Genomic DNA, 50,816 nt, shown 5'->3' with positions numbered 1-50,816 from the left:
GTACCGCTTCGTGTACTTGCTTCCCACCTGGTGCTACTTCCTCTGGAACCTCAGGTTCCAGTCTCCAGGTGTCCACGATCAAGGGGAAGCTTCAGGTTGCGGCTGTTGGGCAGTTCGGGGTGAGAGCTCTTTGTGCGGACGGCCTGCTCCACCAGGGCTCTGGCTTGCGGGTTTTGGTAGAGGAAGGTGCGTGAGACGCGGGCGGTACGGGCAACGGCTGCGACGGTGACAGGGGTATGGTCGCGCGCCATAGCCGTCAGGGCGGTCTGGAGGCGTTGAAGCATCTCTTGGGTGGCTTGGCGGCGGGCTCGTACGGCCGCGTCGGTGCGGGAAGTCCTCATGGCTGCCCTGTGGTGTCGTCGGGGGCTGGCAGTGCTGCGAGGTCTCGGGCGCGGAAAGCGGTGCTCCAGGTGCGGTGGAAGTAGTCCTGTGGGCGACGCAAGTCGAGGGTGAGGGCTTCGTCGAGGATGCCGAGGGCGGCCAGGGCCTGCTCGAGTCCTTTGATGGCCTGGGCGGTGGGTTCGAAGACGGTGTGGAGGTAGTCGGCGGTGGCATCGTCGGGGGCGTTCTCGGCGATGGAGCGCCATTGTTCGGCTTTGCGGCGCCAGTAGAGGAGATCTGCGCCGGACAGGACGAAGTTGTCGCAGTTCTCGCAGTCGAGTTTCCAGGGGCAGGCTCCGCCGTCGACGACGGGTTGGTAGGTGCAGAACCCTCCGTCGGTGGGGGTGCTGCGGCGGGAGAGGTCCAGGGCCAGGGCGAGGGCTGTCTCGCGGTCCATGGGGGTGGTGTCGCCGGAGAGGAGTTCGCCTGGGTGGGGTGCGCCGGGCCCGGCTACCCAGACGGTGTTCAGGACGTCTTCGAGGTCGCTGTTGGTGATCTTCACGTAGTGCTCGGCCATGCGTTCGGAGAGCTGGCCGAGGTAGCGGCGGATGTGGGTAAGCGTGGCGCCGGCGCGCAGCAGGTTGGTTGCCAGGGTGTGGCGGGCCTGGTGGGCGACGTAGGCGCCGCCGAGGTCGAGGTCGTCGATCCAGGTCTTGAAGCGCTGGTTGAAGTGTCCGTAGGAGATCGGCTGCCGGCCGTTGGGGTTGCGGATGCGGGAGGGGAACAACGCTAAGCCGGGGCGTTCGGCGGCTGTTGGGATGCGGCCGTAGCGTTTTTCGAAGAGCTGGAGTGTCTTGGTGCGGCGGGCATCGAGGCGTTGGTGGATGAGCTCGGGGATGCGGATGCCCTCGTTGTAGTTGCCGACCTTGGTCTGGTCGTGCCACAGCATGGCCAGGCCGCGGTAGCGGCCGAGGCAGTCCAGCCGCAGTCCGACGACTTCGCTGCAACGGCGACCGGTGGCGACGATGGTCTCCCAGATGTCCCGCAGGCCCCGGTCGTTGAGGTCGAGTTCCTCCAGGCGGCGCAGGTTGGTCTCGTCGGTCAGCGCACGGGCGACGTCGTCGCTGAAGGGGTTGCGGGAACGCTGCTTTAGGCCGGTGCCGCCGAAGGGGATGGCGGTCAGGAAGCCGGTGTCGATGCCGAGGCGTTCGGCGTGGCCGGCGGTGATGGCGCTGTAGAGCAGCTTGCGTGCCCCGTTGAAGACGAATTGGCAGCTCAGATCGGTGACGGTGGGGGATCGTCCGTCGACCAGGACCATGCCCAGGGACGGCAGGTTGTGGCGGGCGCGGTGGCGCTGGTCGGCGACGAACCGCTCGGCGTGCTCACGGCGCAGCGCGGTGGGGTCGTGGCCGGCGTCGGGGGCGTCGGCCTGGAGGAAGACGCCCAGTTCGACGGCGGCACGGCGCATCTGGTCGAAGGGGCCTCGGGTGCGGGGGCACTGCGGGGATCGGAGCCACTCGGCGAGATGGTCCCAGAGCAGGTCGCGCAACCACCTCTGGGGAACGGCGGTGATGTCGAAGTGGCTCTGGGCGTTCTTGAAGCGCCGTCCGAAGTGATCGGTCTCCAGGAAGCCGGAGTCCTTGGTGTCTGAGGGGCTGTAGTAGACGCAGCGCAGGCCGTTGACGGTCTCCCAGCAGATCTGGCGCACCATGGAGTCGAACTGCCTGCGGGTCAGGCCCTGGTAGCCCTCCCCGTCGAGGTCGCTCAGGGAGGTGAAGCGTCCGCGCCAGCAGTGGTTGATCAGGTTCTTGATGCCGTTGAGGTCCCAGGTCGAGCGTTGTTCGACTCGTGCGTGGGCGTTCAGGCCCCACTTAATCTCTGCGGCGAGCAGTGGGGGCAGGCCGTGCAGGTTGATCAGTCCGGGCTGGGTGACGGGGAGCGCCTGGGCACACCAGGTACGGAAGGCGTCTTCGTCCTGATAGGTCACCGGCAGACGCCTGCCGTGCCGCCCCCTGCCGTGGGCCGAGGTATCGACTTCGGCTCCCCCGGGGCGGCCTTGTCCCTGATAGCGGTTTTCGTGCTGGCGGCACAGTCCCAGCGAGGAGGAGGCCAGCAGAGGGCACACCGCCTGGCAGGTGCCGTATCCCGCCAGCGGGGTTTGTGTGCCCAGCCACTGCTGGAATGCTTCTTCTTCGGCCCGTGCAGTGCCGGCGTGGTGTTGCCAGCGTGCGTAGTGCTGGCTGCACAGCCGGAGCGCGGCCGTGGTGGCCGGCCGTTGCGGGCAGATCCGGCAGGGACCGTGGTCGATACCCCTGACAGCAGGGAGCGGCTCGGCGGTGCGCAGGAAGTCGGCTCTGGTCATGCCGGATGCCTGTACCTGAGCCCACAGCTGGTGATGGGATTCGCAGATGACGTGGCTTACCTGACGGGAGCGCCCGCAGCCGTTGATGGAGCATTCCCAGCCATAGACCGGGTGCTGAGGCGGGATCCTGATCAACGTGTCGCGATAGAGCGGATCGAATGCGGGAGCGTCGATGAGGGCCGTGAGCAGTTCGAGCCGGTCGCGGCCGATGCGGGTGGTATCGGTGCGGCCGGGCAGCAGCGTCAGCGGGATCACGGTTGTGTCCCCCAGACCTCCTCCAGCGCTGCGGTGAAGACCGGGTCGTGGACGTCGACGTGGCCGTAGACCTGCTCGACGGTCGCGGCCGAGGCCCAGCCGCCGGCCTCCCGGGCGATCACCGCGTTGCCCCGTGCGGCGTCCAGTACCGCGGTGGCGAAGCTGTGCCGGAAGGCGTGCGGCACCACCCGGCCGATCTCCACGCGGGTGGCAGCCCGGCGCAGCATGCCACGGGCCGCTGCGGTGGTCCACGGCTGCCCTCGGGAGGGGCCGTGCAGGCTGACCAGGAGCATGCCGTGAACGGGCTGGGCGGGGTACTGGGTGGTGATGTACTCGAAGTAGGTGTGGATCATCGCCGGGCTCGCCCGGCGCACCGTACCCCCGGACACCGCGTTGTCCTGCCAGGTCCAGGGTGTTTTGGTTTTGACCCGGGCCCGGTTGGCGTTGTCCTCGCGGTGGCAGATGTGCACGTGCGGCCCCCGGCACTGACCGCACGCGGCTTGCTCCCGCAGGTGCAGGTCGACCAGGCGCAGCCCGCACAGCTCCCCGATACGGAAACCGCCGTCGGCCAGCCAGGTGATCACCATCCGGTCCCGGGCGCACGACACCGCCCCCAGCAGCAGATCCCGGGCGCCTTCGGGCAGCATCTTCGGATGCCGGCGCACCCGCTCCGCCGGAGCCAGAGGGTTCGCGGGCATGCTGTACAGGACGTGCCCGAGCATCGCCCGCCGCCGGTCCGCCCGCGTCGGCAGCCGCGTCACACGCAGCGCCTCCGCCAACGACGGGTTCACACCGAGGGTGCCCAGGTGGAGGTAGAAGCCCTTCAGGCAAGCTGCTGCGGTCTTCAACGCGCTGTGCCCGTACGGGCGTTTACCCTCCCGCCACGGCAGACCGAACGGCCCCGGATAATCCGCCCCCAGAGCCGCCATGTAGTGCCGCAGATCCTCAAGCGACACCGACCCAGTGTCCAGGCCCGCGAACCGCAGCCACCGCAGATGATCCACCAGCACATACGCATACGTACGATCCGTACCCGCCCGGCAGGCACGCAGGAACCCGTCCGCCTCCACCACCACCGAGCAGTCCGCGTCCACGACCGTGTAACAGACCCGCCCGCCGGCACGGACGATCTCCTGCACACGTAACTCGCCCACCACCAACCGAACACCCACCACGCGCCGCCCCCTCCGCACCGGGAACCGCCCCAGCAGCGGCACCTCAGCCCGCAGTCCACACCCCTCCCCCACACCCGCAGACCACTCCACGCGAACGTCCCACACACGTCAGTGACGGTTGGTAAAGTCCGTCACCCTCACACGCCAGAACGCCGGAAGGGCAACCTCGCTGCCGACGTCAGCGAGGACAGGCGTGCCCCTCCGCCCGGTGCCCCATCCACACCACCACGTCGCATACCCGCAGCACACTCACCGTCTCCGGCACCCCCGCGACCCGCCGGAGCTCCAGCAGTTGGCGGTGCAAAGCAGCGTCGTTTTCACGCAGCGCAGCATGCAACGCAAGCCAGAACGAGGGGCGCGGGCGGCCCAGAGCGCAGCGCACCACCTTGTCGTAGACCGGCAACAGACGCGGACGCTTACGAGCCAGGAGCTTGCCTGCGATCACCCACCCGACATCGGACTGTCCTTCGAGCAGTTCCCAGGCCCGGGCCGCTGGCGATCCCGGAGCCAAGTCGGATACCGCAGCCTCGACCATGTCCATGTCCCTGGGAATGGCCTGCAACAGTCCGGACAGCCGCGCGCCGAGGCGGCCCTCCAGAATGTCCAGCGCAACAGGCGCCGGAACGGTGACCGACAAAGTCTGCACCGCGACCAGGTCCTCCGCCGTGATCCGATCAGCAACCTCCGGCCGGTCTCCCCCACCCGCCAGATGCTCGAACCGGCTCCCGGTGAACGACATCCCGCCGGGCGGCACACCTATGCCGAAGTAATGCCGCAGGTCACCGATGACACGCTCGGCACGCAGCAGTTCTTTCAACCGCTGCCCCAACGGCGACAACGACGCTCCGCTGGGAGAGATCACGCGAATCCATCCTTCATCGAGAAGCAGCTGTCCTGCGCCACACCCGTCCTGCCGCGACGGGCACCGCCGCCGCGGCAGGATGACGGCAGCTTGTACTCACCGGAGGGGCACAACCGGGTTGCGGTCCGTTCGGGCTCTCTCCAACAGCGCTGTATGCCCAAGGTCTGAAGCTATCGGCGGGACACGGCCGACAAAGAGCCGGGGTACAGCTGGGGCGTGCGCAGGCTACGTGGTGCCGCGGCCAGCAACCGATCGTAAATTCGCAAATTCCTATTCGCCGCTGCTGCCTCAGCGGTGTGCGGGGCGCAGGTACATCGGCAGGACGGTGCGCATGAGCTGTTCGCCGCGGGTGGTGATGGCCTCGAAGTCGTTGCGGGCCATGGCTGCGAAGTTGGTCGAGTAGGAGGCGACCGCGCTGCGCGGGACGAGGTCGGCGGGCGGTGCGGGCAGCCGGTCGTCCTTCATGCCGAGGTACGCGAGGGCGAAGCCGTCGATGCGCCCGCTCGCCGCCCACTCGTGCAGGCGGGCGCGGGCGGAGTCCTGGGCCTTGCGGTGGACGGTGGCGAAGGAGCGGTTGAGGCGTCCGAACATGAAGTGCGGTGCTTTCAGGGTGAGTTCGCCCAGGCCGGCGTCGCAGGAGATGATGAAGGGGACGTCGTAGACGTGCTGGGTGTGTTGCGGTGAGCGTCCGGGCTCGAGGACGGACAGGCCAAGGTTGTCGTAGACGCCGCCGTCGGTGAGCAGCACGGTGTGCTGCTGGCTGTGTCCGTCGCGGTGCTGGAAGGTGAAGGTGCGTTCCAGCGTCGGCAGGAAGGCGGGGTAGGCGGCGGAGGCTGCGACGGCGGTGGCGACGTGGATGGGTTCGGTGATGGTGCCATAGCGGGAGCAGCCGCTACGGGTGCTCCCGAAGCGGACGGCGTTGGTGGTGGCCAGGTCGGTGGCCGTGAGGACGACGTCGAGGCCGGGGTGGGTGACGTCGGCCATGGTGGTGGTGCCGAATGCCTTGTGGGTGAGAACGGCGGCCAGGGCGTCGGTGCGGTTGGCAGGGCGGGCGACGCTGACGCCGCCGTGGCGGGAGAGCAGTCCGCGGGTGCCTGCGCGGGCCGCCGCGGTCAGGTTGCGTACGGCCGCAGAGGGCTTGAACGCCTGTCGTGCGATGTCCAGCTGGAGGCCGGAGCGCAGCAGGTCGGTGGTGCAGGTGTCGAAATCGGCAAAGTCTTGCGGGCCGTAGGCCCACAGAGCGGCGAGGAGGGATCCGCCGGAGATGCCGGAAACGACGCGGATGCGGTCGAGGAGATCGCGGTCATGAAGGGCGCGCAGGCAGCCGAGGTGGAAGGCGGCCGCGCGGGAGCCGCCGCCGGACAGGGCGAGGCCGATGGTGCGAGTCATGGGCGAGCCTTGCGTGGAATGGAGACGGAACGGTGGGGGCGGGTGGCGTAGCCGCCGGGCCACCAGGTCAAGGGGCCGAGGCGAGCGGATGGTTGTAGTTGCGGCGGGGGCGGCTCGGCCGCGGCGGAGGCAGTGCGGGTGGCGAGGTGGGCGTAGAGGTGGGGGCCGTCACCGGTCGCGAGCCACTTGTGCCAGACGGGGTCCGGTCCCCCGGCGATCAGGACCAGGGCGCGGGCGGGGGCGTCGCTCAGGGGGAGGGTGAGGCTGGTCATGGCGGCGCGGTCGGTGGCACTGGGCTGCGCGGCGGTGTGCGGGTGGGTGTGCCACATGCCCAGGAAGCGGCTGATGTTGCCGGTCGCCTCCCGGCGGGCGGCGAGGTGGCCGCTGACGCCGTCCAGGCCGTGCCGGAAGTAGGCCTCCGTCAGCAGGGAGTCGGGGGGCGGGCCGGTGGCCTCGTCGACGAAGATCACGCCGGTGGCGTCGTCGATGAGGCCGAGGAGGGTGCCGCCGGTTTCCACGAGCGGGCCCCTGACCCGGGTGCCGCGGCGGGCTTCCGCGCGCATTTCGGCCAGTGCGGCGGGGGTGATGCGCACGTCGTAGCCGGTGGCCTCATCTGTGACGACGGTTTCGTTGGGCCAGGTCAGCCAGCGCGGCCCGGCGGGCTGGGCGCTGGCGGGGCCGGCGGGCATGCGGACGATGAGCGTGGCCATGGTGTGCCGGCCGCCGGGGTCGGCCAGGGCGTGGAGGATGCCCGTCACCAGTTGTCCGGCCAGCGCGGTGACATCGGCGGCCGATCCGGTGAAGGTGGCGTCCGAGCAGCCGGGTTCGGGCTGGAAGAGCTCGGTCGGTGGCTGGGTGGGGAAGAAGTCCTCGATCAGGTCGTCGAAGGCGTGCGTGGCGTCGGTGTGCGCGGCCAGCGCGGTGCGGCGCAGGACGTCGGTGCCACCGCCGGTGGCGCCGCGGGGTGAGAGGGCGGCGAGGCCGCGGGTGGCGTGGTGGCCGATCATCAGCGTGGCCAGGTGGGGCCACGGGGTGGCATCGGTGCGGCGGGCACGTTCGAGGTGGGCGCGGACGATGCGGTTGGCGGTGCAGTCCCAGATCAGGTCGAAGGCGCGCAGGTCGAGTTCGGACAGCCGGGTGGTGATGTCCCCAACGACGGCTTCGACGCGGGTGGTGTGGGGGTCGATCCGGTTAAGGCGGTCGGCCAGGACGCTCGCCTTGGGCAGGCCGATGTCGGCGTCCGTATAGGGCTGGCGCGCCAGAATTCCCGGATGGACGAGCGCCTGGTCGGCGACGGTGAGCTGCGCGGCGCCGGCGCGTGCGCACATGTCGGCGACGGGGGCGCCCAGGGCACCGGCGCCCAGGACGAGGATGCGCTTGCCCCGCAGCCAGGCTGCGGGAGTGGCGTGGTCGCGGCGAACGGTGATTTCGGGGCGGGCCTCGTACACGCGCATCCACCGGGTGGGCAGACGGTCGAGCCACTCGGTGCCGAACTGGACGACCTCCTCGCCAAGTTCGGCCAGGTGCGCATGTCCGCTGAAGGCAGTGTCGACGGTCAGCCGGCCGAGCCGGTCGGCGAAGTCGGGCAGGTGCCAGGCCACCAGGTGGGTCTGGCGCGGGCCGTCGCCCGCGATGCCGCGTGAGGGGGTACCCAGCAGCAGGTGCACCGGCGCGACCGGAGTGTCCTCGTCGTCCTCGTCCGGCGCCTTGCCGTCGGGGTGGAGCAGGGTGCGGTTGTGGTCCGCGACGAATCCCGTCAGCCCCAGCAGCAGACGTGACGTGATGTGGTCGCGGGCCAGGGCCTCGACCAGTTCCCGCGCGGTGAGCGGGTATTCGAACGTCAAGTGCTTCGTGGTGACGACGGCGGGGGCGAGGAACGCGCGGGCGTCGGCCGGGAGGGCGGTCATCTCCCGCAGCTGCTCCGGGCTGCCGGGCCAGGGGTCCTCGATGGCAAGCCAGCCCACCACGTCGCATCGCGTGTCGGTGACCTGGTGCAGTACGGCGGCGCCCAGCCACGGCCCGTCCGGCCGTGCGACGGGTGCGTCGCGGCGGATCACGAGGAGCCCCGCCGCGCGGTCGGTCAGGGCATTCGGAGGGTGCAGGGGTTCCCCGGGGCGGTCCAGTTCTCCCGCGGCGGCCGCTTCGAACCAGTCCAGGAGGCGGTTGATGAACCCGTACATGCCGTCGGCCGGATCCCACTCGGTCGCCGTCGAACGGTACAGACACAGGTGGCGGCCCCAGTTGACGTGCGGGGCACCCGCGAACCGGGTATGCCGGGTCCGCACACTGGGGGCGGTGAACGGGAAGCGCGGGGGGATCAGCAGGGTGACCGCCTCGACGCTGCGCAGCCTCAGGCCGCCTGGGGTGCGCGGCAGGTTGGCGCAGCCGATGCTGATGCGGGCCTCGACGTACCCGGCCCGGTCGGCGACAGCGGCCACATGCGTGGCCGCCACCGCTCCTTGGGAGGCCTGGACGATGCGGTGAAGCTGGTCGAGGGCGAGCCGCTGGCCCTCGGTGAGGTCCAGGGCGGTGCTGTCCTTCACGCGGCACCGAATCCGATCTGTACCGCCGGCTCGGCCTTGTCGCCCCTGGCCTGCTGCACACCGGCGCGGGCGGCGTCCGTGCCGCGCCGATGCGGGAGGCTGGCCGCGCCGGTGAATGAAGCGGCCGGGAAGCGGGTGGTGCCCATCGCGGCCAGCAGCCGTCGGCCGCCGCCTGCGGCCTTCAGTACCTGGGCCTTGTTCTCCAGGTCGGTGACGTCGACGAGTTCCAGCCCCAAGCCCGGCTCCAGAGCGAAGACCACCGGCCGGGGCTCCTCCTTGGAGGGGTACTCCCCCGTGCACAGCACCTCGTAGTCGGTGATCGACTCATAGGCGGTGCGGGCCAACAGGTGCGGCGGGTCGTTGCCCGTGTCGTCCTTGTCGCGGAAAGGCCGCGAACTGGAGATCACCCGGGCATCCGCGACGGCATGCGCCTCAAGCTGGTCGAGGATGTCCTGCTTGAGCTCCTCCTCGCCGTCCTCGCCCTTGGCGTACATGACCTTCTTCGAGCAGTGGTGCGGGGAGAGCAGCACGTCCCACTCGATGCGGTCGGTGCGGCCGTGGAACTCGCTGTAGTCGAAGATCTTCTTGATGGTGGGGTAGGCGAGGTCGCCCAAGAACAGCAGCCGGCCCGTCGTACCGTCGTCCGTGTGCAGCTGCACCTGCAGGGCCAGGGAGGTGTCGTTGCGGTCGCCGGCGCAGTCGTCCTTGAAGGGCGCGTGGACGAACGCCTCGAACCTGTCCGAGACCTCCACGCCGTCGACTGTCGTGATGGACTCCCCGGGGAAGGTGAAGTACTCGTCCGGCAGCTGCGCGTAGGAGTGGTCCTCGCGGTCCTCGTCGTAGCCGATGATCCGCACCCGGTCCCCGCTCGCGGGCTCCTTGCCGTCCTCGATGGCCTGGAGGGTGGCGTCCACGCGCCGTTCGACCTCTTCCTGGAAGCGGCGGGCGTCCTCACACATGTCCTTGTCCTCGGACAGCTCCCGCCACAGCCGGGGCGTCGCCCAGATCTCCCCGATCAGGATGGAGCTCTCCAGCAGATCGCCGAACCCGCAGCAATGATCCTTATCCGCGTGGGTCAGGGCGAAAACCGCCAGGTAAGGCGTCTTACCATCGGGCTGCGGCAGGATCTCCTCCAGCCGGTCGATGACGGCGGCGACCACAGCGTCGTCCTCGTCGGCCGCCTTCATATCCCGCAGGTCCACCTGCACCACCAGGTCACCGCCCAGCACGATCGTGGTGGAGTCACCCGTGCCCACCGGCCAGAACACCACCCCCTGCCCGGGAAGTTCCGTCTCGACCATGTCCTACCTCTTCACTCAATAATGATCAACTAGCGGGAAAAGCACACCAGTTCACTGCTCCTGCCAGATGTACCACGCACCACTGACAACGCCGCCGCCATCGGGCCGGTGGAGATCGACACAGACGTCTCCCCGTCGTGCACGGCGCTCTCCGCCTCCCCACGGCCGGCGAACGAGTGCTGATGCCGCCCGGCGGTCCGGACCAGGAAGCACGTGGCCGCGTCGATACCAGCCAGGCCAGGATCACGTTCGGCGCGGTGTGCTTCGGCACCGGTCACAGGATTGCCATCCACCATGACCGTCACCGTCTTGCGCCTGTTCTCTTGCTGCTGGATATCTGGCGTCGTCATGACGACCACCTCGCTCCCGGCCCGCCGCGGCGGTCCGGGATATACGAAAGGCGGGCTCGGAGCCCGCCTACTTGCTCTTCTTCGAGCCGCGCGACGCGCGCTCGTTCACCGTCGTCGACGGGTGCCTGCGCACCGTCGACTGCTTCACGAACCGCCCCGTGACCGCACTCCGACCACGCTTCCCACCAGACCCACTCGCCTTACTGGCCTTGCCGGGCATGACGCACCTCCTGTTCCGAGGGCCACATCGGCCCCGCCACGCCCAGGACAGCATGCACAGCACTTCGCCTGCAACATTTTTTGAGTGACAGTTTCCCTGTCGTACGTTTACACAAGAAAGCCGCCCGAGGTGACGGGCGGCCTTCTGGCGGCACAGGTAGCTTTACGTCGCGGGACCCGCGATGATGCCAAGATTGATCAGCCGGTAGCTCATGGCCATCTCGCTCATCTCGAAGCGTCCGGCCATGAGGTGCACCAACTGCTGGGCTGTACGGAACTCGGCCTCGCGTGCTGCGCGACGCATCAGTGGCTCAGGAGCCAGCAGAGCCGCCGCGAAGCGGTTGGCTTCCATCTCCTCACGATCCGTGGCCATGCTCGAGACCGTGTCACGGAAGTTGACACGGGTATCGGTATCCAGGATCAGCGGCCGGCCGCGATGCAGCCTCAGGTGCCCAAGTTCGTGAGCCACCGTGAAACGCCGTCGGTTCTCGTGGTGTTTCTGATTCACACCGATGACCTGCTCGTCTCCCCGGCGCAGCAGCATGCCGGAGACGTCATCTGGCATCTCCTGCGGGACGACAAGTACACCCAGCTTTTCCGCGATCAGCACCGGGTCGATGGGTGCCTCGTCGATGCCAAACTGCGTCAGCAGCGCCTTGGCTGCTGCGTCAGACCTGGCCATCGCGCACCCTCCGTTCAAACGCCTCTGACGCCACAGACGCCACCGCGTTCGCAAGATGGTCTGGCAGCCCGTTCACCTGGCCTGGCTCCTGCAGATCCGGCAGCAGGTCAGCCGGCTCTACATCGAGTGCTGACGCAAGGCGCACCAGCCGGTACGGAGGAGGAGCTTGCGCGCCGGACTCGATGTTCGTAATAGACCCGCGCGTCAGTCCCGCCTTCCGGGCCAACAACTCCTGCGTCAGCTTCGCCCGTATCCTCGCCACGCGCACCCGGCGCCCAATCTCGGCATTGAAACCCCGCTCAACATCGTCCACGCCACTCCCCGCGATGACAGCCACACTGGCATTCCAACTTAGTCCACCCTCACCAAGACCACCACAGCGGCTCCCCGCGGCCAGCCAGAACTGTTTCCTGTCGTCTCGCCCCGGCACGGTTGGCTGCAAGCGCACGTGCCTGACAGCGGTGCCAAGCAGGGTGTTGGATGAAGGCCATGCAGGGATGGAAGAAGGCCACAGCGATCACATGTACCGCTATATGCGCGACAGCTGCAGTGGGACTAACCGTTGTGGCATTCGCAGTGGATCTGGCAACCGCGGACCAGATCGGCAGCCTCGTCGGAGCTTTGATCGGTCTGGCTGGCTTCCTGGTCTCTCTCTGGGCATTGCTACGCTCGCCCGCTACAGCCGTGGAAGCGTCCGATGGTGGCGTGGCCGCAGGCGGCAGTATCGGACGCATCGTGACGGGTGACAACAATCGCCTCACCTCGTCGGCACCGGCCCATCACCCAAGCGTCAGTCCCGCCCCGAGCACTGGCCCGGTCCGTGCCGCTGGGAGTGGCAGCACAGCAGCCGCAGGCAACATCGACGAAATCATCTCTGGTGACGGCAATATCACATGACCATGCCGAGATGGTGGCAGAGCAAAGACAAACACGTTCCGCCGAACAAGGCTGAACACAGCACGGCATCCGCGACGGGCAGTGCAAGGCGAGTCATCGCAAAAAGTTCCGTTGCGGCTGGTGGTGACATCGGAGCGTACGTCGAAGGCAACAACAACACGGTGTATGTCAACGACCCGACGGCCGAAGCTGGGACCGCAGGCGGGTTAGCGCCCCACGCCCGGCTTATCGGTGAGTGCGACCCCTTCGAGCTGGAAGTCCATCACGCGATCAAGGCTGTCCGCCCTCCTGATCCCCAAAATTCTGGATTGCCTGCATATGTCGCGCGCCCACACGATGAGGTTCTTGGGCGCGTAGTAGCAGCAGCGGCTGGCGGTCAGAGCCGCATGCTGATGCTGGTGGGCGAGTCGTCAACAGGAAAGACACGCTCGTGCTGGGAGGCAGTTCAAGCCCTGATAGCTGACGAGTGGGTTCTGTGGCATCCCTTTGATCCAACTCGCGCTGACGCCGCCCTTGCCGGACTGGAGTCTGTAGGTCCCAAGACGGTGGTCTGGTTGAACGAGGCCCAGCACTACCTCATGCCCGACACTACGGGCGAGCGGATCTCAGCAGCCCTTCGGTCGCTTCTCAGCGCTCCTGACAGAGCTCCCGTTCTAGTGCTTGGCACCCTGTGGCCGCGCTACTGGGACACGATCACCACTCTGCCTGCTGCCAACGAAACTGACGCTTACGCGCAGGCACGCGAGCTGTTGGCTGGTCGGGATCTTCGCGTACCCGATGCCTTCACCAGCGACGAACTCAAGGCCGCAAAAACGGCTGCCCGGGGAGACAGCCGCCTTGCTCTTGCACTTGACCACGCGGACAGTGGCAGAATCGCACAGTTTCTTGCAGGAGCCGAAGAACTGGCCAAGCGCTACGAACATGCCCCCACCGCGGCACGAGCGGTGCTCGACGTCGCCGTAGACGCCCGCCGCCTTCGGGCTATCGTCAACCTGCCGATCGGGTTTCTCGAACAGGCCGCAGCCGGCTACCTCACCGACGAGCAATTCCACGCACTCGACGACGACTGGTTCGAACAGGCCCTCTCTTACACCGCCCGCCCCGTACACGGCGGAACGGCACCTCTTCGGCGCATCCGTAGTCGCCCTGGCCAGCCAAGCCCTGCCAACGGTCCCGTCTACCGGCTTGCGGACTACCTGGAGCAGCACGGTCACCAGGTTCGCCAGGACATTTGCCCACCTGAATCCTTCTGGGAAGCCTCCCTCGTCCACATCGACGACCTCCAAAGCATTCGAGCGCTTGAGCGTTCCGCCAGAACGAGGTGGAGGCTGCGTCATGCCCGCTTGCTCCGCATCGCCGCTGACCAGCGAGATCCTGATCGCCAACTTCTCGCAGATCAAGCCACTTTGCACGCAGCTGGGCAGGCCCAGCAGGCAGAAGCGCTCGGTGCAGAGGCAGCGGCCCGCGGGCACGGTCCCGCTCTTCGCCGACTCTGCCTAGCTCACGAGGAAGCGGGACGCGCAGCTGAAGCCGAGAAGCTCGCTCTGGAAACTGCCCATGACCACCGCCATCTCATCGCTGAGCTCGTCAAAATACGTACGGAAGCTGGCCGGTTCCAGGACGCCGAACGACTCGCCCTGAAGGCCGTCGAACACGGCGCCCCGGGTGGACTGCCGGCATTGGCGTCAAGCCTCAGCAAGGTCGGGCAGGATCAGGACGCCGAGCGGTTCGCGCTGGAAGCAGCCAAGCACGGCAGCCCATACGTATTGGCGACGTTGGCCGAGAAGCACGCAAAGGCGGGCCATTTCACAGAAGCTGAAGACCTCGCGCTCAAAGCAGCTGAACATGGCGCCCCCTGGACGCTGGTCACCTTGGCGACCAGTTACGAAAGGAGCGGGCGCCAGCAAGAGGCAGAGCGAGTGGTTTCCGGGACCAAGGTCCAGGCACAAACGCTCGTCGCGCTTGCGGAAATGCGTGACGAAGCAGGACAGCGGACCGACGCCGAACGCCTGGCCGTGGAAGCAGCCGACAGGGGCGCAACCAAAGCGCTGTGCAGCCTGACACGCTGGCGGCACGACGCTGGCGAGACCGCGGAGGCCGAGCGTCTTGCCCTCAAAGCCGCCGAATATGGCGACACCGAAGGGCTGGACTACCTGGGGCGCGTGAAGCTCGCCGACGGCGATACAAAGGCGGCTGAACGACTGGCGCACACGGCCCTCAAAATCCGCAAAAGCGGCATCGCTCTGGGCACATTGGCTCGACTACACGCCGCGGAAGGACATGACGATGAAGCCGAGCGGCTTGGGAGGGAAGCAGCTCGCCACAGCGACGCAGCAACTCTAGGAGTCCTCGCTGAGAAGTATGAGAACGCTGGACGCCTCGTGGAAGCAGAACGTCTCGCCTTCGAAGCGGCACGGTTTAGAAACCCCCAGGCACTGGTGGCACTCGCAGCCCTACGCAAAGAGTCCAAAGACCACGCCGCAGCTGAGCGCCTAGTCGCCGAAGCGTCACGCCACGGAGAGCCAACCGCCCTGGACATGCTAGCCAAGTACTACCTTGCGGATGGATACCCAGAGGTAGCCAAGCGCCTCGCCCGACTGTCGGCAGACCGGGGAAGCGATAGCAAACGCAATCACTCGCCACAAGTTTGGCGACAGTTTTGGCCTCACGGCCTTGAGCCCGACGGCACACCCTCCCAGCCGTGGCCCGGAAGCACAGACCACGAGCACTCTCACGGCCAAGGCTGAAACCGGTCACTAGGACCTCGCGCTACCCCCATACGCCGGCTACCTGGCGAGGCTCCGCCGCCCCGACGTCGCGTACAAGTCCATGACGCAAAGATCCTGGTCAGCTACAAGCAACGCATCCACTCAACCGGTAAAACGGACGAGGCGCACCGGACGTCGGGGTCGATGGGTAAGGCGTGGGCGGACATCCACGACCAGAGTGTGATCCCGGCGTTGCGGCGGTTGTACCTGACCGCGACGCCGCGGATCTGGGAGGAGCGGCTGAGCCGGGAGGTCGCTGAGGGGGTGCGGGATCCGCTGCCGCGTCAGATGGCGGCGTCCATGGATGACGAGAAGGTCTTCGGACCCGTCCTGTACAAGCTCTCACTCGCCTCGGCCGTCTCCCGGGGCCTGCTGGCGCGGTACCAGATCATCGTCCTGGAGCTGAAGGACCCCGTCGTCACCCCGGAGAAGCTGATGGGCGAGGAGCGGCGCAGCGAGGAAGTGCGCGGGCAGCGCCTCGGAGCCCTCCAGGCCGCGTTGCTGCACACCATGGCGCAGCATGACCTGTCGACGTGCATCACCTTCCACCACCGCACCATCGAGGCGCAGGCCTATGCGGAGGGTCTGGAGCGGGTGGCTGCGAAGCTGCACGCGGATCAGCCCGAGACGTACCCGAAGCGGATCTGGGCCGACTGGCTGTGCGGCGAGCACGTCCCCGAACACCGGCGAGAGGTTCTTGGCTCGTTCGGGTCCACGGCGCAGCGAGCGGTGCTCTCGAACTGCCGGGTCCTGGGCGAGGGCGTCGACATCCGCGCGGTGGATTCAGTGGCCCTCCTGGACCCCAAGGGCGCGCCGCACGACATCGTCCAAGCCATCGGCCGGGCACTGCGGCAGAAGCCGGGACAGGGCAAACTCGCCTCCTTGATCGTGCCCGTCTTCCTCCAGCCCGGAGAGCAGCCCGAGGACATGTTCACCTCCGGCTCCTACCGGCCCCTGGTGAAAGTCCTGGAAGGCCTGCGGGCTCACGATGAAGAAGCCGTCGAGTTGCTCGCCATTCCCCAGGAGCCTCAGAAGGACGTCGCGCAACCATCCGTGAACATCGGTGTCGCGCCTGAGGAAGGCGAAGTCGAATCCCGTCTCCTGCTCCGTTTTGCCGCCCCACGCGACCCGGTGATGGTCGCGGATTGGGTCTCCTTCAACGTCATCGACACCGAGCGCCAGGACTGGGCCCGCGGCTGGGCAAAACTGAAGACATACGTCGAGCGAGTCGGGAATGCCCGCGTGCCCTACGGACACCGCGAAGGCGCGACACCGCTTGGGCAATGGGTGGCAGAGCAGCGGCGGGCCTTCTCGGCTGGGGAGATGAGCGGGCTGCGTGCCCGTCGGCTCGAGCAGCTCGGCATGGTCTGGAGCGTTGCTGACGAGCGCTTCCAGGAGAACCTGGAGGCCGCAAAGGCGTACGACCAGCACTGGACCCTCTGCGCTCCCAGGTCCGCGGCGATGCTGGACAGGCCGTTGGGGATGTGGCTCGCGAATTTGAGGCGGCCCGGTGCGTTGGACGGGCACCCGGAGTGGAAGACCGCGCTGGAAGCTGTGGACAAGGACTGGAACCCGCCGTGGTCGGCGGACTGGCAACGCCACTACGCCGCACTACGCGAGCTCCTGGCCGATGAACACGGACAGGCTGGTGAGACCGAGGTGCTGCCCGGGCTCACCGTCCACGGCATGGACATCGGGAAATGGCTGGCCCGGCAACGCAAGCCCGAGGTCTCGCAGGCCCTTCACGACGGGCAGCGCGAACGCCTGGAACAGCTCGGCATCACGCCGCCAGCCCCGGAGCCGGAAGCACCCGCGAAACCGCCCACCACGGCCATGAGCGCCTTCGAGAAGGGCGTAGCGGCCCTGGCGCAGTACAAGGCCCGGGAAGGGCACCTGACAGTGCCTAGGGGACACGTAGAACGGCTGGGCAACGGGAGCGAAGTCCGACTCGGAGTCTGGCTGACCAACACCAAGACCAGACGGGCGAAGCTCACCACCGAGCGGCTCGCGCAGCTCGCCGAACTCGGACTCGACTGGGCAGCATAGGAGGATCCGGGATGACGACCGTGGCTGAGCAGATCGAACTGCCCGGCCGACAGAGCGCAGGTTGGTGCGGAGCAGGGGGCTTAGCCTCCCCCTGCTCCGCGTTATTGCCCTATGGGCAGCCTAGCCAGACGGTCCGGCCTAGTAGGGGCACTCCAGCGTTGCGGAGCGCGTTTTGCAGGTAGACGGTCTGCCTTTGCAGAAGTTGCCGCCCCCTATCGAGCAGGTGCCGGTCTGTTGCGCCAGGTAGGGACGTGATGCCCGTTGGCGGGGAGAGCGTGGACCTGCTGAGTGTGGTTTGTAGCTGATGCAGCGAGGCGTTACGCGACGGACTTCGTCCGGGCACGGCCCGCTCTAGTAGGAAGTTCCAGGTTGCGTCAGGCAGATGCCGATCGGGCACGTTAGTGGGGTGCCTCTTGCCTGTTGGCCGATCTCGTGTGCTGGCGGTGGCAGCAGCCAACGCCAGCAAGAAACTGCTAACCCACGCGAGTTCTAGCTTGACGCTGCGTAGTCCATGAGTGGCGGCGAGCGGTGCCTTCTGTCCGCTCCAGAACGCTTCGTTTCGAGCTAGCTGTCCAGTGTTGTTCAGCGACGACGGCCTCGCTGGAGCGACAGACGTCGCTCCTCCCCCCGGAAGGCCGGCACTGGCTGCCGTGACTACGACAACACTGAAATCGCTACGGCTCTGAGGCGTCGATGCCATCACTACTGCTGCGGCAGCGCCAACGCAGAGCAGGACCAGCGCAACCCAATGAGCGATGCGTCGACTTCGTTGTAGGTGGTTCATGGCGTCACCTGTCCGATGAGGTGCAAGCCCTCCTCCTCGTTTTCCAGGACGCGGTTGATCCGGTTGATCATCGCGTCCCAGTCGGGGGCGTCGGGCACAACGTGGGCTGTGGCTTCGTCGCTTTCAGCGAGGAAGTCGAGCATCCGCTGGTGCGGGCTGTCGGGCAGAGGCTCGGGAGTCTCGTCGAACATGCAGTGTTCCCTTCGGTTTGGTCTGACGGTGGGTGAGGTCCTGTACCGCGCGTTGCAGCGCTCGGCGCAGGATCTCTGTGAGTCGTGCGTTGTTCTCTCCTTTCGTGACGGGGTGTCCCCCGAGCGGGACCAGCTAGGTCCCCTCCCCGAAGCGCGGAAGCGGCGTAACCGAAGTTGATTGACTTCCGCGAATCGGAGGCAGGAGCTAGATGTCCTACTGACCGTCGGCTACTTGACGCTGCCGGCCTTCGTAACTGCGGCCTTGAACCGCCGCGACACGGTCGGCCCGCTCACACCGAGGAGCTCCGCGACCTCAACGCCGCTGAGGCCCCAGAGCACTCGGTACTCCCAGACCTCAATCTCGGCTTCGTTCCCGATGGCGCTCTTGACTTCGTGGAGCAGCTCGACGAAGCGCACGCTGGCCGCCGTGGGATCTGCATCGCCACGCTGGGTCAGCCACGCCGTGTAGGCGTCGCCGACTTCTTCCACCGGCAACTCGACCACCTGCTTGCGGTATACGTGGCTGATCAGGACGTTCGTCGCGATCCTCCTTGCGTAGGCGATCGGATTGCCGGTGAAGGTCTTACCCTTGGCGATCACCCGGCACATGAGGAGGTGCACTTCCTGAGTGAGGTCCCGCGCCTTGTGCGGATCACGGGTCGCCCGCAAGAAGAAGCCGTAGACCGGCGGGTCGTACTCCTTGGCCAGCGCCGTGACCCACTCGGCCTGTTCAGGGCTGAGCTTCAGGGGCGTGGTACTCGCCTCCCTGGGTGGATCACCTCCGTGCTGGTCGTCTTCCGGCGCGTAGAAGGTCGTCATGTAGAGCTCCGTTCGTCGGGTACGCCACATAGCTCCACGCAACGGGGGCCGGAATCTTGCACATGTGGGGCGGTGAAAGATTCATGCGCGTGCTGAGTGGTGTGGGGCATGACGAAGAAGAACGACGCGGCCTCCGGCACCAAGGCCTCCGTGAGGCGGCCGACCGGCATGAAGTCCGGGAAGAAGCCGAAGACCTTGAACCAGAGCACCGAGGTCCGTGGAGGGTCCTCGCAGTCCGGGCGGCGGGTGCCGGGTCTGGGCGAGGCGCGGGAGGAGCCGGGTCCGGCATCGCGGGGGCGGTTGCTGGCGCGTATGACCGGAGCGGTCACGACCGGCGTGCAACTGATGCCGGACACGGAGGGCTTGCACAGCGGGCTGCTGCTCGCGGCGCTGGTGCTCCTGAGTATCGACGTGCTCATCGACGTGGGCATGTCGGTGATCGGCGTCTCGGGGCGCCTGTGGAGGGTGCTGCGGACCCTGCGGGCGTCGATGAAGCGAGACCCGGACGGAAACATAATTGCCACCGTCCAGGTCGGGGCACCATCCGTCCGGCGCGGGAACGGACTGCGGATCACCGGACGGGTGGTGAGCTCCTTGTTGATTGTCGGTTCGACGGTGATCAACGGGTGGCAGCACGAGTTGCTGGTCGCGGCGCTCACCACGCTCGTGGTCGACGTCATCTCCGAGAGCTTCGCGTTGTTGTCCGGCTACCTCCGTACGCGGCAGGGCTGACCAGCGTCGAGATCGCCGTGGCCCGGTCCGGGCCACGGCGGTCTCGGCGGCCGCGGCGATCTCGGCGCTGGTGGTTGGCGGCCTCGTGACGGCTATGTAGGCCATCAGCTTCCAGCGCGCGGCTGCAGGGGCTGATGCTTCGACCTCGACGAGGAGAGCACCCCGACGGTGTCGGCGACGTCGGCGAGCGCGAGGACCTCGCGGACGCGCTCGCTCATGGCGGCCGGGTCGGTGTTGCCGTCGGCGCCCTCGGCAGCCTCCGTGGCCGCGAGGTCGAGGGCACGGCGCGAGACAGCCGTCCAACCTTCTTCGGTGACGGCGACGCCGGCACGGAGCTCACTGCCGTCGGCGTCGGCCGCCAGGAGCAGGTCGAGTTTGTCGTCCTCGGTGTCTCCACCCTCGATCCGAGCATGTCGAACATCGGGATGAGCGCCATGTACGAGCCCACGGCGGCGTTGGACCAGGAGGCGACCAGCGGCACTGCCCCGCCGCGCCCGGTGGGCTACGACCGCGTCCGGCAGGCCTTGCTCACACGGCTGTGAACAGCCGGTTATGAAAGGCAGGCGTTCCAGTCGTGACGATCGAGGCGATACTCCCGGTCTCTGTGCGCCCCAGCCATACAACGCTCCCCCCATCGGCCGGGAACGTCACGAGGTCGGCTCCGATAGCCTCGTCGCTCACCCGCTCAAACGACTCGCCCAGAGACTCGGCGGCCAGGGATGCATCCTGCTTGCCCGCATCGACCTCGAGCCAGACCTGGCGGAATGGCTCGGTCAGCGATGGCCAGGCGGTGGCGTCGGCGAAACTCCCCATATTTTCCTCAGAGTCGAAACCCGGCCGCTCACCGTGGACGATTTGCTCGATGCTCTCACCGACACCGAGGCCCGCCTCCCAGCAGGCCACTGGGGCATCGCTGACAAGCAGGCGGACGGCGACCGCCTCGCGGCCGTCGAACTGCTCGCCGTTGTACTCGTACGGCGCTTCCGTCCAGGAGGCCTGCACCCGGTGAACGCCAGGGGGGATCCGGTCCTTCAGTTCCCGGCCGGCCGGGGTGGGCAACTCCCAGTCGGAATCATCCGGCCAGGGCGAGGCGACGACGAGCCGACCGCTCGGCACCCGGATCGGGCTCACCTCCGTCACCTCGACGACGTATACGGGTCTCGCCGGATCCTCGGCATGCGTGCCCACCTGCGCCCCCAGTGTGAACACCGCCTCCAAGTACCGGCTCTCTTCCGGACCTGCCGCCAGACGTTCATCTGCCGTATATCCCATGGCCGAACCGTAGAGGGCCCCACTGACAGAGCCCCACGTCCCGGCACCTCCCATCCCGCTCTCGGTACACGAGTGGCCAGCGGAACCATGCGGCGGCTGACGATCACGCACTCGGGAAGGTACGGCCGACGAACACGGACAGGCCAGTGAGACCGAGGTGCTGCCCGGGCTCACCGTCCACAGCATGAACATCGGGAAATGGCTGGCCAAGCAGCGCAAGCCGGAGATCTGGGCGGCCCTTCACGACGGGCAGCGCGAACGCTTGCAGCAGCTCGGCATCACGCCGATCGCCCCGGAGCCGAAGATGCCGGCGAAACCGTCCACGGCGCCTTCGAGCGCGGCGTTGCGGCCCTTACGCAGTACAAGACCCGGGAAGGGCACGTGACCGTCCCCCGGGGGCACGTAGAGCAGCTCGAGGACGGCACCGAAGTCCGACTCGGCGTGTGGCGCAGCAACATGCGCAGCAGGCGAGACTCGCTGCCCGATACACGCCGCCAGCTGCTCACGGACTTCGGCCTGTTCGACTGAAGGGTCGGGTCAGTGGCTGGTCGGCGCGCTGCACGGGGCCTTCAGGCGCTCTACTCTCGTGCCGCTTTGCTCAGGAAACCGGCTCGGGAACCTCACCCGGCCTGACCGGCACGATTTCGACACGGGTACAGCCCACGGCCTTGAGTTCGGTACGGCGACGCTTCGCCGACCGTTTGTCGTACCCGCCGGCCGACGCCTGCGGGGCACCGTCCGGGTCGGTCCACAGCAGGCCGTAGTGCTGCATCACGCTCGTCATGGAGATCACGCTTCCCCTCCCTCGACGACCGTAAGCACACCGCGCGAAGCGCACCGTGGACCCACTTGACCGCACGGGACGCGCTGGTGCCGAAATAGGTCCTTGGGGATAAGGAAGGGGATAAGTTTGCGGTTAAGCAATACCGGTCCTGAACGTGAAGGTGCAGGCAATGGCATCTGAGGAAGAGCTGTTCGCATCCGTCGACGCTCTGCTGAACGAGGAGCCGCATCTGCCGCCTCCGGCGGAGCGTGCCCGGCTGCGTGAGGCCGCCGGCATCACCCAGGCCCGCCTCGCCACCGCGTTGAAGACCACGACCCAGTCGGTGAAGAACTGGGAGAACGGCCGCAGCGAGCCGAAGTCGCCGCGCCTGGACGCATACCAGCGGCTGTTGAACGGGTGGGCGGCGAAGTACCCCGCCCCCGGCGCAGCCCCGGCGGTCTCGGCTGTCGCGACAGCACCGGCGGCGTCTGCTGAACCGGCCGCGTCCGAGGCGGCGAGGGCAGACGCCCCGCAGCCTGTCGACGTTCCAGGTGCGGGGCCGACGCGTCCCGCCGCCCGGTCCGCCGCGACGTCGCGGCGCCCGGCCTCTGCGAGGCCTGCAGCCGATCCGCGGTTCCCGCACGGTCCGCTCGTGGTGCTGGACGGTGACGGCTGCGCGTACGGCCTGGACGGAATCGTGCTCGACTGCCCCGCGGCCACGGTGGTGGAGCTGGTGGAGTGGACGCTGCGCGAGTCCGGCCTCGGTGCACCGCGCCTGCACCGCAACGGCAAGGACAGCGACCCGCTGATCGTCCTCACCGCCGCGGCCGCCGTGAAGCTCGGACTCCCCGAGCGCCTGGAAGGCCACGAACAGCGCCGCACCCTGCGTCTACCGGAGGATCACCCGGTGGTCAAGCAGGTGGTGAAAGCGAAGTGGCGGCTCACCCAGCGCGGGTTCGGCCCGTGGGCAAGGATCTACCGCAAGGTCCAGGGGCACGAAAGGCAGTGCGTGCAGCTGGCGATCCTGTCGTGGGACGCCCTCGATGAGCGGTCCTGGCCCGGCGTTGCGCAGATGGAGCCGGCCGACGTCGCCCGCGTCCTCGGCACGTACGCCCAGCGGGTCATCACCCCGCGCGGCTCCACGGCCGTGTCCGGGCTGGAGCTGATGACGGCGCTGCGCCCGCCCACCCGCGCGGTGCGCGACGAAGCGAGCGGGAACTGGGTGCCCGGCCACAACCCGGGCAGCCTCGGGACGGAGCCGATGGATCCGGCGCCGCCGGAGGCCACCCCGGAGCATCCCGTCGTCGTGGACAGCGGCTGGACTGGTGGCTTCCTGAACGAGGAGGCGTACCAGTGGGTGCGCGACGTCAGCCTGCTGAGCGATGAGGAGTGCACACTGCCGTACGCGGTCGGCCTGGACCTCAACACGGCGTTCCTCGCCGCCGCGGCCCGCCTGGTCGTCGGGCTGTCCGCCCCGGACCACTTCCGCGCCCCGGCGTTCAACCCGAAGATCCCCGGCTCCTGGCTGGTCGACCTCTCCCACGTCGAGGTGGACCCGCGCCTGCCCTCGCCTTTCACCCCGGATGGCACCCGGCCGACCGGGCCTGCCTGGTACCAGACGCACACCGTCGCCTATGCCCAGGAGCTCGGCTACAACGTCGCTCCGTTGGAGGGGTATCTGCGCCGTGAGACCGGCGCGTACCTGGACCCGTGGCACGACCGGTTGAAGAACGCCTACGTCGACACCCTCGCCGACCTCGGCGTCACGAAGGACCTGTCGGACGCGGAGTTCCTGGCGGTGATGGAGCGGCACAAGGACACCGACCCGGCGATGGCCGCCGTCCTGGCCGCCATCAAGGCCACCGTCAAGGGCGGCATCGGCAAACTGCGTGAACGCCCGCAGGGCAGGAAGTACAAGGAGGGCGAGCGGTGGCCGGCCCTTCAGCGGCCGACCTGGCGCCCCGACATCCGCGCCGCCGTCATCTCCAAAGCGCGCGTCAACATGCACCGCAAGCTGCGCAACATGGCGGCGATGACGGGCCTGTACCCGCTCGCCGTGCTCTCCGACTGCGTCGTCTACCCCAGCCCGGGCGACTCGCCGCTGGACTTCCTGCCCTACGCCGCCTCCGGCAAGCCCCAGCCCGGCGCCTTCCGCCTCGGCCCCACTCCGGGCCTGGCCAAACTCGAGGGCGTCCAGTCGATGCTGTGGGCGGTCGACCTCATGGAACAGGGCTACAACCCCGCCCGGCACATCAAGGGCGGCGACGCCGTCCTCGACGAAGGAGAGTAGGCCGGTGTCCGACAGCGGCCCGATGCACAAGACCTGGTTCCCGCTGGCCGGTACCGGCGGCCAGGACCCCATGGTGGAGAAGGGCTGAGGCGTGGCAGAGATCGAGGACGCCATCGAGCGGGCCGATCGGGAGAGCTTCACCCGCCAGCCCCCCAAGACCCTCAAGGGCCAGATCGGCTACCTGATCCGGCAGTTGGGCAGTGCGAAGGCAGTCGCCCAGGAGATTGGCGTCACCGCCGACTCCGTCAACCGCTACCGGCGCGGCGCCCGCAAACACGCCCGCCCTGACGTCGCCGCGAAGATCAATGACGCCGTGCGGCAGCGTTGGCAGCCGCAGGTGCGCAAGCGTCGGCAGCAGCAGGCCGCGACCACGGGCGGGATCACGGTGGAGACCAGGGCCCGGTTCGGCTACACCGCGCCGATCGGCACGACCGACGACGGACGCTTCCGCCGCCTGACGGTGCACCTTCCCCCGGCCTACGCACAACGCCTCTTCGACGCCCGCCACGCTGGCGCCAGCGACCAGCAGATGCGCCAGATCATCGCCGAGGGATTCAAAGAGATCTACTTCCAGGACGGCGGTGGCCGCGCCATGGGCCTCTCGGACGTCACCCTCAACGACATCGACTACCTCGACCTCGATTACTGACCTTCACCTGTATCCAGAACGTCAAGCACCTCGACTGACCGATGCACGATGGCTGCCACCAAGGCCGGTGTGGTGACTTCCGCGATGTATGGCTCGGGTCGAAGGCTAGTCAAGCGGTGAGTTCAGGCCGTGAGGCAGGCACCGCGGTACGGCGGTGACGTCCTGATGGGCCGTCATTGGGGTGGACATCGCCGATCGCGAAGTCCATCAGCAGCTGTTCCAGCGTCGAGGCCTTGTCGGCTTGCCCGACACGGCGAAGGGTTTCTTGAACATCGCGGACCATCCGCTGTATCTCGATACGGGCTCGTGTTTTGAGGCTCTCGGTCTCCCGCCGAGCGTCGGCTGCAACCAGGTCCGCTTCCCGTAGCAGGGCATCGACCTGCACACCGGACCTAGCATGCAGGCTTGATATCTCGGTCTGAGCTTCACCGCGGATACGGTCTGCCTGCACGACAGCTATGTCGAGGAGCTCAGCAGCCGTGCCTTCAGCACCACGGATCAACTCGGCGGCGGTCAGACGAGCTTTCTCCTCGGTGAGTGCGGCCTGAGTCATGGCGTTCATGATCATCACGTCGCATCTTTCCTGGACGTCAGCACGCATTGCCGTGAGGTGTTCGAGTTCAGCCAGTGCCTGACTGAGCAGCTCTCGTGCGTGCCGTTCCGTGTCCGCCGCGGTGCGTGCACGCTCGGCAGCGGCCATCAGCTTGCGATCTGCCCAGTAACCGGCGTCGTCCGGATTGGCGATCATGAGCCTGAGCGCGGCGTTCTCCTGCCGGGCTCGCTTCAGTTCGTCCGCGGTGTTGGAGGGGTCGGTGGGGTGCTGCAGAGCCTCTTCCTCGCGTTGTGCCTGCTCATGTACTTCCAGCCACTCCTGCGGCTTCCCACCGAGCCATTCGACCACGTCGTACAAGAACTCACGGCTGGGCACCTGGCCGTTGAACAGACCTGACAGAGCAGCACGCGAGTAGCCGCTGCGTTTACTGATCTCCGCATAGGTCGGATCGCCAGCCTGCCGCTTCAGCGCGCGTAGCCGTTGCGCAAGTTGCGTACGGGCTGATCCGTCTGCGGGTAAGTCCTTCAGCTTCCGGCCTGCCACAGGCCCTCCCCCATTGTTTTGCAGACCGCCGATTGTTCCGGAACTAGTGCCTCGTCATACCCCGTTCGATGAAGTCGATGTTGCTGCTGCAGGTCAGCGAATTGTTCGGCATTCTTCAGATGACCTGTTCACACGTTGGAGTGATCAAAGCGCAGCCCGTGTACTGGTTTTCCCACCCGTGCCCCATGCCGGATACGTCTCGGGGGCAATGGCTCAGGCCTACCGGCACAGGGAAGGAAGGAGAACGGTGCACGACACGAACGATCCCCTCAAAGGGGAGCCGCGGCAGTCCCGTCGGCGGCGTCTGGCCGACGGCCTCCAAGCCGTCCGCCGCATCGAGCCCATCGTCGCCCTGGCGGTGCAGATCGGCTCGCTCATCGTCACTGTGACCAGTAACTGGCCCGGCCACCCTCACGGGTGACCGGGCCAGGCTGAAGGAGCTGATGACAGGCCACCCCGGGGTGGAGCCGGGCAGCAACGCACCCGGGGTTGGCCGCACGCCTTCGTACCGCCACTGTGCCACGTCCCGCGGCAGCCACGACGGCTACGACCGCGGTTTGGGAACTGCACGTCATTTGAGCGCAGCTCGACGCTGCGTGCGAGGCCGCAGAAGCGGTGCCTGCGCGGCTCCCGACTTGTACGCCTAACGGCATGCTCCGGTCCCCCTCTGTCGTGGCCGAACTACCCGAGCATCCCGCGCCGTGAGGAGCCGGTGGCTGGGCGCTGTGTATCGGCACCACGGGAGCTGGCGGGCGCGGTGGGACATGCCGCCGGCGACGACATCGACACCCCGCACGGGCAGGCCGCAGCACAGCCGACAGCGCCGGCCTGGACCGTCGGCGGCCGCGGGAGCCTACGACACCGCCGGTAACGCCCTGGCCCGGCCGCGCACGAGCGGCGAGCAGCAAGACGTCCTGCGGGCGAAAGCCCGGCCGGGCCAGGGCGTTACCGGGCATGCGCGTCGGGCCGGCACCGAGAGCGGTGCCGGCCCGACGTGTCGGCGGACGCGGGTCCAACGCGTCTGCCAGGGGTCCTGGAACGGGTTCGGGCTTGCGACCAGTAGCCGTCAGGAGGACACCGGCGGACTTGCCGCCGGTGTCGTGCTGTCCAACACCGTCTTGCTGAAGGGGCCTAGACCGCAAATCCGCTGGAACAAACGGTGGGCCGTCTTACGGGCGGTACCCCGTCAAGTCGCTGTCCTCACCGTCACGTTGGCGCTCCGGCCAGGCTGGGGATTCCCCAGCGGGGCGCGGAACACCCACGAGGCCAGAATTTCCCATAACGCCCAAAAGGGACGCATGGGTGAGGCGCATGACGGCGGCGCGTGGAAGGCTTTGTACCGCGCAGCCCGACCACCGGCAGGGTCCAACTGCCCCTGGGATGCGCGACCTTGCGACCAGTAGCCCGGGCCCCGGCACCCTGCCGCCGGCCCCCGTCAGGACGGAGTCCTGCGCACCATGAACGACCCCTTCGCCACCCGTCCGGCGACACCGGCCACGGCCGGACCTGCGCTGCCCTGCTCCTGCACCGCCGACGCGGCAGCCGGCGCCCAGCCGACTGCGGTCGCGGGCCGGTTCGGCCCCACGCACGCGCTGATCCTGCTGCTGTGCATCCTGGCACTTGGCAGCGGCCTGTTCCTCGCCGGCAATCCGCTGGACACCGTCTTCACGCTACTGGGCGGCCTGGGCGCGATCGGCGCGGCTACCCTGGCTGTGGCCGGCAGTGGCCGCCGCCTGGTCGCCGTCCTCGCCGAGGCCGTCGTACGCGGCGCGGGCAAGTAGGGGGTCCGCCGTGACCCGTTCCCCCGCCGCAGGCGCCGCGGAGCGCCCCTTCGCCCACCTCGCCGAACACCTCACGGCTCTGCGCCGCGCTGCCCGGCTGCCTCAGCGCGCCCTGGCCCAGGCCGCCAACATCTCCCGCAACACCGTCCAGCGCGCCGAGTACGGCACCACGGCGCCCACCGCGGCCGTCCTCGACGCCTACCTGCGCGCCTGCGGGGCTGGCGAGGCCGCCGCAGCCCGGGCCCGTCTTCTGCGCACCCGCGGCCGCACCGCCCGCCGCGACAAGCTCCGCGAGCTCAGGGCACCGGCCCCCGACTTCATCCACGACAAGCGCGACCTCGGCCTCGCCCTGGCCGAAGCGTACGAACAGGCGGGCGCACCGCCCCTGCGGGAACTCAGCCTCCCCGGCCGGGCCCCGCTGCCCGTCACCACCGCCTGGCGGATCGTCCACCGCAAAGGTCTGCCGGCCACCGTCCGGCAGATGCTGACGTTCCTGACCGCCTGCGGCATCAGCCCCGCCGGACAGCGCCCCTACGTCGCCGCCTACCACCGCATCACCGCCGACCTCGACACCCGCCCCACACCCCCGCCCACACGACGCCGGGCCAGCCGGATCGGGCCGATCCGCATCGTCGCCGAGGGACACACGGAGGAGCACGTACTCACCGGCCCGGCAGCCGCCCTCGCCCGGATCATCCCCGCGGGCATGCTTGAGGAAGCCCTCACCACCGCCCTGCACCACTGGGCCAGCCGCGAAGCACACCGCAACGGCACCACCCCACCCGACTGGATCACCGCCACGTCCTTCCTCAGTCACGGCGTCAACCTCACCCGTGACCGCGACTTCCTCACCGCGCGCACCACCGACAGCGGCATTGACTTCATCGCGCGCACCGCCGACGGCGGCACGGCCCTCATCCAGATCAAGAGCCAGCAGCAACGACCCGGCCCAGCCTCGGTATTGCCGGGAGCCCGCGTCCCGGAACCGCCACCCGCCCCCGCCGACCACGCCGCCTGACCACCGGTGGCTTGGTCCGGCAGGGCGCGGCGGTAGCCAACGGCCCCACCGACGGCGGCCCTGGCGGACAGTCCCGGGCGCAGCCGCGGCAAGGGGCGCAGAGCTCCACGTGGGCCTACACCGCAAAGTGGGATGATTCAACCGCCGCCGACAGACATCGTGCTCCTGGCCGGCCTTCACCGCCCAGCGCCACGGGCTGACGTCCGCGTCAGCCGTACCGGGCACGATCAGGCAGACGCGGCTGGTCCAGAGCTGGATTCGGAGACCCCCGCCCGCTCCTGCCCAGTACGACCAAGTCATTGGACCAGGCCTCCCAGTAGTGACGAACTCGTTGGTGAAGGCCGTGGCCTTCACCCCCTAACACGCCACGGGAGGCCTGGATCCGGATGCCGGAGGCGAAGTTTTTTCAACTGCCCACCGTCGTGCACCTGTCGCACTGTTTCCGCAGGTCACGTCGGTGGGGGGGTGAGGAAATCGGTTCTGTTTCGGCCACTTGTTCCAGCGGGTGTGTCCAGCGGGAGGCGTCTCCGCGCTGGGGCAGATCCGCCCGGCATGCGCGAAACGGCTGAAAAGTGAAGCGTTAGTTCACGGGTGGACGGAAAAGGATGTCCCGGTCATCGCAAAGGGAGGGCGCGTGGCACGACGGGACATCGAGAAAATCATCGGTGAGCTCGGCGAGATCCGCCGGATGCTCGCCGACCCCCATACCGGGATCACGGCGCTGCAGCAGGTGCAGGAGAGCCGGCACAGCAAGGTCCTGGAGCACGTCACCTACAGCACGACCGGGGTGCGGGAGGAGAACCGCGAACTGCGCCGCCGGCAGGAACGCATGCTCAGCGACCTCGGCCAGGTCCGCACCGCGGTCGACGACCTGCGCCGCGAGATCGCCCAGGCCTGGGCCCACACCCTCGGCCTCCCCCACATCCCCAGCACAGTGCAACCGGCAGAGGAAGCCATCGAAGCCCGGCCGGCCCCAGCCCTCGAGACCGGGGCCGGCCTCGACGACGACCGGAAGGACGACACCCCCGTGCCCAACCAGCACGCCCCGGACGCCGCCGACGACACGCCGCCCACCGGCGCCGGACACGTCTTCCGCGATCTTGCTGAGCCGACGGACCGGACCGGGGTGACGAACGGGCACCCCACGGAGCAACCGTCGAGTGATCTCTCGGGCCTTTCACACACCCCAGTCGGTCCTCATGAAGTGGTGGGCAGTGCGGGGGCCTTGCCATCCATGCCCGCACGCGAAGACGCAGCAGGCCCCGAGCCAGCTGCCTCGCCCTCACAGACGGCTGAACCCGCTGACCCGCCGAACAGCGGCCCCGCGGACACCAGTGAACAGCAGTCCGAGTACCGGCGCGGGCTGCTGGCAGCGGCCGCCGTCTCCTCTGCCCGGCTGATATGCCACAAGGACACCTGGGCGTTCCTGGTGGAAAAGTCCCTCACCCACGCCCACTTCCGGCTGCCGGACACAATCAGCGACACCGACGACGGACAGATCGACACCCACCTCTCCGGCCGCTCCCTGCTCGCCGTGCTGGTCACCACCCAGCACATCCTCGACCAGCCCGCCGACAACGACCTCGCCGCCTGGGCCCTCGCCCACGCCATCCACACCCGAACCCACCAAGCCGTCACCACCGCCAGCAACGAGCGCTCCCACAACGGCGACGTGACCACCATCGTCCTCGATGACCGCCCCCCAACCGCAGACTGACGAGCTCACAACTCCTGCTCGGCGCGCCTCACCGGCTTGCTTTCACGGTGAGGCGCCCAGGCGGCTGAAGACCCAGCGCAGCACCTCCTGGTCGACACGGGGCCGGCCGGTGCGGGCAAGTGCGGTGCGGGTGTGGGCGGTCAGTCTCGCCCAGGCGCGGAAGTTGCCGTGTGCGGCGCGGTTGTCGGCGAAGGTGATGTCGTCGGGGTCGGCGTCGGCCCAGACCGGGTGGAACAGCGGGATCGTCTCGAGGACTTCGCTGGGGGTGAGGCTCGTGACGTGCTGCCAGATGAAGATGCGGGAGGCCAGCATCGCCTCGCGACGCAGCACGGTGTGGCAGCCCTCGCCGCCGACGAAGATGATGGCGAGCTGGGTGGAGGGTTCGTCCCACAGGTAGCGGAAGTACTCGAACGCCTCCCCGTTGAGCCACTGCGCCTCGTCCACCAGGAAGGTGCGGGGATGTTCGGCCAGGGCGGTTTTCAGCAGGCGGTCGAACTCGCTGGGGTGGCGTGGGGGCTGGCCGGGCAGATCGAGCGCGGTGAACAGTTCGTAGCGCACCGCGCGGGCGGTGGGACGGGCCCGGAAGGTGATCCTGCGGACGTCCTCGTCCTCGAGGTCGCGCAGGCAGACATTGACCGCGAGGGTCTTGCCGAAGCCGGCGCCGCCGTGGAGGCACATCATGGCCCGCGCGGCGACGGTGTCGGTGTCGGTGTCGGTGTCGGTGTCGGTGTCGGTGATGTTCTCCCGGGCGGTGAGCAGGGCGCGGGTGGTGACCACGGACGCATCGGGCAGGTCGACGTACTGGTAGGAGGGAGCGGTCACAAGGCGTCTCCGTCGTCGCGTGCGTCAGGAGCCGCCACCCGAGGGGGCGGGGTATCGGGGGCGGCTTCGGGCAGGGCCGGAGCGGGCCGGCCGGGTGTGGTCCGGGCGGTGAGGGAGGGCGGGGTGCGCCAGTCGGCCGGGGGTGCGGCGTGCGGGATCAGGTCCGGCAGGGCCAGCTTCGAGGCGTCGGTGTGCTCGGCGGCGGCCAGTTCGTGCTCGGCCTGAACGGAGGTGAGCGCTCCCAGCCGCTGGGCCGGTCCGGCTGTGGTGGCGGGGGCGAAGCGCTGCCGGCGCAGCGTCTCGGCGGCCTTCACCTCCGCGCGCAGGCGCCGGGCCCGCTGCGCGCGGGCCGCGCGCACGGCCGCCAGTTGTTCGGGGGTGGCCGCATCCGCGAGATGGGCGGGCCCGAGATACGCGCCGTGGGCGTCGCAGACGTCGATCTCGTGGTCGTGGTGCGGCATGTAGCGCACGGTGACGGTACGGCCGGCCTGGCCGGTCATCCAGGGCGCGATGTAGGTGCGCCCGCGCCACCGCACCCCATGGCTGGACAGCTTCCGCGTCCGGCCGTCGTCCTCGAGCGTGAACGTCCACAGATCGGCGGCGGGAACGTCGGTGATGGGGGTCGGGTCGGCCTGCCACGCCTCGAGCGGCGTACGGCCGGACAACGCCCGGGGCCGATGCTCGCTGTTCCACCAGCAAGTCCAGGCCAGCACCTCGCCGGTGAAGTCCTCAAACGACAGGAACCCGGACGCATCCGGGTTGCGGCCCGCCCTTTTGCGCCGTCGGCCGGGGCGGAGTGTGGCGGGGGTGAGGATGTAACCGGGCAGAGCCGCGAACAGCATCCGGTCCACCGCCCGGTTGAGGTTCTCCACCGTGCCCTTGAGATGAGGGCTGTAGGCGGGCAGGTCCTTCACCGTCACACCCATCGTGCCGAACGCCGCGGTCACGGTGACCGACAGGAAATCTTTGCCCCGGTCCACCCTCACCTCCTCCGGGGTCCCTCCCGCCGGACCATACGGGTCTTCCCGCAGCACGGCGGCGCGCAGCGCGGCGAGCACCGAGGCACGGGACGGAGTACCGGGCGTGACGGCGGTGCCGGTGATGACTTTGGTGGCTGTGTCGACGAACCAGGTCACCCACGGGCGCACCAGGTCACCGTCGGCATCGACCAGCAGCGGCGCCTGCACATGATCGGCCTCCCACACGTGATCGCGCCAGGACAGCGCCCGCTTGGCGAAGACGTCGTGCGCGCGGGCCGCGTCCGCTCCCGCGGCAAGACCGGCCCGCTCCCCCGCGGTGAGATCACGGCGCACCGCGCGCAGGAACGTCGACAGCGACGGCACCGGCTCCAGCAACGGCGCCGCCGCCGGCGGCGCACCCCCAGGAGGAGCCACGGATCGAGGCGGCGTCGCCGGCTGCCCGTCATGGCTGCTGTCCTCGGCCCGGGCCACCAACTGGCGGTGCACGGCGGAGGCGTTGCCATGCCAGTACGCCAACAGCACCCGGATCTCCCCCGTGACCTCGAACCGGCCCCCGCCACGCTCACCGGGGCGCAGCGCGGCCCGCGGCGAGCGGGAGGCCTCCGCCAGCCACCGCCACACCGTCCGCTCCGACACCCCCAAACACTCCCCGGCCAGCCGCACATGCTCCCGCGACAGCCGCCGCTCACCACGCAGCACCAGCAACCGGCGCACCGCCGGCACCCGCAACGCCCTCAACGACTCCTCGCCCAGCACACCGGCCGGATCCCCCGGCGGCGCCAGCACCTCCACCTCATGCCCCCTTCGTCCTCATCCGCGCGCGTGGAGCATCGTCTTCTTCCACCCCGACCTCGTCCGCCCGTCACCAGCAGGAGCAGGCCCCGTCCACCAGCCCTGCGCGCAGCCGGAGTCACGGGTAGGGGCCCAGACGCGCGCAGGCCTCCTCGATCAACTCCCCATCCACTTGCCGTGCGGGGTCGCGCTCACGGGCCGCGTACACATGCGACGTGATCTTCGCCCAGGTACGGAAATTGCCGTGCGCCCGCTGCTCATCCACCCGCGCCACCTCGTCCGGGTCCGCCTGCGCCCACACCGGATGGAACAGGCTCAGCGTCTGTAGTAGTTGCGACGGCTCGAGCCGGCCGACCTGGTGCCAGGTCAGCACCCGCGACCGCAACGCCGACGCCCGCGCCACCGCGCGTTCGCTTCCCGCCCCGCACAGCACCAGCGCCGCCGCACAACCCGGCGCATCCCACAACTGCCGCAGATAATCCAGCAACGGCGGCGTCAGCCGCTGGGCGTCATCAACGACCAGCACCCCCGGCTGGGCCAGCGCCCCCGCCAGCGCCTGACCGGCCGGCCCGGCCCGGTGCGTCAGCGCCCCCACCGGCAACCCGAGCGCCTCACACAAGGAGGCCCGCAGCTGCGGCAGACCAGGCGCCACCCCGGCCACCGCCCGCCACACCGGCACCCGGCCGGGCAGAAGACGCACCACCTGCTCCACCGCGACCGACTTGCCCAAGCCCGGATCCCCGAACACACAGCACATCCCGCGGGCCGCGACCGTATGCCCCACCGCCTCCACCACCCCGGCCACCTGCCGCGTCGACACCAGCCGCGCCCCCGGCACATACAACCGCACCCCACCAGCCCGCACCCCCACACCCGCGGCGCCGGCTGCGGCATCTGGCTGGCCCTGCGCCGCAGACCTATCGCTGGCCGGCTCCTCGACCACCAGCGGGCCGCCCGCCCCGTCGGTGAGCCCCAACTCCGCCAACGCCCGGTCATACGGACTCGGCTCCACCCCAGCACGGGCCCCTGCCGGACGCGCCACCTCCAGCACCCGGCCCGCCCCCAGATCCCGCTTGATCACCCGGTGCAACGTCGGAATCGACGGCACGCACCGCGCACCCCACTCCTCCAACACTCCATGTTCCTGAGCTGCAAGCATCCTGCGCCGCAACTCCGCGACGTTCCCACCCGCCTGAGCGAGGACCTCCCACAAGGCGTCACTCAGCGAAAACCCGTCCCGCCGCGGCCGCGCCTCAACCTGACCCCGGCGCCCCTCCGCCAGCCACCGCCACACCGTCCGCTCCGACACCCCCGCCAACTCCGCCGCGATCCGCACATGCAGCGTCGACAACACCCCCTCCCCCAGCCCCTCCACCGCAAGAAGCCGCCGCACCACCACACCCCGCGCCAACCGCGCAGCGCCAGAAGCCGACCCCGCCCCAGCCCCCGCCGAAACCCCCGTCGTCATACCCGCAAGCTCACCCGCCCCCGACAGGCACTCACACAGGAACAGGCAAACCCATGACAGCCACAACCCAACCTGCTAGCCGCCCCACAACAGCCCCCTGGTCACCCCACGACAGCGACCAACACCCTGTCCAGGACCGCTACCAGGACATCCACACCGCAATCCCGCTGACGCCCACCCACTGCCACCCCACCACCCACTCACACCCGCTTCTTCGCCTCCGCCTCGAAGACACGGTTGCGTTCGGTGAAACCGGTGTCGCGAAGTGTCTCGTCGAGAGGGCGCACGAGATGCCGTTTCCGTACGCCGGTGTTCTCGATCAGTCGCAGCGCCAGGCGGAGTTCAGGGTGTCCGGCGTGCAGTCTAGAGGCCAGGTCGAGGGTGTCGGCCTGGCTGAAATCGCCGGTGTGCAGAGCAGTACTGCGGGCAGGTCCGACCCGTCCGCTACCCGGTTCGAGCCGATCATCACGCGCGTTCTCGTTCCTGTGGGCCGCATGCGACCGACGGCGAGCGCCCTGCCTCGGCGGGATCCTCCTTCGCTACGTCAACGGGTACGCGAATGTGGTTGGTTCACGTCAGGACGGGCGCGGTCCCGCGTGGGCGTCAGCAAGGGCGACCGGTTCGGCGCCGATGTCGTCCAGGTGCCGTCCGGCCTCTCCCGGGCGCGTGCCTTGTGGCAGGCGGGGCGCCGATGCGTCCGGCTCAGGCTGCCAAAGCCGATGGTGGTGACGTGTTCGTACTGGCCCCACTGAGAGCCGACGTCGACGCCTTGGTCGATCCACGCGTCGTCGGGGGACTGCTCGTCGTCGGCCGCCCGGGCGGCAGCAATCCGGTCCCAGCGGCGGCACGCGCCGGTGTAGCCAGGTGGCACGGTCCTTCTCCCGCTCACACCCATCCCGCGCGATACACCAACAGCGCGATCTGTACGCGATTGTTCAGGTCCAGCTTGGTCAGGATGTGGCTGACGTGTGCCTTCACCGTGGGCAGGCTCATGTAACACTCCGTGGCGATGTCCGCGTTGGTGCTGCCACGGGCCACAGCGATGGCGACCTCCCGCTCCCGTTCCCCCAGCAGGCGCAGCCGTGACTCGGCCATGGCGCGTTCGTCGTCGCGTCCTGGGTCGGTGGTTCGGGTGACGGCGCCGATGAGCTGTTTGACCGCGTCGGGCGAGAGCACCGGTTCTCCCGCCATCGTGTTGCGCACCGCAGCGACGATCTGCGCGGGTGGGGTGTGCTTGAGGAGGTATCCGGCCGCACCGGCTCGTAGCGCGCTCAGAATGTAGCCGTCGGTGGTGAAGGTGGTGAGGATCAGCACCTGGGGCGCATCGGGCCGACGGCGCAGTGCCTCGGTGGCGGCCAGGCCGTCAAGGCGGGGCATCCGGATGTCCATCAGCACCAGGTCGGGGCGGACCCGGTCGACCATGGTCAGTACGTCGGCGCCGTCTTCGGCTTCTCCGACGACGTCGATGTCGTCCGCTCCGCTGAAGATCAGGCCGAGCCCGGAACGTACGAGGGGATCGTCATCGACGACGAGTACACGGATCAGGGGGTCCATGGCAGCCACACGTCGAGGTGAAAGCCGGTGGGGGTGAGACGGTGGCTCATCCGCCCGCCGGCCAGGTGGACCCGTTCGTGCATGCCGATGAGCCCCTGGCCGGAACCCTGGAGTCGGGTGACCGGCGTGGACTGGACGGCATTGACGGCGGCGATTCTGAGACCGCCTTCGGCGCCTCCCGTGAGGGTCAGGGACACACGTGTGTCGGGAGCGTGCTTGCGATGGTTGGTCAGGGCCTCCTGCAGAACCCGGTAGGCGGTGCGGCCGATGGTGGTGTCCATGGTGGCCAGGTCGTCGAGTCGCTGGTGCACCTCGATGTCCGCTCCGGCGGCGCGGGCCTCGTCGATCAGTCTGCTGGTGTCACGGAGGGCGGGCTGGGGCGACGACGGCACGTGGTCGTCGATGACGGGTGCGCGCAGAACACGCAGGACGCCCTGGAGGTCTTCCAGGGCCTGGCCCGCGCTCTGCCGGATCACGCCGGCGGCCTCGGCCACCCGTTCCGGGGAGGCTGTGGGATGGAACTCGAGTGCTCCGGCGTGCATGCTCAGCAGGGTCAGTCTGTGTGCCAGTACGTCGTGCATCTCGCGGGCGATCTCCTCCCGGGCGTGCTGGCGGGCCTGGGCGGCGCGCCGGTCGGCCTCCTGCTCGGCGTGCAGGGCGCGTTCGTGTGCGCCCTCGACGTACAGGCCCCAGCCAACTGCGCCGACGACCAGGGCCACGGCCGAGACGGTGGTCGCGGGGTCGGCCGATCCGATGGGTGGCAGCAGCGGCTGTACGACCACGGGGAGCAGGGCCACGACGGCTGTCGCGGCGGCGGCCCGGGTGTTCTGGTGACGGGCGACGGTGTACAGGGCCACCAGCAGGGGAACGACGACGGGCCAACCGACGGAGAGGACCACCAGAACAAGAGAGAGCGCCACGGGGTGGCAGCGCCGCCAGTAGAGAGCCGCGCAGGCCAACGGGGGTACATAGGCGGTAGGCGCGGCGGCCGGCCATCCCGCGGGCAGCAGGTATTGCAGGACCGCACCGTGGGACAACTGGGGGTAGACCCACAACCCCGCGGACTGTGCCCTGGACACGAGCAGGGTCAGCGCCGCGGCCGCGGCGGCAACGGCCGCGTCCGTGAACCGGGGGTGCCGGTGCCACACCTGTTGTATGTCGATCACTCACGCCACGGTAAACGGTACGTCCTCTCCAGCCAACCAGCTCCGGCTTCCAGTAGAAATTCCTATACCAAAGTATAGAAGATCTGCCGTGCGTATTGTTCTTTCGATCTGCCGAAGACATTCTCATTGCGGAATCGTCGAGCCGGCGCCGCGCATAACGTTGAGCGCATGAATCTCACGGAAAAAGCAAAGATTTCGTCCGGCGCCAGTTTCGTCTCAGGATTTATCGGGATCCTGGGTCTGGCGCTCGTCACACTCGGAGCAGTGCAGGGCATCGGTCGCCTGTGGGCGCATCTCGAGATACAGCTCTGGGCCGTACCGGGTCTGGCACCGGCACTCGTACTCGTCATCGGCGCCCTGTTGATAGCCGGATCGTTCTACACCTTCTCCCGCCGGTCCTTCGGGACCCCGGCGGACGACGGGCGATGAAGGCGGCCCGGTACGTCCGTGCGCTGCTGGCTCTGGTGGCGGCCGGTTCGCTGGCCGCCACCACCGGCTGCAGCACCCTGCACGGGGTGACGTCGCCACGCAGCGCCCGCGCATCGGCAAGCGGCTCGACATCGACGTCCGCACACGGGCCCGGGACCACCGACGTGGACTGCAACAAGGCCAAATGTGTTGCGCTCACTTTCGACGGTGGTCCGAGCAAGCCCACTCCGAATCTGCTCGACATTCTGCGGGAAAAGCATGTGCACGCCACTTTCTTCGTGCAGGGAAAAGGACATACGGATACCTATTCCAAAACGCTTTCCCGAATGGCTCGCGAAGGCCACGAGATAGGCAATCACACCTGGTCGCACAAGATCCTCACCAAGCTTTCGGTACGGCAGATCCACGCCGAACTGGACCCCGTGCAGGAAGCGGTACGTGAGATCACCGGGCATACGCCCGTACTCATGCGTCCACCACAGGGCCGGACCGACGACAAGGTGTCCGAAGTCCTGAGGAAGATGGGTCTGGCACAGGTGCTGTGGAGTGTCACCGCCAAGGACTACGCCACCACGGACACCGCTGTGATCACCAAGAGGGTGCTGGAGCAGACCCGTCGCGACGGGATCATCCTGCTGCACGACCGGTACCCGGGCACGATCCCGGCCGTGCCAGGAATCATCGACACCCTGCGTGAACGGGGCTACACCATCGTGACAGTCTCGCAGTTGCTCGCCCCGGCCGAGCCGGTTCCCGGCACGGTGTATCGCCCCTGACTTCCATGGGCGGGCCGCGTAGGCGTCCGCACCGCCGCAGGTGGTCCGCCGGTTCGCTCCGGTACCCGCGCGGTACGCCGTGATCTCCTTGAGCGCCCTGGCACGACTGCCCCTTTCGCCACGTGGACGTCACCGTCGACAAGAGGGTCTCCGCCGGGCCCAGCAGGTAGGTGTTGGCGTGGGTGACCAGCTCGCCGACGGCCGGCCGGGTCACAGTCGACCACTCACACGTGTGAGACCGTGTGTTCACACGTATGACTGGTCTCTTCGTCGTGAGGCTGAGGGGCGTTCTGAGTCGCCTCGCGGAACCGACGGACTGCTTTGACACGGAAATGGTCACGGAATCAGACACGAATTACGACTTCGTCATCGCCGGTGCCAGCACGGCCGGAAGTGTGCTGGCCTCACGGCTGTCGGAGGATCCGGGCAGGCGGGTTCTCCTGCTGGAGGCCGGAGAGGCCGAACCATTGGACCTGATGTCCGTCCCCGGCGCCTGGCCCGCGTTGATGGGCAGCACGGCGGACTGGGGCGGCGTCTCCACCGAGCAGGCTTTCACGGGTGCGGAAATGCCGCTGCCGCGTGGCCGGGCGCTCGGCGGCTCCTCCAGCATCAAAGGACTGAACTTCGTGCGTGGCCACCGGTCGAGCTACGACCGCTGGCTGGCCGAGGGCGCGTCGGGCTGGGGCTTCGACGACCTGCTGCCCTACTTCCGGCGCAGTGAGACCGCAGCCGGCCGTGACCCCGCGCTGCGCGGACAGGACGGCCCGCTTCGGGTCGGTCCGCCGGCCACCCCCAACCCGGTGATCGCGGCCTGTGTGGAGGCGGGACACCGCCGGGCCGACGACATCAGCGGCGGTCTGGAGACCGGCTTCGGCTGGTGCGATAACACGATCGCCGACGGGCAGCGGCAGAGCGCGGCCGACGCCTATCTGCGGCCGGTCCTCGCCGACCGCCCCGGCCTGACGGTGGTCACCGGCGCCGTCGTCACGCGCCTCGTCCTGTCCGAGGGCCGCTGCACCGGCGTCGAGTACCTTCTCGGCGACGTCACGCACACCGCCGCGGCCACGGCCGAGGTCATCCTCACCGCCGGCGCGATCGGCACCCCCCACCTGCTCATGCTCTCCGGCATCGGTCCGAAGGGTCATCTCGTGGAGACCGGGGTCGAGCCCGTCCTGGACCTGCCCGGTGTGGGCGCCAACCTCCAGGATAACGCCATGTCTACGCTGACCTACACCGCGCGGCAGCCCGTCCCCTCGGACGTTACCAGTCCCCCCGGTGAGGGGGTCGGACTCGTACGCGTCACCCCCGATGCGGAAGGTCCCGACCTCCAGATCCTCTTCGTCAGTCTTCCCTACCGGGCCCCGTCACTGCCCGGCCCTGTGAACGGCTACACCATCGGCTTCTCCGTGATGACCCCGCACAGCCGGGGATCCGTCCGGCTGGCCGCCGCGGATCCGCGTGTGCCTCCGCTGGTGGACCCGAACTACCTGGGCGACGAGCGAGACGTCGCCACACTGACGGCGGGTCTGCGGATCGCCCGTGAAATCGGCGAAGCCCCCGCTCTGGCCGAGCCCCTGTCCTATGAGGTGCGAATGAAAACGAATGCTGCGGTTCTCTTCGAGGTCGGCAAGCCTTTCGAAGTGGTCGAACTCGGCCTGCGCCGCCCCAAGGACGGTGAAGTGCTGGTCAAGGTCGAGGCGGCGGGGCTGTGCCACTCCGAAATTCATCTGCAGAACGGGGACTTGCCCACGGCTCTGCCCATCGTGGCAGGACACGAGGCGACGGGAATCGTGGAAGAGTTCGGTCCCGGCGTCGGCAAAGTGAAGCCCGGAGACCGGGTGGTGTGCACGTTCGTCCCGAGCTGTGGTCTGTGCCGCTACTGCTCGACCGGTCGCCAGAGCCTCTGTGTCTTCGGGGACCAGCCGGACGGTCCCCTGTCGGACGGCACGTACCGCTTCCACCTGAACCACCAGGATATCGGCTCCTTCCGGCAGTTGGGTGCCTTTCCGGAACGGCTGGTGGCCTCGGAGCGGTCGGTGGTGCGCATCGACAGTTCGATACCTGCCGCAGAGGCAGTGCTGGTCAGCTGCGGCGTCCCGACCGGGTTCGGCACGGCGACCGTAGCCGGGGGTGTGTCCGCCGGTGACACGGTCGTCGTCTTCGGTATCGGCGGCATCGGCATCAACGCGGTCCAGGGGGCCGTGCACGCGGGTGCGGCCAACGTCGTGGCAGTCGATCCGGTCGAGATGAAGCGGACGGCGGCCAAGAGCTTCGGGGCCACCCCACGCTTTCGCCGAGGCGGGGCCGGCCTTGGAGAAGGTGAAGGAGCTCACGCACGGCGCGATGGCCGACCAGGCACTGATCACCGTGGGCCAGGTGGACCGCGAGGTGGTGCAGCAGGCTCAGCTGGCCGTGGGCAAGTCCGGCGTCGTCGTCATCACGGGACTGGCCAACTCGTCGTTCGGGATCCACTCGGTCGCCGACTGGATGCTCCAGCGCCAGGTGGAGATCAAGGGTTCCATGAACCCTCAGTTCGACATCCCCCGGCTGCTGGACCTGCACCGCTCCGGTTATCTCCGGCTGGACGGACTGGTGACGGCCGCTTACCGGCTGGATCAGATCAACGAGGGCTGTCAGGACCTCCGCGAGGGCAAGAACATCCGAGGCGTCATCGTTTTCGACTGACACGGGTCTCGGACCACTCGACGGGTCGCGGGAGCTCCCGAGCGATGCCAGGCGAGCGAAGGCGCCCTTCCGCATACGGCCCCTGTACGAACACGTATCTCAGGGCCGATGTTCGGCTGGAAAAACCAGGGATCATCACCGGCTGAACCTCGGGCCGATCTTCCTACGTTGCCCAGATGACACCCCCCGCGCCACGAGGCGTCGGGGCGTGCAGCCAGATCAGGGCCCTCCCGACGAGGTGGCTGGCTGCCCATCGATGAGAACGGAATTTCCATGCACATCACACGAGATCTCGGACGCCGCTCGACGGTCGCCCTCGGTGCCACTCTCGCCGCTGGCGCGGCCGTCATCGCCCTCGGCTCGCCCGCCTCCGCGGACATCAGCAACCACCGGGTGCAGCTGTGCGCACAGGGCAACTACGTTGCCGACATCACGTGGTCCACAGGCCTCCACTCCTTCGTGGTCAACCCGGGAGACTGCCAGACCTTCGACATCGTAGGCACGGGCCCGTACACCATCGGCGGCTTCTACAACGTCAGCAAGGCCCACTTCAACATCACCACCGTGCTGCCGACCCCCGGCGGCTTCAACTCCAGCACCCCGGGATCCAAGTGGGGAGCGGAGGGCACCACCACCGATCCCTACGTCGTCCGCTGGCAGTAGAGAAGCGCTCGCGGTCCTCGGTGAGCGGCAACTGAGTCCGCCCGAAGACCGTCGTGCGGGGTGGTGCCTTCTTCGGCCCTGACGGTGCCGGGCCACGGCCCGGTGCCGTCGAGGCGCAGGAGGATCAGCGGAGCGGCCGGAGCCCCTGGTGGATGCGGACACGCGCGCTCTGGCTCCGGCCGCCGGCTTGAGCCGGAACGGTCCCGCCGGCTTGAGAACACTCGGCCCCAGCCTGCTGCCCGCAGCATCGGTGCTGGGTCAAGCCGTAGGCATGAAGGCGGCTTTCGGCTGCACAGAGCCGGTCCCTCGGATGCGCCCTGTCGTGGGCAAGCGCACGGGGTCGTCCACGTCGTCGTGCGCTTGCCGGCGCTCGGCGGACCGACGATCTCCTCGCGCGCGTTGGCCACATCACCAGTGAAGTCGGCGAGATCGACGTAGTGCCCCCTGTCGAAACAGGACCGCTTTCCGCTCCCGGTCAGCAGGCGGGCGAGCCGAAGCACGACAGGTGTCACGTAGGCAGGGGTCAGCTCACTGTGCCACCGACGCCGGGCAGTGCTGTGATGTGCCTGGCGGGGATAAACGAAGGCGATGGTGGCTTGAGGCAGAGCATGATCTGCCGGGTGAAGAGAGACGTGGGTACGGGCGTAGGCGTGGATGGTGCCGCCGTATGGCATGAGCGGCTGGGGTGGGCGTTCGGGCTGATAGCAAGCGATCCGGCTGAACGTTCCGCGGCTCTTGCCCGTCTGGCTGACGCCGAGAGGAACGTCCAGGACGCTCTGCATCGGTTCAACAAGGGGTCTGTGTAGCGAACGGTGGAACTCAGTCGGTTTTGTTCAGCGGCGTCTGGCGGTGAGCCGGCCGTCGAAGGTGATGTCGAAGGCTTGGAGCGCGGCCTTCCAGCGCATGGTCCAGCGTTTGCGTCCGGTGCCGGTCGGGTCCAGGCTCATGACGGCCAGGTAGACGCACTTGAGGGCAGCCTGGTCGGTTGGGAAGTGTCCTCGGGCCCGGACGGCCTTGCGGATCCGCGCGTTGATGCTTTCGATCGCGTTCGTAGTGCAGACGATCTTGCGGATCTCCACGTCGAACCGGAGGAAGGGCACGAACTCCGCCCAGGCCGCCTCCCAGAGCCGCACGATCGCGGGGTACTTCTTGCCCCAGGCCTCGCTGAACTCCATGAAGCGTTCCAGGGCCGCGTCCTCGGTCGGTGCGGTGCAGACGGGCTTGAGCGCCTTGGCGATCTTCTCCCAGTCCTGGCGGCCCGCGTAACGGAAGCTGTTCCGCAGCAGGTGAACGACACAGGTCTGGACGATCGTCGCAGGCCAGACCGTGTTCACGGCGTCCGGGAGGCCGGTGAGACCGTCGCAGACCAACATCAGGACATCGGCCGCACCGCGATTCTTGATCTCCGTCAGGACCTGAAGCCAGTACTTCGCGCCCTCCCCGCCGTCGCCGATCCACAAGCCCAGGATGTCCCGGTGCCCCTCGGCGGTGACCGCCACCGCCATATAAACGGGCCGGTTGGCGACCTGCCCGTCCCTGACCTTCACGTTCACACAATCGATGAAGACGACCGGGTAGACGCTGTCCAGCGGACGGTTCTGCCATTCCGTCATGCCAGCCATCACGCTCTCGGTGATCGTGGAGATGGTGGACTTGGAGATCTCCGCGCCGTACACCTCGGCGAAATGCGCGGAGATCTCCCCATGCGTCAGCCCTTTCGCCGACAGCGACAGAACCATCTCGTCCACCCCGCCCAGACGCCGCTGACGCTTCTTGACCAGCTGCGGCTCGAACGACCCGGCCCGGTCCCGCGGCACCGCGATCTCGACCGGCCCCGACTCGGTGATCACCGTCTTGGGCCGGTGCCCGTTGCGGTAGTTCTCCCGACCGCCCTCGGCCCGCTCACCGGGCTCATGCCCCAGATGATCGGTGAGTTCACCCTCCAGCGCGGACTCCAGCACCCGCTTCGTCAGCTGCTGCAGCAGCCCGCCCTCGCCGGTCAACTGCAGGCCCTCGCTCCGGGCCCGGTCCACCAGCATCGCGATCAGCTGGTCACCCGCAACCTGCGGAGCCTGAGCCGCTTCAGCGGCCCCGACCTGCTCCAACTCCACGCTCTGATCCGTCACTTGGCTTCTCCTCCTTGCTGGGCGGATCAGCCGTTATTTTTACAGTCCCGGGGAAGGCCGTGGTGCCGTAGTGCCTGGCTGTCCGCACGGTGACAGGGACAACCGCGCACGGTATACAGAAGTAGCGGCCAAGAATACACACGTGTCTCTCGCCGATGCTCGCCCGAGGGTCCCCTTCAAATGGCCCGATCACGGGACGTGTTCCTAGAATGACTCAGACGTCAACGCTGGGGCCGGACACCGCGTTCGATACCTCGCCGAAGGCCACCATCCCCGCCGGTGTGGTCCTACGATTCGCCATCACGCAAACGGGGACAAAACCCTTCGCCACGCGGCTCAGTTGGACACGTGTGTCAGTCGAGAGGCACATGGAACCGGACTGGTCGGCGGCCGTCGACGCCTCCTGGGTGCGCCGAGGAACCCGCACAGTGCCCGCCGCCGACCTCATGTTCCTCGCCGTGCCGACGCCGTGTCCTCAGGAATTGGTGACGATCGCGGCCACTGACAAGGCATTGACCGCCCCCGGGCGGGGGTGCAGACCGGCTAGCTGGAGCGGGCGGGGGTCCCGGCGAATGGCGGAAGGTCCCGCCGTTTGATCGGCACTCGCCGTCGGACATACCTGCACACGCGTCTCGGACATAGACGTGTCACACACAAACAGGCGTATCAAGCCAGCCGATCGCCTCGCCCCACCCTCGCAAGTCATCACCTGCTTGACAGGTGATTCACGGTATACAAGACTCGCCCTGCTTGAGCGGATCACCGCCTCAACTGGTGTTGCCGGTATGCCAGGTGTGCTCACCAAAGCCCCTCCGGCACCCCGTTCTCGCTCGGACGTCAGTTGCCAACTCACCAACGAGACAAGGAGTTGCCCCCCATGAACCCGTCCGGACACACCCAACCCACAGGCCGACGCCGGTTCCTCGGCCTCGCCGCGGGCACCGCCGTCGCCACCCAAGTCGGCATGCCCGGCAGCGCGCGGGCGGCGACGGGCGGGGGGGCGTTAACAGCTTCCGCCCCGACGGGCGCCACCCGCCCCACCCAGCCGGGTGCTGAAGTCCGCCCCTTCCGCATCCGGGTTCCCCAGCGGGAGATCAGCGACCTTCGGCGACGGCTGCGGGCGATCCGCTGGCCCGACCGGGAGACCGTCAAAAACCGTTCCCAGGGGGCCCAGTTGGCGAAGGTACGTCCGCTCATCGAGTACTGGGCAACCGAGTACGACTGGCGCAAGGTCGAGGCGAGGCTCAACTCCCTGCCTCAGTTCATCACGGAGATCGACGGTGTGGACATCCAGTTCGCCCACATCCGCTCACCGCACCCCAACGCCCTGCCCATGCTCATGACGCACGGCTGGCCAGGCTCGATCATCGAGCTCCTGAAGATCATCGATCCACTCACGAACCCGACGGCCCATGGCGGCCGCGCCGATGACGCCTTCCACCTCGTCCTGCCGACACTGCCCGGGCACGGCTTCTCCGGCAAGCCGACGACGACCGGGTGGAACCCGGCCCGCATGGCGACCGCCCTCCACCAGCTCATGCTCCGGCTGGGATACCGGCACTACGTCTCCCAGGGCGGCGACCACGGGTCGATCATCGCCCAGATCCAGGCCACGAAGCGGTTCGACGGGCTGCTCGGCATCCACGTCAACATGCCCGGCACCGTACCGCCGGACGTCCTACGTCACCTGCGCAACTTCGATGCCGCGCCCTCCAGCCTGTCCGCTCGCGAGAAGATCGCCTATGACAGGCTGCTGCACTTCTACCGCGAGGGTTTCGGCTATGCGGCCATGATGAACGAGAGCCCGCAGACCATCGGTTACGCCCTCGCCGACTCGCCCCTCGCGATGGCGGCGTACTACTACGACAAGATCGCGGAGTGGACCGACTCCGGCGGTGAGCCCGAGAAGGTCCTCACCTACGACGAGATGCTCGACGCCATCTCTGTGTACTGGCTGACCAACACAGGCGCATCCTCCTCCCGGCTCTACTGGGAAGGCACTCAGGCCGGCGGCGGCCCGTTCAACGCGGTCCACATCCCCGACGTCCCCGTAGCGGTCACGGTGTTCCCGGCCGAGATCTACCCCGCCCCGCGGAGCTGGGGTGAACGGGCCTACGGCAACCTCATCCACTGGAACGAGGTCGACCGTGGTGGCCACTTCGCCGCTTGGGAACAGCCCCAACTCCTAGCCCAGGAACTACGCACGGCCTTCAGGCCACTGCGCGGCTGAGCCGGGCACCACGTGCGCCCTCGGCTGCCGGCTGAGGCACCGGCCACCGTCGGGCGGCGATGCGATCCCGTGAACGCAGACATGGGCTGATCCGGGTGTGGTGAACGAGGGTGGTGGTGCAGGCCAGTCACGTAAGGCGGCCGTCTGAGTCGGTTCGCCGGGACAGCGGCGGCATGCGTTTAGCACTCAGCCGCTCGCCGGCGTCCCCAGGACGACCGTCAGTGACGTGTAACCGTTGATCACCGGGGGGGACCAGCGGGGTCAGGGAGCGCTCGGAGTCGGCCATGCGCATCTGCGGGTAACGGGCGTCTGCTCGTGGGGTGCCGTCGCGCTCTCCAGCCGTGCCGGCGCGGCGCCGCGGCAGTGGTGCCGACCGGCGCCGAAGGCAAGCTTGCGTCCCGGGACGGCACGCAGGTCGAAGCAGGCCGATCCGGCGCTGCGCCGGTTGGGGGTGTGCCGCCGCCAGCGCGACGAGGATCGGCTCTCCGCACCGTACGGTGACGACGTGGATGTCGGTGTCGCGCAGCGCGTACCGCAGGTAGACGCCGCGCAGCGGAGCGTTCCAGTGCAGTCCCGCCTCCACGGCGTCCGGCCAGCCGATGACTCCCTCTCGCAGCAGGGCCATCTGGTCCGGATGGGTCAGCAGCGCGTGCACCGTGTTGGACAGGGAGTTGGCCGTGGTCTCGTGGCCAGCAGGATGATCTCCAGGCTGCCGCGGTACCGATGGCGCGGCACCCCCGGATCTTGGCGATCTGCCCGGTCAGCGAGCCGACCGAGCCGACCGCCGCGGAGACGACCACTGTCTGGCCGGGCTCGGGACGGCCGATGTCGAGGAGGCCGAAGTGGGCGGTGAGTCCGCTGTAGCCGAGAGCGCCGAGGTGGACCGGCGCGTCCCCGAGGGAGAGGTCGACGGGGGCGACGTCCCGGCCGTCGCTGAGCGCGTACCGCTGGACTCCGAAGACTCCGCTCACCACCTCCCCTGTCTGGTGGTCGGGGTGCCGTGACTCGACGACGTGGCCGATGCCCGCGGCACGCATCACCTCGCCAGCCCGACGGGGGGCACGTAGCTGCGGCCCGCGTTCATCCAGGAGCGCATCGCCGGATCGAGGGAGAGGTAGTCGACCTCGACGAGGAACTCCCCTTCCCCGGGCTGCTGGGCGGGCTCCTCCGCGTACGCGAAGTCGGAGGCCGCGAGCAGGCCGACGGGGCGGGCCGCGAGGCGGTACAGGGCATTGGTGCGGGTCACGTGGGTGTCCTTCGTCGCGATGGAGTGCAAGGGCCCGGCCCTCACAGCCGGTCGATGCTGATGGGCAGGCCGAGCAGGTGGCGGCCCGTCGTCTCGTAGGTGTCGGCGTTCACCTGAATGTGGGCGGTCACGGTGTGGGCGTCCCGGAACCTGCGCTGCAACGGCGAGTCCTCGAAGATCGCCGTGCTGCCGCCGAGGCCGTACATCGCCGCCGTCACCTCCGCGGCGGTGCCGGCCGCATGGCTGGCCGCGAGCCGCAGGGCCACCCGCAGATCGGTGGAGACCGCCTCGGGTCGCCGGGCCGCCTCCCACGCCTCGGCCACCGAGTGGAAGTACAGAAGGCGCGCGGCCCGCAGTGCGGCCTCGGCCCGGGCCACCGCGGACTGTGTGGAAGCCCGTTCGGCGAGCGTCGTCTTCGTGCCGGACGGGCGGCGGACGGCGGCCAGGGCCACGAGGTCATCGATGGCTCCCCGGGCATTGCCGAGGGCTGCCGCGGCAACCGACAGGGCGAAGAAACCGAAGAGGGGGAAGCGGTGGAGTGCGGTGGCGTCGGCGGGCGGCCCGTCGACCAGGGAGCCCGTGCGATGATCCGGCACGAACACGTCGGTGGCCACGACGTCGTGGCTGCCGGTGCCGCGCAGGCCGCTGGTGTGCCAGGTGTCCCGTATCTCCAGCTCCTGGGTGGGCATGGCCACCACACGCAGGACAGGGGCGAAGCCCTCCGGCGCGTCCGGGTCGGCGAGGACGCAGCCGGCCATCAGCCAGTCGGCGTGGGACACCCCGCTGCAGAAGGCCCAGCGGCCGGAGATCCGCACTCCTCCGTCCACCGGGTGGGCCGTCGCGGTGGGTGCCCACACGCCGGAGGCCACCGAGCGTGCGCCGCCGAAGACCTCGGCGGCGCCCCTGGCGGGCAGGTAGGCGCTGATGCAGGCTGGTGGTGGCTGTGATGGCAGTGCACCAGCCCGCGGAGGCGTCGGCCCGCGCGATGGTCTCGACGGCGCCGAGCACCTGGTCCGGCGGCAGCTCGGGCCCGCCAAGCCGCGCGGGCACCCCGGCGCGCAGCAGCCCGCTGTCGATCAGGGCGGCGACGAGTTCTTCCGGGAGCGACCGGTGTTGCTCGGTGGTGGGAGCGAGGGAGCCGGCGAGGTCCGCGCAGCGGCGCACGGCGGATTCAGATAAACGATGCATCGTTAGAAACTCCTCGGGGTCGGGTGTGCGTGTCGGGTGTCAAGGGTGTCGGACTTGCCGGTGTGGGCTGTAGGCGGGGGATGCGGCGTCGTCGGTTGCCGCTCGAGGGATCGGCCGGTCCACCGGTCGACCTGGGGGACGCCAGCGTGTCTTTCCCACGTGTGGTGACGGGCGAGGTGTTCCTCACCGCCAGTCAAAGGCGCGAAACACCTCGCGGGCACCGTGTTCCGGCCACTTCCCCGGTGTCACCAGCCGGCCCCGGACGTCGCCGCGCTGGATCCGCTCCAGCCCCTCGTTGAGATCGGCGAACGGGATCTCTCCACGACCGGCTCCATGCGGCCCTGGGCGATGAAGTCGAGCACCTGCCGGAGTTCCTCCTTGCTCGCTCCGTAGGAGTAGCGCAGTTCGACGCTCTTGCGCACCAGATCCCCACTGGAGAAGGACGTCGTCCGCGAGCCCAGTCCGACAAGCACCACCCGTCCCCCGCAACGTACGACATCCACCGCGCCGGACGTCGTCGAGCCCACGCCCGCGAAGTCCACGACAGCGTCGGACCGCAGACCGGCGAGCGCCGTGAAGTCTGAGAAGCAGTCGCTCGCCCCAGCCGCGCGGGCCGCCTCGAAGGTGCCCGGGTCGATGTCGACTCCGTACACGGTGGCACCGGCAAGTACCGCGGTAGATACCCCGTTCAAGCCAAGGCCGCCGAGCCCGACGACGGTCACGATCTCACCCGGCCGGACCCGGGCCTCGGTGCGGATGGCGTGGTAGGCGGTGACGACCGAGTCCGTGGCGACGGCCGCGTGGACTGCGGAGACGCCCTCAGGCACGCATGCAGCCGCCCACCTCACATGATCAGCACACGATACGTATGCCGTACCTGCCCATTGCACCACGGCCCCTGACATCTGCCCCGCCCAAACGGCCACGACGGACAGGAGACGGATGCGTCAGGCCCACCAGACCGTCACCCCAGCACACCACCGCTGACGGCATCCACGGCCTCGCCCTGGCCGGCGAGATCGACCACACCACGGCACACACCCTCCGCCAGGCCCTCGTCACAGACGACGGATTCCCCCAGCACACGGTCATCGACTTCAACGACGTCACCTTCATGGACTCCAGCGGCATCAACGTCCTCGTCACCGCGAACAACAGCTCGAGCCGACAGCGGCCGGCTTCGCCTTGCCCCCACGCGCGTGCTGGACCTCGTCCACATCGTCGGTCTCAAAGCCGTCACCCCCCTCTACCCCAGCCTGCCCGGCGCCCTCACGGCACAGAACGCCATCTGACCGGCGCCTACTGCATCTTGACGAGGAACGTGGCCAGCGAGCCGGCGGTGTACACCATGGCGTAGTAGCGAAGGAGCGGCTGCCGGGGCGACATCCGCAGCAGGGCCAGCGCGAGGACCGTCGTCGCGCCTACCGCCCACACGTCGAAACCTGCCTTCTCGAAGGCGATGTTGGCGGTGATACCCGCACCGATGAAGAGGGCGTTCACGGTGAGCAGGGCGTTGTCCCATGCCAGTGGGGCCCGGTCGGTGGGGAAGAGTGCCTGTGCCAGCATCACCGTGACATTGAGCAGCGTGAAACCGGTGAGGAACACCACGTCGGAGAAGACGTCGTCGTTGAAGGCGACGATCTCGCACATCGGCGGAAAGCTCGCGGAGCAGAACCGGCCGTGCAGGTAGTTGGTGATTTCGTGATTGCCGAAGCTCAGGGCGTACAGGTAGGTGCCGGCTGTGAACAGGGCACCGAGCGCGAGGAGGCCCTTCCCCCACCGCTTGGACCCGTTGTGCACCACGTGCGCGGTGACCAGGTAGTACAGCAGCACGGTGCACAGGGCGAGCAGCATGTTGTCGACTTCGACCCAGCGCAGGAATTCATTGTCCGCGACGAACGCCAGGGTGCCGTGAGCCTTGCGGTTGACCGAGATGAGCACGACGACCAGTGACTCCAGCGTGAGCAGCACGTGCAGCCTGCTGTACGCGAGACGGTGCCCTCGGCCGGGTACGCCGGGGGTCACGCGGTGCCGGGGCGTGCGACGTCGGCCGCAGCCACCAGCGGGCACCGTCCTCGACGCTTGAGCTCGCCCGGCATGGTGGCCGTGAACTTCTCTACGGCGTCGATCCACACCTCTGCAGCGCCGTTTGTCTGCTGGACGTCGTTCATGTGTGCAGCTTAATCCGAGGAGGTGGGAACACATGTTTCGGGTCGTGGTGAAAAACTCCTGGTGGGACGGCCACTACTGGCTTGGGAAGGCGCGGACGGGTCCGGCGGCTCGCCGTTCCCGTCCGCGCGGTGGTGGCGCTGGAAGGTCAGTGTCGGCGGTACGACTGGACGTAGCCGTTCGCGGGTGTGCCCACGCCGGTGACGTCGTCGTATCCCTTCACGGCCTTGAGGGAGGTGT

The 50,816-nt window shown here is 68.5% G+C and carries 44 protein-coding genes and 4 pseudogenes; 19 read left to right on the top strand and 29 right to left on the bottom strand.

Features of this window, described 5'->3' with window-relative positions; translation table 11 throughout:
• Positions 1-50: 50 nt before the first annotated feature.
• The 10 genes from ABZT06_RS45085 to ABZT06_RS45040 all read right to left on the bottom strand — a co-directional run bounded on the left by ABZT06_RS45085 (position 51) and on the right by ABZT06_RS45040 (position 11,772).
• Positions 51-341 carry a DUF6262 family protein gene (locus tag ABZT06_RS45085; RefSeq protein WP_355754466.1) on the bottom strand — a complete coding sequence of 97 codons (291 nt, stop codon included), beginning with the start codon at positions 339-341 and terminating at the stop codon, positions 51-53.
• On the bottom strand, positions 338-2,938 hold the full coding sequence (locus ABZT06_RS45080) for a site-specific integrase (RefSeq protein WP_355754463.1): 2,601 nt from the start codon (positions 2,936-2,938) through the stop codon (positions 338-340). Before ABZT06_RS45080 ends, ABZT06_RS45085 begins: the two co-directional genes overlap by 4 nt.
• Positions 2,935-4,113, bottom strand: a complete 1,179-nt coding sequence (locus ABZT06_RS45075) for a tyrosine-type recombinase/integrase (RefSeq protein ID WP_355754461.1) — start codon at positions 4,111-4,113, stop codon at positions 2,935-2,937. Before ABZT06_RS45075 ends, ABZT06_RS45080 begins: the two co-directional genes overlap by 4 nt.
• Positions 4,114-4,291: 178 nt before the next feature.
• Positions 4,292-4,975 carry a DUF6308 family protein gene (locus tag ABZT06_RS45070; protein ID WP_355754457.1) on the bottom strand — a complete coding sequence of 228 codons (684 nt, stop codon included), beginning with the start codon at positions 4,973-4,975 and terminating at the stop codon, positions 4,292-4,294.
• A 288-nt stretch (positions 4,976-5,263) separates the two neighbouring features.
• On the bottom strand, positions 5,264-6,364 hold the full coding sequence (locus ABZT06_RS45065) for a patatin-like phospholipase family protein (protein ID WP_355754454.1): 1,101 nt from the start codon (positions 6,362-6,364) through the stop codon (positions 5,264-5,266).
• Entirely contained in the window at positions 6,361-8,907 is a 2,547-nt protein-coding gene (locus tag ABZT06_RS45060) for a ThiF family adenylyltransferase (RefSeq protein ID WP_355754451.1), read from the bottom strand. The genes ABZT06_RS45065 and ABZT06_RS45060 overlap by 4 nt, the downstream gene beginning before the upstream one ends.
• A complete protein-coding gene (locus ABZT06_RS45055) occupies positions 8,904-10,208 on the bottom strand; it encodes a hypothetical protein (RefSeq protein ID WP_355754447.1) in 1,305 nt (434 codons plus the stop codon). The genes ABZT06_RS45060 and ABZT06_RS45055 overlap by 4 nt, the downstream gene beginning before the upstream one ends.
• 29 nt (positions 10,209-10,237) lie before the next feature.
• The gene (locus ABZT06_RS45050) at positions 10,238-10,558 is read right to left on the bottom strand and encodes a hypothetical protein (RefSeq protein WP_355754445.1); all 321 of its coding nucleotides are present in this window, start codon (positions 10,556-10,558) and stop codon (positions 10,238-10,240) included.
• Between the two features lie 382 nt (positions 10,559-10,940).
• On the bottom strand, positions 10,941-11,459 hold the full coding sequence (locus ABZT06_RS45045; protein WP_355754442.1) for an ImmA/IrrE family metallo-endopeptidase: 519 nt from the start codon (positions 11,457-11,459) through the stop codon (positions 10,941-10,943).
• Complete coding sequence (locus ABZT06_RS45040) at positions 11,446-11,772, bottom strand: helix-turn-helix transcriptional regulator (protein WP_355754440.1); 327 nt, start codon at positions 11,770-11,772, stop codon at positions 11,446-11,448. Before ABZT06_RS45040 ends, ABZT06_RS45045 begins: the two co-directional genes overlap by 14 nt.
• 167 nt (positions 11,773-11,939) lie before the next feature.
• Between ABZT06_RS45040 and ABZT06_RS45035 the strand changes: the two genes are divergently transcribed.
• The 3 genes from ABZT06_RS45035 (at position 11,940) to ABZT06_RS45025 (ending at position 17,170) form a co-directional block, all read left to right on the top strand.
• Positions 11,940-12,356, top strand: coding sequence for a hypothetical protein (locus ABZT06_RS45035; RefSeq protein WP_355754438.1), 417 nt, complete (start codon positions 11,940-11,942; stop codon positions 12,354-12,356).
• Entirely contained in the window at positions 12,353-15,103 is a 2,751-nt protein-coding gene (locus ABZT06_RS45030) for a transcriptional regulator (protein ID WP_355754436.1), read from the top strand. The genes ABZT06_RS45035 and ABZT06_RS45030 overlap by 4 nt, the downstream gene beginning before the upstream one ends.
• A 165-nt stretch (positions 15,104-15,268) precedes the next feature.
• Positions 15,269-17,170, top strand: coding sequence for a Helicase associated domain protein (locus ABZT06_RS45025; RefSeq protein ID WP_355754434.1), 1,902 nt, complete (start codon positions 15,269-15,271; stop codon positions 17,168-17,170).
• 780 nt (positions 17,171-17,950) lie between these two features.
• Here the strand turns inward: ABZT06_RS45025 and ABZT06_RS45020 are convergent.
• Together ABZT06_RS45020 and ABZT06_RS45015 are read right to left on the bottom strand one after the other, a co-directional pair.
• A complete protein-coding gene (locus tag ABZT06_RS45020) occupies positions 17,951-18,145 on the bottom strand; it encodes a hypothetical protein (protein ID WP_037713110.1) in 195 nt (64 codons plus the stop codon).
• A gap of 228 nt (positions 18,146-18,373) precedes the next feature.
• The gene (locus ABZT06_RS45015; protein WP_355754431.1) at positions 18,374-18,964 is read right to left on the bottom strand and encodes a sigma-70 family RNA polymerase sigma factor; all 591 of its coding nucleotides are present in this window, start codon (positions 18,962-18,964) and stop codon (positions 18,374-18,376) included.
• A gap of 108 nt (positions 18,965-19,072) precedes the next feature.
• On the opposite strand from ABZT06_RS45015, the gene ABZT06_RS45010 reads away from it, so the two are divergent.
• Positions 19,073-19,696, top strand: a complete 624-nt coding sequence (locus tag ABZT06_RS45010) for a hypothetical protein (protein WP_355754428.1) — start codon at positions 19,073-19,075, stop codon at positions 19,694-19,696.
• A gap of 134 nt (positions 19,697-19,830) precedes the next feature.
• Positions 19,831-20,238: a hypothetical protein gene (locus ABZT06_RS45005; RefSeq protein WP_355754425.1), complete on the top strand. Its 408-nt coding sequence runs from the start codon at positions 19,831-19,833 to the stop codon at positions 20,236-20,238.
• Here the strand turns inward: ABZT06_RS45005 and ABZT06_RS45000 are convergent.
• The gene (locus ABZT06_RS45000) at positions 20,225-20,968 is read right to left on the bottom strand and encodes a DUF4241 domain-containing protein (RefSeq protein ID WP_355754423.1); all 744 of its coding nucleotides are present in this window, start codon (positions 20,966-20,968) and stop codon (positions 20,225-20,227) included. The two genes, ABZT06_RS45005 and ABZT06_RS45000, sit on opposite strands and share 14 nt — an antisense overlap.
• Positions 20,969-21,152: 184 nt before the next feature.
• Here ABZT06_RS45000 and ABZT06_RS44995 point away from each other — a divergent pair, with 184 nt between their 5' ends.
• The gene (locus ABZT06_RS44995; protein WP_355754421.1) at positions 21,153-21,353 is read left to right on the top strand and encodes a helicase associated domain-containing protein; all 201 of its coding nucleotides are present in this window, start codon (positions 21,153-21,155) and stop codon (positions 21,351-21,353) included.
• Positions 21,350-21,496: a hypothetical protein gene (locus ABZT06_RS44990; RefSeq protein ID WP_355754418.1), complete on the top strand. Its 147-nt coding sequence runs from the start codon at positions 21,350-21,352 to the stop codon at positions 21,494-21,496. The genes ABZT06_RS44995 and ABZT06_RS44990 overlap by 4 nt, the downstream gene beginning before the upstream one ends.
• A gap of 70 nt (positions 21,497-21,566) precedes the next feature.
• Here ABZT06_RS44990 and ABZT06_RS44985 read toward each other — a convergent pair whose 3' ends face one another.
• The gene (locus tag ABZT06_RS44985) at positions 21,567-21,752 is read right to left on the bottom strand and encodes a hypothetical protein (protein WP_330269493.1); all 186 of its coding nucleotides are present in this window, start codon (positions 21,750-21,752) and stop codon (positions 21,567-21,569) included.
• Between the two features lie 169 nt (positions 21,753-21,921).
• Between ABZT06_RS44985 and ABZT06_RS44980 the strand changes: the two genes are divergently transcribed.
• Together ABZT06_RS44980 and ABZT06_RS44975 are read left to right on the top strand one after the other, a co-directional pair.
• Positions 21,922-24,021 carry a helix-turn-helix domain-containing protein gene (locus tag ABZT06_RS44980; protein ID WP_355754415.1) on the top strand — a complete coding sequence of 700 codons (2,100 nt, stop codon included), beginning with the start codon at positions 21,922-21,924 and terminating at the stop codon, positions 24,019-24,021.
• A 91-nt stretch (positions 24,022-24,112) separates the two neighbouring features.
• Positions 24,113-24,670: an XRE family transcriptional regulator gene (locus ABZT06_RS44975; RefSeq protein ID WP_355754413.1), complete on the top strand. Its 558-nt coding sequence runs from the start codon at positions 24,113-24,115 to the stop codon at positions 24,668-24,670.
• Positions 24,671-24,779: 109 nt separating this feature from the next.
• Here the strand turns inward: ABZT06_RS44975 and ABZT06_RS44970 are convergent, their stop codons facing one another.
• Entirely contained in the window at positions 24,780-25,766 is a 987-nt protein-coding gene (locus ABZT06_RS44970) for a helix-turn-helix domain-containing protein (protein WP_355754410.1), read from the bottom strand.
• 247 nt (positions 25,767-26,013) lie between these two features.
• Here ABZT06_RS44970 and ABZT06_RS44965 point away from each other — a divergent pair, with 247 nt between their 5' ends.
• The 4 genes from ABZT06_RS44965 to ABZT06_RS44950 all read left to right on the top strand — a co-directional run bounded on the left by ABZT06_RS44965 (position 26,014) and on the right by ABZT06_RS44950 (position 30,282).
• Positions 26,014-26,187, top strand: coding sequence for a hypothetical protein (locus ABZT06_RS44965; RefSeq protein ID WP_355754408.1), 174 nt, complete (start codon positions 26,014-26,016; stop codon positions 26,185-26,187).
• A 1,036-nt stretch (positions 26,188-27,223) separates the two neighbouring features.
• On the top strand, positions 27,224-27,547 hold the full coding sequence (locus ABZT06_RS44960) for a hypothetical protein (protein WP_355754406.1): 324 nt from the start codon (positions 27,224-27,226) through the stop codon (positions 27,545-27,547).
• 10 nt (positions 27,548-27,557) lie between these two features.
• The gene (locus tag ABZT06_RS44955) at positions 27,558-28,565 is read left to right on the top strand and encodes a helix-turn-helix transcriptional regulator (RefSeq protein ID WP_355754403.1); all 1,008 of its coding nucleotides are present in this window, start codon (positions 27,558-27,560) and stop codon (positions 28,563-28,565) included.
• Between the two features lie 634 nt (positions 28,566-29,199).
• Positions 29,200-30,282, top strand: coding sequence for a hypothetical protein (locus ABZT06_RS44950; RefSeq protein ID WP_355754400.1), 1,083 nt, complete (start codon positions 29,200-29,202; stop codon positions 30,280-30,282).
• A 42-nt stretch (positions 30,283-30,324) separates the two neighbouring features.
• Here ABZT06_RS44950 and ABZT06_RS44945 read toward each other — a convergent pair whose 3' ends face one another.
• The 6 genes and pseudogenes from ABZT06_RS44945 to ABZT06_RS44920 form a co-directional block, all read right to left on the bottom strand.
• Positions 30,325-31,104 carry an ATP-binding protein gene (locus ABZT06_RS44945; RefSeq protein WP_355754397.1) on the bottom strand — a complete coding sequence of 260 codons (780 nt, stop codon included), beginning with the start codon at positions 31,102-31,104 and terminating at the stop codon, positions 30,325-30,327.
• Positions 31,101-32,876: a Mu transposase C-terminal domain-containing protein gene (locus ABZT06_RS44940; RefSeq protein WP_355754394.1), complete on the bottom strand. Its 1,776-nt coding sequence runs from the start codon at positions 32,874-32,876 to the stop codon at positions 31,101-31,103. Before ABZT06_RS44940 ends, ABZT06_RS44945 begins: the two co-directional genes overlap by 4 nt.
• Positions 32,877-32,994: 118 nt before the next feature.
• Complete coding sequence (locus ABZT06_RS44935) at positions 32,995-34,227, bottom strand: AAA family ATPase (protein WP_355754392.1); 1,233 nt, start codon at positions 34,225-34,227, stop codon at positions 32,995-32,997.
• Between the two features lie 320 nt (positions 34,228-34,547).
• Positions 34,548-34,757 (bottom strand): annotated as a pseudogene (locus ABZT06_RS44930) (hypothetical protein); the annotation flags it as partial.
• A 472-nt stretch (positions 34,758-35,229) separates the two neighbouring features.
• Positions 35,230-35,898, bottom strand: coding sequence for a response regulator transcription factor (locus ABZT06_RS44925; RefSeq protein WP_355754471.1), 669 nt, complete (start codon positions 35,896-35,898; stop codon positions 35,230-35,232).
• A complete protein-coding gene (locus tag ABZT06_RS44920; protein WP_355754389.1) occupies positions 35,886-37,064 on the bottom strand; it encodes a histidine kinase in 1,179 nt (392 codons plus the stop codon). Before ABZT06_RS44920 ends, ABZT06_RS44925 begins: the two co-directional genes overlap by 13 nt.
• Positions 37,065-37,232: 168 nt before the next feature.
• Between ABZT06_RS44920 and ABZT06_RS44915 the strand changes: the two genes are divergently transcribed.
• The 4 genes from ABZT06_RS44915 (at position 37,233) to ABZT06_RS44900 (ending at position 41,617) form a co-directional block, all read left to right on the top strand.
• Positions 37,233-37,493 carry a hypothetical protein gene (locus tag ABZT06_RS44915; protein ID WP_355754386.1) on the top strand — a complete coding sequence of 87 codons (261 nt, stop codon included), beginning with the start codon at positions 37,233-37,235 and terminating at the stop codon, positions 37,491-37,493.
• Complete coding sequence (locus ABZT06_RS44910; protein WP_355754384.1) at positions 37,490-38,269, top strand: polysaccharide deacetylase family protein; 780 nt, start codon at positions 37,490-37,492, stop codon at positions 38,267-38,269. Before ABZT06_RS44915 ends, ABZT06_RS44910 begins: the two co-directional genes overlap by 4 nt.
• 254 nt (positions 38,270-38,523) lie before the next feature.
• Complete coding sequence (locus tag ABZT06_RS44905) at positions 38,524-41,100, top strand: GMC family oxidoreductase N-terminal domain-containing protein (protein ID WP_355754382.1); 2,577 nt, start codon at positions 38,524-38,526, stop codon at positions 41,098-41,100.
• 127 nt (positions 41,101-41,227) lie between these two features.
• A complete protein-coding gene (locus tag ABZT06_RS44900) occupies positions 41,228-41,617 on the top strand; it encodes a hypothetical protein (protein WP_355754379.1) in 390 nt (129 codons plus the stop codon).
• Positions 41,618-42,450: 833 nt separating this feature from the next.
• Here ABZT06_RS44900 and ABZT06_RS44895 read toward each other — a convergent pair.
• On the bottom strand, positions 42,451-43,656 hold the full coding sequence (locus tag ABZT06_RS44895; RefSeq protein WP_355754468.1) for an IS256 family transposase: 1,206 nt from the start codon (positions 43,654-43,656) through the stop codon (positions 42,451-42,453).
• 964 nt (positions 43,657-44,620) lie between these two features.
• On the opposite strand from ABZT06_RS44895, the gene ABZT06_RS44890 reads away from it, so the two are divergent.
• Positions 44,621-45,973 carry an alpha/beta fold hydrolase gene (locus ABZT06_RS44890; protein WP_355754377.1) on the top strand — a complete coding sequence of 451 codons (1,353 nt, stop codon included), beginning with the start codon at positions 44,621-44,623 and terminating at the stop codon, positions 45,971-45,973.
• Between the two features lie 127 nt (positions 45,974-46,100).
• On the opposite strand, the gene ABZT06_RS44885 is transcribed toward ABZT06_RS44890, so the two are convergent.
• From ABZT06_RS44885 to ABZT06_RS44865, 5 genes and pseudogenes are all read right to left on the bottom strand, one after another.
• Positions 46,101-46,628, bottom strand: a complete 528-nt coding sequence (locus ABZT06_RS44885) for a hypothetical protein (RefSeq protein WP_355754475.1) — start codon at positions 46,626-46,628, stop codon at positions 46,101-46,103.
• A 64-nt stretch (positions 46,629-46,692) separates the two neighbouring features.
• A pseudogene (locus tag ABZT06_RS44880) lies at positions 46,693-47,219 on the bottom strand (NADP-dependent oxidoreductase); the annotation flags it as partial.
• 41 nt (positions 47,220-47,260) lie between these two features.
• A complete protein-coding gene (locus tag ABZT06_RS44875; RefSeq protein WP_355754375.1) occupies positions 47,261-48,076 on the bottom strand; it encodes an acyl-CoA dehydrogenase family protein in 816 nt (271 codons plus the stop codon).
• A 148-nt stretch (positions 48,077-48,224) separates the two neighbouring features.
• Positions 48,225-48,407: pseudogene (locus ABZT06_RS44870) on the bottom strand (hypothetical protein); the annotation flags it as partial.
• A 245-nt stretch (positions 48,408-48,652) separates the two neighbouring features.
• On the bottom strand, positions 48,653-49,234 hold the full coding sequence (locus ABZT06_RS44865) for a zinc-binding dehydrogenase (protein WP_355754372.1): 582 nt from the start codon (positions 49,232-49,234) through the stop codon (positions 48,653-48,655).
• Positions 49,235-49,236: 2 nt separating this feature from the next.
• On the opposite strand from ABZT06_RS44865, the pseudogene ABZT06_RS44860 reads away from it, so the two are divergent.
• Positions 49,237-49,512, top strand: a pseudogene (locus ABZT06_RS44860) (hypothetical protein); the annotation flags it as partial.
• Between the two features lie 194 nt (positions 49,513-49,706).
• On the opposite strand, the gene ABZT06_RS44855 reads toward ABZT06_RS44860, so the two are convergent.
• On the bottom strand, positions 49,707-50,432 hold the full coding sequence (locus ABZT06_RS44855) for a hypothetical protein (RefSeq protein WP_355754369.1): 726 nt from the start codon (positions 50,430-50,432) through the stop codon (positions 49,707-49,709).
• Complete coding sequence (locus tag ABZT06_RS44850; RefSeq protein ID WP_355754367.1) at positions 50,429-50,578, bottom strand: hypothetical protein; 150 nt, start codon at positions 50,576-50,578, stop codon at positions 50,429-50,431. The genes ABZT06_RS44855 and ABZT06_RS44850 overlap by 4 nt, the downstream gene beginning before the upstream one ends.
• Positions 50,579-50,816 lie beyond the last annotated feature (238 nt).

The organism is Streptomyces sp. NPDC005483, from assembly GCF_040606035.1.
Lineage (GTDB): Bacteria > Actinomycetota > Actinomycetes > Streptomycetales > Streptomycetaceae > Streptomyces.
Note: the sequence above shows the minus strand (reverse complement) of the source record. Positions and strands in the feature narration are given on the sequence as shown.

Bases quoted from the DNA above. Each gene is read 5' to 3' on its own strand.
- ABZT06_RS45010 (WP_355754428.1), top strand. From the start codon at position 19,073: ATGACGAAGAAGAACGACGCGGCCTCCGGCACCAAGGCCTCCGTGAGG.
- ABZT06_RS44850 (WP_355754367.1), bottom strand. From the start codon at position 50,578: ATGAACGACGTCCAGCAGACAAACGGCGCTGCAGAGGTGTGGATCGAC.
- ABZT06_RS45065 (WP_355754454.1), bottom strand. From the start codon at position 6,364: ATGACTCGCACCATCGGCCTCGCCCTGTCCGGCGGCGGCTCCCGCGCG.
- ABZT06_RS45085 (WP_355754466.1), bottom strand. From the start codon at position 341: ATGAGGACTTCCCGCACCGACGCGGCCGTACGAGCCCGCCGCCAAGCC.
- ABZT06_RS44890 (WP_355754377.1), top strand. From the start codon at position 44,621: ATGAACCCGTCCGGACACACCCAACCCACAGGCCGACGCCGGTTCCTC.
- ABZT06_RS44925 (WP_355754471.1), bottom strand. From the start codon at position 35,898: ATGGACCCCCTGATCCGTGTACTCGTCGTCGATGACGATCCCCTCGTA.
- ABZT06_RS44895 (WP_355754468.1), bottom strand. From the start codon at position 43,656: ATGCTGGTGGACCGGGCCCGGAGCGAGGGCCTGCAGTTGACCGGCGAG.
- ABZT06_RS45045 (WP_355754442.1), bottom strand. From the start codon at position 11,459: ATGGCCAGGTCTGACGCAGCAGCCAAGGCGCTGCTGACGCAGTTTGGC.
- ABZT06_RS45055 (WP_355754447.1), bottom strand. From the start codon at position 10,208: ATGGTCGAGACGGAACTTCCCGGGCAGGGGGTGGTGTTCTGGCCGGTG.
- ABZT06_RS44905 (WP_355754382.1), top strand. From the start codon at position 38,524: ATGACTGGTCTCTTCGTCGTGAGGCTGAGGGGCGTTCTGAGTCGCCTC.
- ABZT06_RS45000 (WP_355754423.1), bottom strand. From the start codon at position 20,968: ATGGGATATACGGCAGATGAACGTCTGGCGGCAGGTCCGGAAGAGAGC.
- ABZT06_RS44915 (WP_355754386.1), top strand. From the start codon at position 37,233: ATGAATCTCACGGAAAAAGCAAAGATTTCGTCCGGCGCCAGTTTCGTC.
- ABZT06_RS45030 (WP_355754436.1), top strand. From the start codon at position 12,353: ATGACCATGCCGAGATGGTGGCAGAGCAAAGACAAACACGTTCCGCCG.
- ABZT06_RS45015 (WP_355754431.1), bottom strand. From the start codon at position 18,964: ATGACGACCTTCTACGCGCCGGAAGACGACCAGCACGGAGGTGATCCA.
- ABZT06_RS44960 (WP_355754406.1), top strand. From the start codon at position 27,224: ATGAACGACCCCTTCGCCACCCGTCCGGCGACACCGGCCACGGCCGGA.
- ABZT06_RS44900 (WP_355754379.1), top strand. From the start codon at position 41,228: ATGCACATCACACGAGATCTCGGACGCCGCTCGACGGTCGCCCTCGGT.
- ABZT06_RS45025 (WP_355754434.1), top strand. From the start codon at position 15,269: ATGGGTAAGGCGTGGGCGGACATCCACGACCAGAGTGTGATCCCGGCG.
- ABZT06_RS45020 (WP_037713110.1), bottom strand. From the start codon at position 18,145: ATGTTCGACGAGACTCCCGAGCCTCTGCCCGACAGCCCGCACCAGCGG.
- ABZT06_RS44995 (WP_355754421.1), top strand. From the start codon at position 21,153: ATGAACATCGGGAAATGGCTGGCCAAGCAGCGCAAGCCGGAGATCTGG.
- ABZT06_RS44980 (WP_355754415.1), top strand. From the start codon at position 21,922: ATGGCATCTGAGGAAGAGCTGTTCGCATCCGTCGACGCTCTGCTGAAC.
- ABZT06_RS45050 (WP_355754445.1), bottom strand. From the start codon at position 10,558: ATGACGACGCCAGATATCCAGCAGCAAGAGAACAGGCGCAAGACGGTG.
- ABZT06_RS45035 (WP_355754438.1), top strand. From the start codon at position 11,940: ATGAAGGCCATGCAGGGATGGAAGAAGGCCACAGCGATCACATGTACC.
- ABZT06_RS44985 (WP_330269493.1), bottom strand. From the start codon at position 21,752: ATGACGAGCGTGATGCAGCACTACGGCCTGCTGTGGACCGACCCGGAC.
- ABZT06_RS44910 (WP_355754384.1), top strand. From the start codon at position 37,490: ATGAAGGCGGCCCGGTACGTCCGTGCGCTGCTGGCTCTGGTGGCGGCC.
- ABZT06_RS45005 (WP_355754425.1), top strand. From the start codon at position 19,831: ATGCTTCGACCTCGACGAGGAGAGCACCCCGACGGTGTCGGCGACGTC.